Source organism: Bradyrhizobium sp. 18BD (genome assembly GCF_054185225.1).
The window spans coordinates 286,565-329,954 of the sequence record NZ_JAVAYL010000008.1; the positions used below are offsets into that span (position 1 = coordinate 286,565).

A 43,390-nucleotide genomic window follows, 5' to 3' on the forward strand; every position below is an offset into this window, starting at 1 on the left:
GATGCTCGCCGCTTGTGACGGCAATCACCGTCGCTGCGGCTTGGCGGGCAAGCTGCAGCGCCGCGTCCCAACACCCCCTGCTGCACCTTGGACCAAGACGGTGCTTCCACTTGACAGCCGACCTCGCGCAAACAGGCAATGGTGTGCCGTCCAAAGCCGATCGGGATTGCGGCGGCTTCGGCAACGAACCAGGTCTGATGCGCCGGTATCGCGCGGAGTTGCGCGTGGGATCCGCTCAACCCCCAGGATGTAATCCGATCGCCGACCTTGCGATCAGTGAGGTCGCCGCCGATCGCCACCACGGTGCCTGCTGCGGCATAGCCGACAACATACGCAGGATGTTCCGGCGGCGAACTGCGACGGTTGATCAGGTCGCCGCCCTCAACCGAATTTGCCTCCACACGGATCAGGATGTCTCCAGGGCCGATCTCTGGATCAGGCGCGTCGGTATAACGAAACACTTCTGGCGGCCCGTTGTGATCGTACACAGCTGCTTTCATCGCTATTCCTTTTCGTGCGCGAAGGGGGTCGCGGTGAGTGTGTGGAAATGAGTCGGACCGTGAAGCGCCATAGGTGGCACTGCAAATTATGATACGGTAGAGCCAAGCGTGGTCATCTGCGTCGCAGAATAAGGAACGCAACCAACAGGCGTTGATTGCAGCGACTTGTACCCATTTCCAGGGACTTTTGTTCAGCAAGCAGATTCATGCTGGCCAGATCGACAGGATGGCTCGGCTTCTCAGCGCGAAAGTGGCAACACTCAGCGTTGTTGCGCCAGCAGACCCGCTGCCATGAGCCGGAACGCATTAATGGCCTTGGGCAGGGCTGATCTGGGATCGTCGCTTGCGGCCACCCACAAGGCAGCATTCAACGCCGCCCCGCTGAGCAGGCGCGCTGCGGCTTCGACGTCGACGGGCTTCAGGACATGTTCGGAGACGAGTCCGGCGATCGTTTGTTTCGTTACCTGAAGGCAGGCGTTCTGGCTTGGCCATCGCGAGGGATCACCGAGAAAGGCGGGGCCATCGAGCAACACGATCCGTTGCACCTCCGGATCCAGCGCCATCTCGATATAAGCTTCGCTTTCTGCAAGCAGCCCTTCCCAATCATCGCCCGCTGCGACGCCGGCTTCTTTCGCGCGCGCCGCCATCTCGCCATCGATCTGGGCCACGACAGCGGCTAGCAGCCCCTTCTTGTCACTAAAATTGTGGTAAAGAGCACCGCGGGTAAGGCCCGCATCCGCGGTCAGTTCGTCCATGGAAGCGGCAGCGAATCCTCTCGCGGCGAACGCCTTGCGCGCGGCTGATATCAGCCTGGCCCGGTTTTCCTCCCTCGTGTCGATCCGCCGCTTCGCCATCGCCATTCGCCTCACTTTCAGATACGGAGTGCATGTGAGTTGACATACGAACCGTATGTACAATATTCACATACGAACCGTATATCAACATTCGCTTGCCGGCTCATGCTGGAATCCGATCCGGCATTGCGCGAGCGAGGATCGTGAAAGGACCGCTTCGATGCCGCGACGTGATGCCATATTCCCCCAGAACCGCCACGCTCTGTACGAGCAGCATGGATATTCGGCCGCGATCCGCTCCGGCGATCTGCTGTTCGTTTCGGGTCAGGTCGGGAGCCGCGCCGACGGTTCGCCTGAGCCTGATTTCGAGGCGCAAGTCCGGCTGGCATTCGCCAATCTGGGGGCAACGCTTGCGGCAGGAGGGTGCACGTTCGACGACATTGTCGACGTGACGACCTTCCATACCGATCCGGAAAAGCAATTCGGCACAATCATGACCGTGAAGGGCGACGTGTTCGCGCAAGCCCCTTATCCGAACTGGACTGCTATCGGAGTCAACTGGCTCGCCGGCTTCGACTTCGAGATCAAGGTGATCGCGCGCGTGCCGGACAAAGCCTGATCCATCGCAGTCCGATGTAGCCATCGGCCCGCCGAGCGGCTGGGCCAGACCAAAACGGGGCCGTCAGCAATCGAAAAACACGAACCTTGCCAGCAGAGGGGTTTGTCATGTCACTGGATCCTATTCTTCTGATCGGCGGATCGGGCGTCGTCGGTCGCCATACAGCAAGATATCTGCGATCAGCCGCTCCGGATGTGCCGCTGCTCATCGGGGGCCGAAATCTCGCCAGGGCGCGGAAGGTAGCTGAGGAGGTTGGGCACGCTACCGGGGTAGCGCTTGATCTCGCGGCGCCGGATCTGGGCATCGGTGATCAGGCGGTAAGCGCCGTCGCGGTGCTTTTGCGGGATGAAGCCCTGTCCGGCTTCCGCTTTGCCCGAAAGCGAGGCCTACCCTACATCGGAATTTCCACGGGTATAGATGAGATTGGGCTCGAGGTCGCCGGCTTCATGCAGGATCCCGCTCGGTCGGCGGTCGTTCTTGGCACAGAATGGCTGGTCGGCGCGACGTCGGTCATCGCCCTTGCCCTGGCGCGGCGGTTCTCGCGGGTCGACAATATCCGCGTCGGCCTGCTGCTGGACGATGAGGATACAGGCGGGCCGGCGCAGGTTTCTGACCTCGAAGGGCTGACCAATGCGCCGCCTGCGGCTCTCACATGTCGAAACGGTCGCTATGTCTGGCGCTCCGGCGAGGCTGCCAAGACAAGCTTTCGCGCCGTGGACGGCATTCAAATGGACGCGATCGCGATCTCGCCGAACGATATCCTCACGCTGGCAGCCGCAACGGACGCGCCAAATATGGAAATCAATCTGGCGACGGGCATGAGCTCCAGTCGCAGACGCGGCGAGCCAATGTCTACCGAGATCGTAATCGAACTCCAGGGACAGGACGATGCTGGCCGTCCCTTTTCCACGCGCCATGCCGTGGTTCATCCGCAAGGGCAGTTTCCCCTCACCGGGCTGGGCGTGGCAATGGTTCTCGAAAGGTGCCTGGGACTGGACGAGCAACCGCCAGCACCTGTGGGCCTCTATTTCCCGAGTCAGTTGTTAGAACCAGCGAACTATCAGGCCCGGCTTGAAGAGATTGGTGGAAGGATTCTAGATCTGGAGGCGCCGTGAACGCGTGACGGGTTTCCACTCCCGACTATCTGGCGTGGGCCAAAACATCGAAGACCCTGCCATCCCTTGATGCCTATGTACGCATCGGGCTCGAACGGAACGGTCCGCTGCTGTACTGCGACGCCATAGTGCTGATCAGTCATTTCTATCCAGCCTTACGTCGCCGCCGGACAGCGCGGCCGCCCATTGAAAGCTTGCGCTGTTGGTGCCCGTGCCCTTCTGAAATGCGTCAGACGACGCGCTTCAACATATGCGCGAACATCCTCTCCTCGACGTTGGCCACGCCATTAGCATGAAAATGCTGGATGTGAGGACCATGCTCGTGATGCCGGATGCGCGCTTCGACAGACGACCACTCCTCCACGAACACGAAACGCCCAGGCTCGTCCCGATCCTCGAACAGGTCATGGCGGACATTGCCCTCCTCGTTGCGTGACGGTTCAACGAGAACGGACAGATCACGCCGCAGTTCGTTCTCTTTGCCCGCCTTGGCCTTGAGTCCGACCACGATGAATAATTCGCTCATTCGTTTCTTCTCCTTGCTGGGAAATGGCGGCGGCGAAAATCGCCGCCGCTATCATGAGGCCTCAGCCCTTGGCCGCTTCCTCGGCCGCCTTTTCGGGGTTGAACCCATCGAAACTGTCGAAGACGCCCATGAAGCCGGGCACAGTCGCCTGACGCGCCCAGTCGCGCTGAAGCTCGCAATACATCTGCACACGGCCGATGAGCTTCCCGCCGGCCTGCTCAATGCGACGCAGTGCCGTCTCGTGCGCGGCGAGCGAGGTGCCGCCAACGGCATCGACCGGCACATAGACCTCATAGCCTTCCTGGATCGCGTCGAGCGCGGGGAAGGTCAGGCACGCCTCGGTCCAGAGCGCGGTCATGATCAGCTTGCGGCGCCCGAGCGCCTTCACCGCCTGCTTGAACTCGGTGTCCTCCCAGCTATTGATCGAGGTGCGGTCATAGGTCGGCAGGTGGCCGATCACCTCCTGCAGTTCCTGGATCGGCGGCTTGTTGCGGCCGGTCGCGACGTTGACCGTCGAGTGGATAATCGGAAGGCTGTAATTCAGCGCCGCCTTGGCCGTGCTCACGATGTTGAAGACGAGTTCCTCGCGGGACATCGAGCGGATCGAGGAAACCTGGATCGGCTGGTAGTCGATGATGATGAGTGCCGAATTCTCAGGTGTGAGAAGATGGTCGGTCAGGGGGTTGCGGATGGTTTCACTGGCCATTGGCGGTCTTTTTCCTCGATTGGAGATTTGCGCTGGAGGCAGGCCGAAGCCCTCGGTTCAGGTGGAGGGCGCGCTGATCCCTCCACAGGAAGAAGAGGCCGGCCGCGCAAACCGGTCCGGCCTCTTCGATCATGCGGCGGCCGTCATGAAGCGCCCGCTATTGAAATCATCGACGGCCTGGCGGATTTCCGCCTCGCTGTTCATCACGAATGGCCCGTAGCCCACGATCGGCTCGTCGATCGGCTCGCCTGTCAGGATCAGCAGCCTGGCTTCTCCATCGGCATGGATGTTGACCTCGTCGCCCTCGCGATCGAGCAGCACCATTTCGGCTTCGCCCGCCTCGTGGCTGCTCTCGACGGTCACATGACCGGTCAGAACCACGATCATGGCGGTATGGCCCGTCGGCAGGTCAAGCGTCAGATCGGTGTCGGCCTTCAGGCTCAGATCCCATACGTTGATCGGCGTGAAGGTCTTTGCCGGCCCTTTCGTCCCGCGATAGTCGCCGGCGATAATCCGCGCCTTGCCCGCGCCGCCGGGAAGTGAGACGACCGGGATGTCGGCCTTCAGGATGCCCTGATAGCCGCCGGGTGCCATCTTGTCCTTCGCGGGCAGGTTCACCCAGAGCTGCACCATGCGGAACGGTCCACCCGCTTTGGCAAAGCCGGGCGAGTGGTATTCCTCGTGAATGATGCCGCCCGCCGCCGTCGTCCACTGGACGTCGCCGGGACCGATCACGCCGCCGTTGCCGGCGGAATCGCGATGCTCGACCTCGCCGTCATAGACGATAGTGACGGTCTCGAACCCACGATGCGGATGCTCACCGACGCCGCGCCGCTGCTTGGTCGGTTCGAAATTGTGCGGCCCGGCATAGTCGAGCAGCAGGAACGGGCTGATGTGCGCGCCCAGCGTGTTGTACGAGAAGAGCGAGCGAACCGGGAAACCGTCGCCTACCCAATGCTGGCGGTCGTTGCCGTAACGACCCAGAATCTTCTTGGTCATTGTCTCGTCCTCCAATCCCCATGCAGCGCTCGGCGCGGTGAGATGGTTGATACCGGCGGACCTACCAGCGCAACGATGGCTCAGTAAGATTGCTTAAAGCGACGCAGTGTCCTATTAAAAGGACGATGCAGGACCTGAACGACCTCTATTATTTTGCTGCCATCGTCGATCATGGCGGCTTCTCACCGGCGGGGCGTGCGCTCGGCATCCAGAAATCGAAGCTGAGCCGCCGCATCCTTCTGCTTGAAGAGCGCTTGGGCGTGCGCCTCCTCAATCGGTCCTCGCGCCGCTTCTCGGTGACAGAGATCGGCCGCGAGTATTACGAGCGCTGCGTCGCGTTGCTTGTCGAAGCCGAGGCGGCCGAACAGATTGTCGCCGAGGTGCGGGCGGAGCCGCGCGGCGTGGTGCGCATGAGTTGCCCCACGGCGCTCCTGTCCTTTCAGTTCGGCGAGTTGATCTCTCGCTTCATGATGCAGAATCCCGCCATAAAGATCCAATTGGAGAGCACGAACCGCCGCGTCGATGTGATCGCCGAAGGGCTCGATCTGGCTGTCCGCGTGCGGTTTCCGCCGCTGGAGCCGACTGATCTGGTCATGCGGCGACTGGACGAAAGCGTTCAGTGCCTCGTCGCAGCGCCTCGCCTGATCGATCACACCATACAATCGCCCGTCGATCTCCAGGCGCTGCCGAGCCTGGATCTGCAACGGCCACATCGGGACCATGCCTGGGAACTGCACCACGCGGATGGTCAGGTGGCGACTGTCCCGCACTCACCCCGCCTTGTCACGGACGACATGTCGGTTCTGCGGAACGCTGCAATCGCAGGGGCGGGCGCCGTGCAGTTGCCGACCATCTTCATCTGGGACGATATCCGCGCCGGTCGGCTCATCCATGTGCTTCCCGATTGGAGACCACGATCGGGCATCGTCCACGCGGTCTTCCCCTCGCGGCGCGGGCTGCTTCCATCGGTTCGAGCGCTGGTCGATTTCCTTGCTCGCGAATGCGCCATACAGCGGACACAGGCTGACAAGTTCGTACCGCCGATGCCAACCCAACGATAATCGCTTCAACTGGGCCGGCGTCCTCCATCCCAGGAATGGTTATACCGACGAGATTGACGAAGGCGCGGAGGTCAGACCAAGCAAATAGTGACTTTCGATTCTGATGGCTTATCCGTTTCGCGGCTACTGGTCACCGCCCCACGCGCCTGAGTGAGAGCACTCGGAACGGAATGCCTTGCCCGACCAACGCGGGAGCGCCGCTTGGCCGCGCTCTGAACGAACGGTTACACGGCCTGATCAATCTGGATGCAAGCGCGAGGCTAGGGCCGGAAAACGGTCTCAACAGTATCGACCAAAGCTCGGGTTTACTGCCAGGCCTCCTTTCGACGCAAACGAGTGACATCCGGCACATCGTCAATTCCAAAAAGTGAGAGAAGTCGAAGCACCCGCGCTTTGGCGTGCTCCGATTGCTCCGTCACAGAGGAGCCTCGCACGCATCATAGTTGCGCTGGCGCTCCTGAATCTCGTCCATGTTCTCGATTGTCCAATTGCACAGGATGGCGAAAGGCTCTTGCAACGACTGGCCGAGCGGAGTCCGTGCATATTCGACGCCGAGCACCCGGCCACTCAATACCCTGCGTGTGATCATGCCGTTACGCTCCAGCTTGCGTAGCGTCTGGGTCAGGACACGTTGCGTGATGCCATCAAGACGACACTTAATTGCGTTGAAGCGACGTGGCTTCTGAAGGACTGCGAGTACCATCATCGACCATTTGTCCGCGATCTGATCGAGGATCACGCGGCTCGGGCAATCGGCACGGTAAATCGGATCAGTCTCGTCCGCCGGTATCCTCCAACATCCCTAAGATGCTTTAAGTGCGTAATTGACGCTTGGTATCCGATGAGTACTTTGCCGGCGATGGCATGACAACCCAGCAACAACCTCTTCAAGGTTAAAGAGCATGATCAACGATGATTTTGGCAGACTGCAGGTCTCCAAAGCGGGCAGCGTCGCGACGATCAGTATCAACAATCCTCCGGTTAACGTCCTCGACGTGCCATTGATGACAGATATCCGCCGCCTTCTCCTTTCCTTGCGCGACGATCCAACAACACGTGTACTGGTCTTCCAAAGTGCCGATCCTGAATTCTTCATCGCGCATGTGGACATGAATTGATCGATGAACCACACGCTTTTGATGAGCTCGCGCGCGAGTCCGCTGAAGGACTTAACCCCTTCCAGGCGTTCGGCGAACTGCTGCGAGAACAGCCTCAAGTGACAATTGTAAAGCTGGCTGGGCTTGCACGCGGCGGCGGCGCAGAGTTTGTCCCGGCGGCGGACATGGCGTTTGCTTCTGAAGGTCGGGCGGGGATCGCCCAATGCGAAGCGTTGATGGGAATCACACCCGGCGGCGGCGCCACCCAATATCTGTCGGGCCGGATGACGCGTGGTCGTACCCTTGAAGTGATCCTCGGCGGTGATCTCATCGATGCTTCAACCGCAGAAAGCTACGGGTGGATTAACCGTGCGCTGCCTCCGGCTGAGCTCGACGATTTCGTCGATCGGTTGGCGCGGAATATCGCCACACTGCCAGAAGGGGTAATTGCTGCGGCCAAGAAGGCCATACCGACGACAGATCTCCGCGAACGCTTTCGTCGGGAACACGATGCTTGGGTGGGCCTCTTTCAACGCCCGGCTGCCGAAAAGCTCATTCGGGGCGGTCTCATGGCCGGCGCCCAGACGAAGGACGGAGAACGCAATCTCGAAGAGCTGCTCCGTGCGCTGAAGGTCTGAGGCTCTTCAGACGAGGTGCACCACCTCAAGACTGATCAGATGTTGGAGGCGAGTTTTCGATCCTTGCGACGCGCCGTACTGCCATTCGCGTCTGCTTTGGGTCGCGCCTTTCCTAGTCGCGATGGCGGCGGAGCATCTGCCAACGAAGAGCAATTTTATCTCATGGCGGGATTTTCTTGTGAGACGTTCCTGGCACGTGTCGTGGGTGCCGGACCTCAACTGTTCGAGCACATTGTGCGACGCTTGGTTTATGGGCTGAAGTCAGTCGGCACCATCCAGATCCTATTTCGAATTGGATAGATGACGATGCGGGTAAGCTCGAAGACAAGCTGACTGAAACTGTGATTGGCGTTGCTATTGTGAGTGAGCGCGAATCGCGGCGGTGGCAGGCCGAAATGGCGGAATGGCAGCGCAAGCGCAAGGAAGAGGAAGCCGAAGCACGCCGCAAGGCCAAGGAGAAGGCTGAACACGAAGAGCGGGAACGGATTGCAGCCGAAGAGAAGGCCGCCGCGATGGGCTGTTAATCGAAGCCAAGAACTGGCGAAGTGCCAGGCTGATACGTGAATACGTCGAGGCAAGACGCGCTTCAGAAGAAGCGCAAGCGTCAGAATTCGAAAATTGGGCGCGCTGGGCGTTAAAGGAAGCAGATCGGATGGATCCGCTCTTCAACGTCAAGTCTAGCCGTGACGTTGAGTGCGTCTAAATTTGTCCGACGAGGCAAGGCGTTGACGAGACGTCGCGGATTCGAGTCAGTGGTCCGCTAGATCGCGAAACCCACTATTTCAGAAGCCCTGTTTTGCTATCGGCGGTCAGCATAACTGGCCCGCCGCGCTTTGATAGTCCCTCGAAGGCCGCCTTTCGTGCGCGATCCAACTACGCCTCAGAATTGCGGATCGTCGTTTGCCCTCCGAAGGCAAAGGTCACACGTTCGAATCGTGTCGGGTGCGCCATTCCTGAACAGATCTACGAACCGTAGGCTTGGGTTGGCCCTCGGGGCCGAATGTGGATCGGACGTTGTCGTATGAGACGACGATCCGGATCTTGTCCTTTAAAGCGATGATCACATCCACCAAGCTCGCCAGGTATGCCTTTCGAGCGGCGATGTCGCCCGCTCACGCATCAGCGGCGAGGCGAGGCAGCCGGCTCAATTCCGCGTCGGCCTGCTCCAGCCAATACCGCATGTCCATGTCCAGATACATCGTCGTCGCGGCCGCGAGTTGCTCGCCAGCTTGATCCGGTCGGCCGGCCTGCAGATAGAGTTTTCCGAGGCCGTGATGGCAATGCGCGACGAGCGGACGCAGGTCGAGCTCCTTGGCCAGCGCAAGCGCCTCGCGGTAGTAGCCTTCCGCCTGCTCAGGAGAGCCGTCGCGTCCGGAAGCTTCGCCAAGAAGACGGAGGGCGGCCGCCTCGCCACTGCGTTGACCGTTTTCGCGGGCCAGCGCCAGCGCCTTCCCGGCAAATTTGAGAGCGTCCGTGTGGCGGCCCGCAAGCATGCATACTTCGCCCATCGGCGTCAGGAACAGTGCCTGGGCAAATCGATGTCCCATATTCTCGAAAACGCTCAACGCCTGTTCCATCAGCGGCAGGCCTTCGGCAGCTCGGCCCAGCCGCGCATACGCATAGCCCAGGCTGCCCGAATTACCTGCGACAAGGAACGGCAGGTTCCACTCGCGAGCCACCGTCAGGCCGCGCTCCAGCAGGGCGACCGCGCGGCTCAGTTCTCCCCGGGTTGCCAGCAGGTCGGCAAAACACCAGCAGACGGTGGCCAGGCTATAGGGGTGGTCGACCGCTTCAGCGAGGCGGATGCCCTCCTCGCCGTGAACGATGCCTCGTTCGAATTTGCCCTGGTCGGTACAAATGCGCGTGAGAAAACTGCGGGCGCTGACCGCCGGAAATCCGGCAAGGGAAAATTGCTGGAAGCTCAGTTCGCCTTCGAGTAGCTCCAGGACCTTGAGAAAAAGCGATTCTGCCTCGGCGTGGTGCAGCGTCAAGAAGCACGCGGTCCCGAGAAAAAGCGATGCCGCGACCCGGAGCGAAAGTTCCCCGAGAGAATCAGCAAGAAGATGCGCGTGCCGTCCGAATTTGACGGCGTCCCGTGGATTGCCGGTGAAGCCGAGAGTTTGGCACATGTGAATAGAGGCCAGACAAAGCCGCGGAGCATCGCCCAGGCGTTTGGCCAAGACTTCGGCTTCGCGAAGATAGCCGAGGATGCGCCCGAACTGGCCGAGTGGGAGCAGCGATGTTTTCAGATCAAACCGAAGATCGATCGCCTGTTCCATCGTCGTCGTGGTTTCTGGCAGCGTCTCGAGGCTGCGCAACGCCCGCTCGAAGAAACTGGCGGCCTCGCGGTTGGCCCAGCGTGCGTGTGCAAGCCGCCCGGCCTTGATCCAATGGTCGGTCGCTTCGCGGGCCAGTCCGGCCTCGGTGAAATGATGGGCGACGATCTCGGGATGGCTTTCGGTCTGCGCGGGGGAGCGTTTGATCAGCGCGCTCGCGATATCTGCGTGCAACTGCCGCCGTTGGCTTCTGAGCATCGTGACATAGGCGGCATCCTGCACCAACGCGTGCTTGAATGAGTAGCTCGCCAGCGGCGGCGTGCCGCGGCGGGTGACGAGGCCGGAGGCCGTCAGTCGGCCAAGCGCGGCGTCGATATCCGAGGGGGCCAGCGGCGATATCGCGGCGATCAACTCGTAGGAGAATTCCCGGCCGATGGCAGCACCGATCGAAGCCACATCCTTCGCCGCGCCACCGAGCAGATCGAGGCGAGCCGCCAGCGAGGCCTGCAACGTCGTCGGTATGGCGAGCGACGGCAGCGCTCCGTCGAGGATACTGCCGTCGGCTGCCTCGCGCAGCGGCTCATCCTCGAGCAGCGTACGGGTCAGTTCCTCAATGAACAGCGGTACGCCGTCGGTCCGCAACAGGATCTGCTCGACGACGTCCTCGGGGAGGACCTTGTCGCGAGCGATGTCGCCAATGATGCTGGCGCTTTCGCTGCGGCCCAGGCGACTGAGGGGCAGCATCGTGACATGTGGCTGGCCGACCCAGGACGGCTGGAATTCCGGCCGGACCGTGACGAGCAGCAGCAACGGCAGATTTGCCGCGCGGGCCACCATTGCGTCGAGCAGATCGAGCGATGTCGGATCGATCCAGTGCGCATCCTCGACCACGATCAGCGCGGGCTGCTGTGCCGCCCCGCCTGAAAGCTGATTGAGAAGTGCGTTGAGAGTCATCTCCCGTCTCTGTTGCGGACTGATCGCCAATGCCGGATAGCGTCCGTCCATAGGCACACCCACGAGCTCGGCGATGAGCGCGACATCAAGCGGCAGATTTGTCGTCGTCGGCTCGAGCAGGGCTTCCAGCCTGTCGATCCGCGCGCTGGCGTCACTGCCAGGTTCGAAGTTCGCAGCCAGTTCCAGTTGGGTGATGACCGGGTAGAGCGCGCTGTGCGTGTGGTGCGGAGAGCAAAAATAGCGCAAGCGGCGATGCCGCCCGTCCTCCAGCCTTTCCAGCACGCTCTCGACGATGCGCGACTTGCCGATGCCGGGCTCGCCCGAAAGCACCGTCACGCGGCCCACGCCGGACTTGGCCTGATCCCAGCGGCGCAGAAGCAGCTCGATTTCTTCCTGGCGGCCGGCGAGGACGGACAATGATCCGGCGCGTCGGGCATCGAAGCGGCTGACGCCGACGGCCTCGCCGAGCACATGCCACGCGGTCACCGCTTGTGGCAGTCCCTTGACTTCTATGTCCGGCAGCGCGCGATACTCGAACAATTGCCCGAGTAGCCGCCGTGTGTCGGCTGCGATCGCGACCTCGCCCGGCGCAGCCGCGGTCCGCAACCGTATCGCGAGGTCCGGTGTATCGCCGATCGCAAGTTGTTTCCGCATGTCGTCGGGTGCGGGCTTTTCGCCGATCACGACGAGTCCTGTAGCGATCCCCACGCTTGCCCGAAGCGGGCTGCCGGCCGGCGCACTCAGGATCCGGACGGCGTCGACGATGGCAAGGCCTGCGCGCACGGCATGCTCGGCGTCATGCTCGTTGGCTGCGGGGTAACCGAAATAGATCAAGAGGCCGTTGCCCTGGTACTGGGCGACGAAGCCATGGAATTGCGCAGCAATATTGGCCGCCAGCTGATGGAAGGCGATGATCTGATCGTGGAAGTCCTCCAGGTCGCGGTCCGCCGAAAGGGGCGTCGCGCCAATCAGGTCGCACGCCATGATCGTCAATTGACGCTGCTGGCGGCTGCCGCGATGGAGCAATTGCAGGGGCGCATCGCTGTCCCGCGCTGCGATAGCTACGGCTTCAGGACCCGGCTCATCAACGCTGCCCGTGGGCTCACTCGCATGCGCTGAGTCGGATGGCCTGGCGCTGCGGAGCCCGGCGACGAGCGACTGGGTGACCGCGTCGGGCGCGGTATTCAGTTCGCGCTTGAGCAGCACGACCAGGTTTTGATAGCGCTTGAGCGCTTCAGCCTTGCGTCCGGTGGCTGTGAGCGCCTGGATGATCAGCCGATGCGCGTCTTCGCGCAAGCCGTTCACCGCGATGGCCCGGTTGGCATTCTTGAGCGCGGATTCCGGGTTTCCCGACTGCAACGAGTGCTGGCCGTGCCGGACCATGGAATCGACCGCCAGGTCTTCCAGCCGCTCTCGTTTTTTATCGAGCCATTCCGACCAGGCATCTTCTTCGATATTCAAATCCGTCAGCAGCGGGTTGCGATACAGATCGGCGGCCGCAGCCAGCGACGCGCGGCTGCCTTCGAGGATCAACGCCTCGAAACGGGCTGCGTCGCAATCGAACACGCCGGGTGCGAGCCAGACGTCATGGTCGTCGCTGAAAATGGCCTCCTGGCCGAGAATCCGGCGTAACCTCACGAGGCTCTGGCGCAGATTCTGCCGGGCCTGGGTTTCGAAATGCGACCCCCAGAGCAGGTTCGCGAGCTTTTCGCGCGATTGGGGGCGAGGCGCCGTGCAGGCCAGATAAGCCAGCAGTCCCGCGAGCTTCCGGCCAGGCAACGGGATCACGCCGTCGCTTGTGGTCAGCTCAAAGCGCCCGAACAGCGACAGACCAAATCTCGGAAGTTGCACGCTGTCTCTCATTCCAAACGTGACCCTACCAAACGTGACCCTGCCAAACGTGACCCTGCCAAACGTGACCCTGGCGCTCGGAGATCGTGTCCCCGGAAGCACACCTTACACGCTTTGGCATATTTTGAATGCCGCGCAAGCAAGAGTCACGCTGTTGTCACGCTTGACTGACGCAGGCGTTGACGGCGGTCAGCGTACGTAGACGTCATCGGGGGGATTTCGGATTGCCCTCCGACGGATTCGAAAGGGCATGGCCGGGGATATTTTGCCGGGGATTTCTCCACGGCGGCCAGGTTCCGGGGGCAATAAGTGACAAATCATTTGCGGCTCGGCAGCCATGACACGCCGCGCGCCGCGTCCAGAGCAACCAGCATTGACGGTGCGCGTCTGCGCCCGCTTCTCGCGTCGTGTTCGCTTGCCGCGCTGCTGGTCGGCGGCGGCGCGCCGGCGGCCTATGCGTGCTATACCGGGCCGTTCCCCTTTACCAACACCGGCAGCATCAACTGCATTATCGTCGACAATGCGACTGTCAGTGGCAATCTGGTCAATGGCGCGAGCGGTACCATCACCGCGAGCGGCCACCTCGCCCCGCCAGATTCGACCGGCATCACCATCAGCAACAGCTCAATCGGCGGCAGCGTTATCAACGCCGGCAACATCACCGCTGCCGCTGGAATCGGAATCTTTTTGACCAACAATGCGACTGTCAGCGGCGGCATCAACAATTCGGGTACGATCTCGGCCGGCTTCGACGGCATTTTGGTCTTCGGCAGCGGCGGCATCAGCAATTCGGGTACGATCTCGGCCGGCGCCGCCGGCATTGGGGTCGTCGACAGCTTCAGCGGCGGCATCAGCAATTCCGGCACGATCTCGGCCGCCTTCGGCATTTTGGTCGGCGACGCCGTCGGCAACAACGCGTCGGTGACGATCTCCGGCTTCAGCGGCGGCATCAGCAATTCCGGCACGATCTCGGCCGCATTTTTCGGCATTTTGGTCGGCGGCGGCAGCGGCAGCCACATGTCGGTGACGATTTCCAGCTTCAGCGGCGGCATCAGCAATTCCGGCACGATCTCGGCCCGCAACAACGGCGGCTTCCACGGCATCGCCAACCCCGGCGGCAACGGCATTTGGGTCGGCGCCGACGCCGACGTCGACACGTCGGTGACGATCTCGACCTTCAGCGGCGGCATCAACAATTCCGGCACTATCTCGGCCGCCCTCGGCCCCGGCCGTGGCAACGGCATTTGGGTCGGCGGCAACGCGAATGGTACGTCGTCGGTGACGATCTCGGCTTTCAGCGACGGCATCGGCAATTCCGGCACGATCTCGGCCGCCGCCAGCGGCATTTGGATCGGCGGCGACGTCACCAACGGCTCATCGGTGACGATCTCCAGCTTCAGCGGCGGCATCAGCAATTCGGGCACGATCTCGGCCGGGTCGGGCAACAGCGGCATCAGGGTCGGCGGCAACGCCTCCACCAATGCCGCGTCAGTAACCATCTCGGCCTTCAACGGCGGCATCAACAATTCCGGCTCGATCTCGGCCGGGTTGGCCGGTAACGGCATTTGGGTCGGCGGCTTCGCCTTGAGCGGCGGGTCGGCGGTGACGATCTCCAGCTTCAGCGGCGGCATCAGCAATTCCGGCACGATCTCGGCCGGGGCGGGCGGCAACGGCATTTTTGTCGGCGGCGACGCCTTCTTTGGCGCGTCGATGACGATCTCGGCCTTCGGCGGCGGCATCAGCAATTCCGGCACGATTCTGGCCGGCGGCACCGGCATCAAGGTCGACCATGTCGTGGCCTTCGCTGGCGGCGGGATCACCAATAGCGGCACGATCTCGGCCGCCACCGGCATCTCGGTCAGCAACGCAAGCCCGGTCAGCGTTTTCGATTCCGGCGTCATCGTCGGGACGAGCGGCACAGCGGTCGATCTGTCCGGCAACGCCGCGGGCAACAGCTTCACGCTGGGGCCGGGCTACAGCATCACCGGCCTGGTCAAGGGCCAGGGCAGCGACACGTTCCAGCTCGGCGGCACCGGCAGCGGCGCTTTCAACCTGTCGAATATCGGCACGCAATATACCGGCTTCACCGCCTTCAACGTGGTGGGCGGCGTATGGACGGCGACCGGCGTCTTCGGCCAGTCCCAGGCCTGGAACGTCGACGGCGGCACGCTCACCGGCACCGGCACGTTCAACGCGGTCAACGTCAATGCCGGCGGCACGCTGGCCGGCACCGGCACGTTCAAGTCGGTCAGCGTCAATAGCGGCGGCACGCTGGCGCCCGGCATGTCGATGACGATCAATGGCAGCCTTACGCTGCAATCGGCGGCGGTCTACATGGTGACGCTCAACGGCGTGGCGGCGAACCGCGCCAACGTGTCCGGGACGGCGACGATCGCGAGCGGCGCGCGCTTCGCCATCGCCGGCGGCAGCACGCCCGTTGTCAACTCCACCTATACGGTGCTTGCCGCCGACGGCGGCGTGACCGGGACGTTCACCAACAAGGACGTCGTCTTCGGCATCTACAGAGGCGTGCTCAGCTATACCGGCGACGATGTCGATCTGACGGTCAGATACAACTCGCTGCTGCCGCTGCTGCCACCCAATCCGCCCGTCAATGTCGTCAATGTCGCTACTGCGATCGACACCGCGATCCAGAGCGGCGTCACGCCGCCGGCGGGCTTTGCCAATCTGTTCAATCTTCCTCCGGCGCAATTGCAATATGGGTTGACCCAGCTCTCCGGCGAAGCGGCGACCGCAGCGGGCAAAGGCGCCAATCAGCTGATGACGGATTTCATGGCGCTGATGCTCGACCCGACGGCGGGCGGCCGCGGCGGCATCAACGGCGGCGGCGCTACAGGATTTGCGCCGGAGCAGGACGCGACCTTGCCGGCAGATGTGGCGCTCGCTTACGCCAAGGCGCTGAAGGCGCCGCAGCCCAATGCGCCGCAAAGCTTCGATCAGCGCTGGACGGTGTGGGGTTCGGCTTTCGGTGCCGCGAGCCATGTCGATGGCAATGCGGCAATCGGCTCTCATAATGTCACGGCGAGCGATTACGGCTTCGCGGCCGGCATGGAGCGGCGCCTCACGCCGGACACGGTCTACGGCTTCGGCCTTGCCGGCGGCGGCACCAATTGGACGCTCGCGCAGGCGCTCGGCTCTGGACGCAGCGACTCCTTCCAGGCCGGCATCTACGCCAAGACGCATTGGGGGCCGCTCTATCTGTCCGGCACGCTCGCCTTCGCCAATCACTGGTTCACCACGGATCGCATCGCGCTCGGCGATCAGTTGCGCGCGACGTTCACGGGCCAGAGCTACGCGGCGCGCGGCGAAGTCGGCTATCGCTATGCCGTGCCGGTCACCGGCGCCATCATTGGCGTGACACCTTACGCCGCACTGCAGGCGCAAGGCTTCCACACGCCGAGCTACACCGAAACCGATCTCACCGGCGGCGGCTTCGGATTGTCCTATGCGTCGGCGAACGCGACCGACACGCGCAGTGAGCTCGGCATGCGCTTCGACAATCTGCAAGTCGTCAACGGCATGCCGCTGGTGCTGCGCGGCCGCCTTGCCTGGGCGCACGATTGGTACACGAATGCGACGGCGTTGAACGCCGCTTTCCAGGCGCTGCCCGGCTCGAATTTCACGGTGAACGGCGCGGCGCCGCCGAAGGACTCCGCGCTGACGACCGCCGCCGCCGAATTGCACATCACACAGAGCTGGACCGCGATCGTCAAATTCGACGGCGATTTCGGCGCCGGCGCGCAAACCTATGGCGGGACGGGGACGCTGCGCTATTCGTGGTGAGCCGGCTTAAGACAGCGGTGTATCTATGCAATGAACAATATGGGTGGGCAGACAAAAGCCGGCGTTCATGCCACTCAGTGAGGCATTGCAATACGCCGAGCGCTGCCGCAACGACGGCCGGCTGATGGAAGCCGAGGCGGTGTGCCGTCAGATTCTCCAGGTGCAGCCGAATACGCCGGAAGCCGAACACCTCCTCGGCGTCATCGCGCATCAAAACGGCAAGCTTGCCGAAGCTATCCAGCATGTGCAGCGCGCGACCAAGCTCGCGCCGCAGATCGCGGTGTTTCACGCCAATCTCGGCGAGATGCTTCGTCTTGCCGGGCGGCCTAAGCTCGCCGTTGACGAGGCGCGGCGTGCGCTCGCCATCGAGCCAGATCTGCCGGCGGCACTGAGCAATCTCGGCGTCGCGCTCTACGAGCTGAAAGACTACGAAGAGGCCGCGCGCGCGCAACGTAAGGCAATCGCGGCCGCGCCGAACTTCGCCGAAGCCCACGGCAATCTCGGCAATGCGCTCCACGCTCTGCGGAAATTCGACGAGGCGATCGCCGCTTATCGCCGCGCCATCGAGCTCAAGCCGGATTATGTCGACGGCTGGGCCAATTACGGCACGACGCTGCATCACAGCGGCAGCTTCGACGAAGGCATTGCCGCGCTGCGCCGCGCGATCGCGCTGGCGCCGCATCACGCCAATGCCCGTTCCGGCCTCGCCATTCTTCTGCTCATGCGCGGCGAATTCGGCGAGGGTCTTGACGAATATGAATGGCGGCTTCGCTCGACCGAACGCAAGGGGCCGCGTTTTCCGGAAATTCCTTGGACAGGCGGCAGCCTTGCCGGCAAGCACATCTATGTTCAAGCCGAACAGGGTTTCGGCGATACGCTGCAATTCGCGCGTTACATCCCGCCGCTCGCCCGGCGCGCGAGTCGCGTCACCTTGCGAGTGCATCAGCAACTGGTGACGCTGCTCCGCGAGAGCCTGCCAGGCATCACCGTGCTCGGCGATCGCGGCGATCCGGCGCCGTATCAATGCGATGCCGTGCTGCTCAGCCTGCCGCGGCTGTTCAGGACCCGGCTCGAATCCATTCCTTGCGACGTGCCTTATCTGCGCGCGCCTGCCGATGCCGCGCAACGCTGGGGCAAGCACTTTGCCAAGATGCGAGGCCTCAAAGTCGGCCTCGTCTGGGCCGGCAATCCCGAGCACGTCAACGACAGCCGCCGCTCCCTTGATCTAAAAGTCCTGGCGGCGCTGTTCGAAGCGCAGGGTGCTTCATTCGCAAGCCTGCAGTTTGGGCCGCGCACGGCCGATCTGAAAAAGCGCAAGGGCAAGCCCGCGATCGAAGATCTCGGCGCGCAATTTGGGGATTTTGCCGATACGGCTGGCGCGGTCAATGCGCTCGACCTCGTCATCACGGTCGACACGTCGGTTGCGCACCTTGCCGGCGCGCTCGGCAAACCGGTCTGGGTGTTGCTGCCGTGGGTGACTGATTGGCGCTGGATGCTCAATCGCGAGGACAATCCCTGGTATCCGACCATGCGCCTGTTTCGGCAAAAGCGCGGCGAGAGCTGGACCGATATCGTGCCGCGCATCGTCAAGGAACTTGCGGCTGTCGTGCAGGGCGACCGCGCGCGGCTCACGCCGTTCAAGGCCGAAGGCGCGCGCCGCGCCGCGCATGCCGCGGCGATCATGGCGGCGGAAGCTGCGCAGGTTGCGGAGCCAATCACTGCGCCGGTGACGGCAGCGCCGCCCGGCCAGGCGCTCATTGTCGCCGAACAGAAGCGCCGCAACGGGTTTCTGGCCGATGCAGACGAGTTGACGCGCCGCGCGATTGAAGCCGAGCCCGACAATGCCGAAGCTGCCCACATGCTCGGCATCATAGCGCACCAGTCCGGCAAATTGTCCGATGCCATCGCACACGTGCAGCAAGCGATAGCGATCAATCCGAATGTTGCGCTCTATCACGCCAATCTCGGTGAAATGTGCCGACTTGCCGGCCGCGTCGACGAAGCCATTGCGGCGACCCGCCGCGCCATCGCGCTTGATCCGGGCAATGCCGGCGCCCACAGCAATCTCGGCATCGCCCTGTTCGATCAGGGCAAGTTCGAGGAGGCGCTCTCGTTGCACGAACGCGCCATCGCGCTGCAGGCCCATTTCGTGCAAGCTCACAGCAATCGCGGTAACGCTCTGCAGCGATTGAAACGCTTTGCCGAGGCTGAGCCGTCCTATCGCCGCGCCGTCGAATTGCAGCCGGACTTCGCCGACGGCTGGAACAATCTCGGCACCTGCCTGCGTGAGCTCAAGCGCGCCGAAGAGGCCGAGACGGTCTACCGCACGGCGTTCGAGATTGCGCCTAACAATCCCGATGCGCTCGATAATCTGGCGCTTGCGGTGAAGGATCTCGAGCGGCTCGACGAAGCCGCCGAGTTGTTGCGCCGCGCGCTCGTCATCGAGCAGAACAGCGACAAGATTCATCTGCACTACGGCGCTGTGCTGCTCGACCAGAAGAAAGTGGATGAGGCCGAAGCGGCGGCCAGCCGGGCGCTCGCGCTCAATATGAACAATCACGACACCGTCAATCTGATGGGACGGATCGCGTTCGAGCGCGGCGACCTCGATGGCGCGCTCGCCTCTTATCGGCGCGCGCTCGCGCTCAAGCCGGATCTGGCGGATGCCTATAACAGCATGGGCAACGTGCTGAAGGAGCTGGGCCGGTTGGGCGAAGCGGAGGACGCTTATCTCGAAGCGGTGCGGCTCGATCCGGCCGTCGCGAGCGTCTATGTCAATCTTGCCGACTCCAGGAAATTCGTCGCTGGAGACCCGCATCTTGTCGCCATGGAAGCGCTTGCGGCGAAGAGCGAGGGCCTATCGAAGACCGATCGCATGCAGATCGACTTCGCCCTCGGCAAAGCCTATGCGGACCTTCAAGACTACCCGCGTTCGTTCCGGTATTTGCACGCCGGCAATGCGGCCAAGCGCGCGATGATTGCCTATGACGAGACGGCGGCCCTCGCGCAGTTTGACCACATCGAGCGTATTTTCGCTCCGGACATGATCGAAGCGAAGTCCGGCAGCGGCGATCCTTCACAGGTGCCGATCTTTGTTGTCGGCATGCCGCGTTCGGGCACGACGTTGATCGAACAGATCATCGCCAGCCATCCCATGGTGCACGGCGCCGGCGAGCTGCAGACCTTCAATGACGTCGTTCTTACCGTCCGCGGGACGGACGGCCGTACGATCCCATATCCGGAATTCGTGCCTGCGCTGGATGAGGCCGCCCTGCGGCAAATCGGAAGAGATTATGTCGCGCGGGTCGGCGAGGTTGCGCGGCGCGGGGCAGGCACAACCGTGCAGCGCGTCACCGACAAGATGCCGTCGAATTATTATTTCCTCGGACTTATTCATCTGGCGCTGCCGCAGGCGAAGATCATTCACGCCGTGCGCGATCCGGTCGACACCTGTGTGTCGTGCTTTTCGAAGCTGTTTTCCGGCGAGCAAAACCATACCTACGATCTCGGCGAACTCGGCCGCTATTACCGGCGCTACGAGCGGCTGATGGCGCATTGGCGCCGCGTCCTGCCGGCCGGAAGCTTCCTGGACGTCCGTTATGAAGACGTGGTGGGTGATCTGGAAAGCCAGGCGCAGCGCATCATCGCCCATTGCGGCTTGCCATGGGATAACCGCTGCCTGTCGTTTCACAGAACCGAGCGTCCGGTCCGCACCGCGAGCGCGACGCAGGTCCGCAAGCCCATTTATCGGAGCGCAGTCGGACGTTGGCGAGTCTATGAGGACCAGCTTGAGCCACTTCTAACCGCATTGAGCGGCGGCGAAGGACCAGGCGGCGCCGCCTCGGTTGAAACGCCAGGTCGCGTTCCATGACTACGAGGCGCCGGACAAGGTCCGTAGACCCGACGCGGCTCGCAACACCATGCGCAGCCATGATGAGTGCCGTGTCAGGGGCATGAAAATAGTTGCGGTAAAACGCAACCAAGGAATCTCTCGGAATCTCGACGTCAACATTTTTCAGATTATGTTCGCGGACGCCGCGGACCCTCACAAATTCGAGTCCAGAGCGGGCGTCATCTGGGGAAGCGCCGTCGACTTTTTTGTCCATAACCCCCATGAAACCCGCGAGAAGCTCGAACGATCCAGCATCGATTAGCACGCTGCGCCCCTCGCGAATCTCTTTTGGTCAACTCAGCGTCGCGCAATCAGCGCCTTTGGCGTCGGTTTCGCGCCAGCCCAATAGAGCTGCCCTCCGAAGTCATCCAGCCCACCCGGATTCGTGCCAGAACCGGGTTCGATTCCGGTCGGAGCGATTGTAGAGACCGGAACGGCATGGCGTTGCCTGCTGCCAGGGCCCACTGTTTTATTTTTTTGCCAGCTAATGCGGTACGTCGCCTTGTTGGTATCTGTGTTGGTATCGGCAACAATCGGCGATAAAAGTTTCTTCAAATTCAAATGGTTATGGCATTAGGCAATTGTCGGCCAGGGGCAAGTCAGCGCTTTGGCGGCCGCAGGGGGCACAACGGCGGGGCAACAACGCGATCTTGGCCCGCCGTCGTACCCTATTTGAAGGATTCGACTCGCGCCGTCGGTCGAATGATGGCAACTTCGACCGTGCTACACCGCGTCCACCACGGTGCTACACCCGTCGAATCCGGCGGTCGAAAAATGCCTCGTTTTGCAGGGATTCTGTGCCATCGCGGAGTGGTGGCGGAGAGAGTGGGATTCTCCGCCAGGGGCTTATAGCCCGCAAAAAACACCGGGAAAACGAGCGTTTCTGAACAACCGAGGTGGGTTGCGTGTACAGGTAGCTTGTACCGGGCGATCGGGCTCAGCTCAAGCGGATTCGGGAGGATGGTAAAAAGCCGAGGCGGCACTCCTCGTCGAGATCAAGGACATTTTGCGTCGCGCGACCAAAGGTCATTGCGATCTCGGAACGTGTCGGTCGCCCCTTGCGCACGCACGAACGGTCTTCTCTTGTCGCGGAAAGCTCCGAGAAGCATCAGCTTCGTTTGAAGAATATCCGAGCTGCTGCGCGAGCAAGAACGGAGATTCGCAAATCAGATGTTATGGAAGAAGTGGGCTTGTGGCCGACTTGAGCGGGACGGCGCAATGACTGACGACCAACTCAACTGGGTCCGCTTTGCGTCACATGCTGCCGCTGCACTGACAGCCCGCTTAAAGCTATGTTTGCTGGACAAGCGCATGCAACGCTTTAACAGCGGCCTCCCGACTTTCCACAGGGACAAACAGACTGACCGAATGTGGCGACAGCACGTACTTATCAGCGACAATCCCGTGTCGCTCGAGAACCTGCAATGCCCTGAACGGCAATTCGAACGTGACGCCGCCGAAGCAGGTGAGGCTCACCGAGCTTGACGCGTCGCACTGCTGGCGCAGGTCCTTGCGTCGTTTGAGCGTGCGAAGCAGAGCATCGAGCCACTCCGAGTCGCATGCCATCGTCATGTTAGTTTTTCCCGACGCGAAGCTCGAGGCAAGGAGCTGCGGCCAGGATAGGCTGTTTTGCTTGAGATGTTGTGCGAATTTCTCGAAACCGTGATTGAGATCTTTGGAATCGATTTCCACATGCTCAATGCGGGCCATCGAGTTGACGGCCAGAACCTTTCCGTTTTCCATACCAGCGACCTCTTTCATCACTTGGGTACTGTGTTGAATGCCACCCCACTGCTTGAGAACCAGAGGCACATCCTGACTTTGCGCCAGCTCTACGCTGCGGACATGCAGGATCTTTGCACCCCAGAAGCACATTTCAGACAACGATGCGAAATCCACTCGCCGCAGGGGCTTTGCATCCGGCACGATGCGCGGATCGGCCGAACAAATGCCGTCGACCTCCTTGATGATTTCACAGCGCTCGGCTTTAAGGGCCGCAGCCATCGCGACGGCCGTGGTGTCGCTGCCGCCCCGGCCAAGCGTGGTGATTTCCCTTGTCGCCGGGCTCACACCCTGAAATCCGGCCAGCACCACAACACGCCCACGATCAAGCTCCTCGAGCACCCGAATGGGCCGTACATCCAGAATGCGTGCCGAGGAATGGGAGTCGTCGGTCATCACGCCGGCCTGACTGCCGGTGAAGCTGATCGCTGGCACGCCAAGATCGGAAAGCGCCATGCTCATCAGGGACATGCTGATCCGCTCGCCGGTCGTTAACAGCATGTCGAGTTCACGGCGATTGGGAGTCGGGCTTACCTCATAAGCCATCCGGATCAGCTGGTCGGTCGTCGTGCCCATGGCGGAGACGATCGCCACGACGTGATGACCACTGCCATGCAGGTCGGCGAGACTGCGCGCAACCGCGCGAATTTTCGCCGGTGTTTCAAGACAGACCCCGCCATATTTTTGCACGATGATAGGACGGCTGTGCATCTAACCTCGCTGACAAGCCTCGCTCGCCTCGCCCATCGACCCTGCTCCTCCAATCCATGTGCCGACGATTTCCAGATTCGGGAGGAAGGCGACAAGGTCCGCGCGGTATCCGGGCGCAATCCGCCCAAGCTCGGACTCAAGGCCCAGAAATGTCGCGGGCGTCCGAGAGGCCATGGTGAGGGCATCAACAAGCGAGATTCCGGCCAGCGAAACAGCGTTACGCACCGCCTCGATCATGGTGAGGTGAGCGCCCGCGAGTGCGCTACCGGTGCCAGTCAGGCGCTTTTCGTGCAACGTGATCTGCTGTCCCTGCAATATGAATTGCCGGTCGTTCGTGCCCACCAACGGCATGGCATCGGTGACCAGCATCAATCGGTCGCGTCCCTTGCAGCGGAAGGCAATACGCAAACCGGTGGGGTCAACGTGGATACCGTCGCAGATGATCCCTACAAACAGCCGGTCATCCCCTAGCGCGGCGCCCACCAAGCCCGGCTCCCGGGCGCTCAACTGCGACATGGCATTGAACAGATGGGTCACCCCCGAGACACCGCGATCGACCGCCTGCCCGATTTCGGATGCCGTGGCATCGCTGTGGCCGGCCGCGATACGCAATCCGGCGCGGATCAATTCATCGATCATGAACGCGGGCACGCATTCCGGGGCCAGGGTCACAACGGAGCGGCCGCAGTCCCCAAAACTCTTGATGGCGGCGAGATCGCGCCGATCGGGCACGCGTATCTCGGCTTCCGGATGGATGCCCTTGCGAGACTTGTTGAGGGCCGGACCTTCCAGATGAAAGCCGTGCACGCCCGGAATTTTGAGGCACGCCTGAGCTGCTGCAGCCAATCGCTCGATGACCTCGCTGCGATCGGTAATGAGGGTTGGCAGGCAGCCCGTGGTCCCCGCCTCGCGGTGCGCAGCGACGATGCGCCGAACGCCAGCCTCGGTCGGCTCGTCGTTGAGAAGAACGCCCCCGCCTCCGTTCACCTGAATGTCGATAAATCCGGGTGCAAGGATTGCATCTGGGGGAAGCTGGATCGACGCGCGCGGCTCTGACTCTCCGAAGGCGACGCCTTCAATTCGGCCTTGCGAAATCCTGACCGACCCCGGCCCACACATGGTGGTACCGTCAAAGATTTGCGGCGCTGCGATCGTGAGAACATCGGAAGAGGAGCAGGCGCCCATCAGGTTTCATCCGAGAGTGGCAGTCACAGACCCGTGAGAAGAGCGCCGTAACCTCAAATGGTCCCCATCTAGGCATTGGGGGACCCGGACCGAGGCCCTGGCGTTAACATCCGATGGGAACAAAAGGTACCACGTATCTTGGCATTGATGGTGGCGGAACTCGCTGCCGCGCCCGGATTGAAGACGAAAACGGCAGGCTCCTCGGCGCAGCAAGCTCGGGACCTGCGACTACCCGCATTGGCGTCGAAAAGGCCTGGCATTCCATCGTGGAGGCCACAGAAGCCGCGGCCGCGCAGGCGGGTTTGGCGCGCGAGGATTTTTCGCGGATGCATGCCGGAATTGGTCTCGCCGGGCTTGGTCGCCGGGGCGCGGAAGCGGCGCTTAGGAACATCGTCCTTCCTTTTGCATCCGCGATTTTCATCAGCGACGGCATGGCTGCCTGTCTCGGCGCCCACAGCGGCGCGGACGGAGCGATCGTGGTCGCCGGCACGGGCTCAGTTGGCGTCGGCCTGATCGACGGCCGCGAAATCCGTCTCGCCGGTTATGGCTTTCCCGTGTCGGACGAAGGCAGCGGCGCCGACATCGGCCTGCAGGTCGTTCGACTGGCGCTGCGGGCCGCGGATCGCCGCGGCGAGCTGACCCCGTTGCTTTCAGAGGTGCTGGGCGCGTTCGATCACAATCCTTATCAGGCAGTGGCCTGGTCTGAAGAAGCCAAAGCCACAGACTATGCGGCGTTCGCGCCGATCGTGATGCGTCACGCCAATCAGGGCGATCCAGTCGGCCGTCGCATTGTCGAACGCGCGGCCGATGCCATTGGCGATCTGCTCGATCTGTTCCTGGCGAGAGGAATTGATCGGCTCGCGCTGGTGGGCGGGCTCGCTGATGCCATTACGCCCTGGCTGACGCCGGATCTGCGCGCGCGCCTGAGGCCTCCTGACGCCGACGCGGTGGCCGGCGCGTTGCTGGTGGCGCGAAGGCGGCTTGATCTGCCCAAGCCAGATCTGCTGAAGCCGGATTTGCCCAAGCTTGATTTGTCCGAGAGAGAAACCGATCATGAACAGGCTTCGAAGTACCGCGGATGAGGGCGCATGGATCAACTATATGGCTACCGAAGAGGTCGATCCTCGCTTTGCCGACCTTGATGCATGGTCGCTGACCTCAGCGATGGAAGCCATGTGGGAGGGCCAGCTTGCAGCAGTCGCAGCGATCGGCCATGCCCTTCCTGCGATCACTGCGGCGACCGAAGCCGCCAAGGCGGCGCTGGGCGATCGCGGACGCATTGTGTATGTCGGCGCCGGCACCTCAGGCCGCGTGGCAGTCCAGGACGGCGCCGAGCTGACGCCGACCTTCGCCTGGCCCAAAGAGCGCGTCCACTTTATTGTCGCCGGCGGAGACAGCGCGTTCGTCACCAGCGTCGAGGGCGCGGAGGACGATATCGACGATGCGGTCGCGCAGATTGACGCGGCGCGGCTCACGCCGCACGACGTGGTTATCGCCGTTGCCGCCAGCGGGACAACGCCATTCACGGTCGCGGCGCTGCAGCAGGCAGGCTCTTTCGGTGCCGTGACGATCAGTGTCGCCAACAATCCCGGCACCGCACTCCTGGCATCGGCAAAGTTTCCGATCCTGATCCAGACGGGCCGCGAGCTGATCGCCGGATCGACGCGGATGAAGGCGGGTACCGCGCAGAAGGTCGTGCTCAACCTGATCTCCTCAGGGATCATGCTGCGCCTCGGCCGGGTGTATCGCGGCATGATGGTGAACATGCCGCCGACCAATGCCAAGCTGAAACGGCGTGCAGAGGCCATGGTGGCGCAAATCGCGCACTGTGATCCATCGCACGCGGCACGCTCGCTCGAGCAGGCCGAGGGAGATATCAAGACGGCGGCCCTTCTGGCGTTGGGCGTCGACAGGATCGATGCTCAGACGGTTTTGAAAAACTGTGACGGCAACCTTCGGCGCGTGTTTGCCGAGCTCGCCCGGAATCGCGAATCGCATCGCGACCGGCACCCGAAGGGAACGGTCACACTCAATCGAGGCGGAGCGGTCGAGCCGTGACGACATCCGCGATGGCGAGTGAAATCGTGGAGAGCGCGGATGTCGTCGCCAACATTGTTCGCAGTCGCCCCGCCACGCGCGACATCGCACAGCGAATTGGGATTGGCTCAGCCCCCCTGTGCGTCGTGTGCGGCCGGGGAAGCTCCGGCCATGCTGGAGTTTTCTTAAGATACCTCGTCGAGACGCGGCTTCGCCTGCCCGTTTCAGCCAGCGCTCCGTCGGTGATCACCGCGTTTCGCACGCCCTTGATGCTGCGTCATGCGTTGTTCATCGTGATCTCGCAATCCGGACGCAGCCCAGATCTCGTCGCGGCAACCCGGTCAGCCCGCGCCGCGGGCGCCCGCACTGTTGCCATCGTCAATGCGACGTCGTCGCCGGTGGCTGACGAAGCGGAGTTCGTCGTTCCGATCGAAGCCGAAGAAGAGCACTCCGTAGCGGCGACCAAGACCGTGATCGGCTCGATGGCAGCGAGTGCCGGACTTGTTGCCGAGCTGGCGGACGATCATGCGCTGCGGTCGGCCCTCGACAGGCTGCCTGAGCGCCTGCACTGCGCGCTGGTGCTCGACTGGTCCGATATTGCCGATGATCTCGCCAAGGCGTCAGCCGTGTTTGTGGCAGCTCGGGGCCTGGGCTTGGGCTCGGCGCGGGAGATCGCGCTCAAACTTTCGGAGATCCTACGCCTGCCTTCCATTGGCTTGAGCGCCGCCGAGCTGCAGCATGGGCCGCGCGCCGCATTGTCATCGCACACGCCGGTTCTCATGATGCGCCTCATGGACGAAACGGCGGGCACGGTTGATGCGCTGGCAGAAGAGTTACGCGAGCAAGATATCACGGTGCATTTGTGCGGCGGACCGCATGGCTCGCTGCCCTGGCTGGCCGGAGATGACCCCGCCACCGACCCGATCACAATGCTCGTCCCGGCCTATCGGATGATCGAGCAGGCGGCTCGCGCCCGCGGATTTGACCCGGATCGTCCTCCTCGTTTGAGCAAGGTTACCGAGACGTTCTGACAGCTGACCGATCGCTGGCTGGCGACTAAACCTGGAGCGCCGCCGCGCCAGTTTCGCACCAGAAACAACTTCGTAAAAACGTAACAAACGCGAGCAAAAGCAAACGAAAACACAGCAAAATCAACGACGCCGGAGGGTAGCCCCCTCATAACGGTCCGGTTGCAGGTTAGCTTACCTCATTCTAGTTGGGCGGCGCGCCATCGCCGCACCAGATACGTGCACTTTTCGGTCGAGCGACAGTTCACGCCCGGCAATCGTCGCGGGCGAGCGAACCATCAACCGATGGAAGATTGTCCAGCCAACCGTCGTGCAGGTAGTTTGGCGCCTTGAGATTCTTATTATCCCAGCTTGTGCCAATCCTGCGCAGGAAGAGGGCCTTCTCAACTTCAGCGCTAAAAAACGGTAACCTTGTAGTGCGACACACAAAACAGCAGCACGCCAACACCGAAGATATCCCAGCAAGCTTTCGCTCCGACAGCACCAGCCCGTGAGGTGGATCGTTTACGTTCAGGAAGGCTGCAATCGCCACCAATCCAGCGCCGTGGCGTGGCTCGCGGTAGCATGCATGCAAACGCATTGTCGTAAGCACCCTAAAATCCTGACCAAGCAGCTAATTAAGAGACAACCCCGAGTTGAGAACAATCAATGACTTACCGATCGCACAACTAGACTTGTCCGGCCGAAAACGGGCATTCGTCGCACGATCATATTGCTTCGATGCACTGCCCCATTAGGCGAGCCTCGCCCGGCGCGGGATGTAGAGTTGGGTGAGCTGCCAGTAGGCGGGACCGATAGCCAGATAGCCTACCGTCCATATCGAGAGCCGACGCATCACCCCAACGGTCATTGCGGAACTTGCGGTCACGCGTCGCAGAGTAGACGCTGGCGCCATTTTCTCGCAGGTCCTGCAAGATGCCATCCAACTCCTTGGCGAACCCGAGGCGGCTGGACATCGGCACGTCGTCCAAGTCCATCAAGTCCTGCACATAGTCACAGAAGCTGGCAGCCAGCGCCTTCGTGTTGTCGTTCAAGCCCGCGTCGATTGAGAACGACACTGCATTGATTACGTCGGCAAACGTGGCAGCTTCCTGGCCTGAAGCCACCGGCTGAGCCCCGATCCGCAAATGGTCGCGATGCGCGTCGTCTAGATTCTTCTGCTGCATGATTTTCAGACCATCGAAGAAACCGAGTACGCTTTCGACGATTTTGGATCATCGAAGATACGCCCTACGTAACCCATCGGTGTCTTTGATCGCATCGCGTATCGGTGGTATGACATGCGCGCTGAAGCCCATGGAAAGCCGAAAGTGTAAGCCAAGGTTGTCGTTTCAATGCGGACCAGGTCCCGACTTCGCGACGTGACCAAGCCCCTGGGTCGAGCGGCGGTGGGTGCGTTGACGATCGGAATATTGCGTACCGCTCGTTATTTCGATCCAACCAAGACCGCCAACTTATTCGCTCGGATCACTCGCTCAATCGGGCCCATGATGCGGGAGCAAAAGACCGGTCGAGCCAATCTGACCGCCGCATTTCCGGAAAAATCGCCTGCGGAGATCGAGACCATTCTCGCCGGCGTCTGGGACAATCTCGGTCGTGTCGGCGCAGAATTCGCGCATCTTGACCACATCTGGAACTACGATCCCGCGCGGCCCGAGGATAGCCGGATCGAAATCGACAAGCGCTCGTATGATTTGTTTACACAGCTCCGGCTCGACGGGAAACCGGCGCTGATCTTTGCGAGTCATCTCGCTAACTGGGAAATTCCGGCCCTGGCAGCCGTCGCGCACGGACTGGATACCGCGATCCTGTATCGCCGACCCAACATCGCGTCCGCCGACCGCATCATCCAGGATTTGCGCACCGTGAAAATGGGCACACTCATTCCAGCGGGTCGTGACGCGCCCTTAAGACTTGCCGAGGCCCTTAAAAGTGGCCAGCACGTTGGAATGCTGGTCGATCAGTATCTGACCAACGGCGTCGAGGTCACTTTCTTCGGCCGCAAGACCCGGGCCAATCCGTTGCTTGCCCGGCTGGTACGGCAGATTGAGTGCCCAATTCACGGCGTGCGCATCATCCGCCTGCCCGGACAGCGCTTTCGTGGCGAATTGTCTGAAGAGGTGAAGCCGGTCCGCGACGCCGCAGGACAAATCGACATTCAGGGAACGATGCAGGCGGTCACATCGGTCATCGAGGGCTGGATCCGCGAATATCCCGATCAGTGGCTGTGGCTACACCGTCGCTGGAGGTAGCACTTGGCCAACCGCCGTAGCCCTCGGCAGAGGGACATCGTCCAACTCGGCAATACGGCGGTCAATCTCGCCGATCACGCGTTCCGAAAACGGCCCGAGGTGCATGTACAGCGCCATCAGCATCACGATGTACCGTAGCGCGCCCGGATTGGTCTCCGCGACTTCGACGAAGGTTTTCCAGAACGGCTCGCGAACCTCCGGCAGGGCCCGCATAATCTTGTGTACGCTGTCGATGCCGCCAAGCCTTTTGCGCACATCGCCATCCGGCAGATCGCGGCGCCGGTCGGACCGATCGAGCATGGCTGCGAGACGCGACAGCCGTCCTGCATATGCTGCCGGACTGTAGACGTGCCCGAGCACAGCCTTGTAATCGGCAAGGATGTCACGAAGCGGACGCTTAGTATCGAAATTGCATCCGAGCGTGCACTGATCGCCCGTCTGCTCGACGTTCATTAGGTCATGGCCCTGGTGCAAGCGTCCTTCCGCGGCCAACCGCCGCGTAAGCTGCGTCCCGGGCAGCGCATAAAGCAGTCCAACGATGGAGACTGGAATGCTCGCCTCCTCGATGAGGTCGGCCATTGCCTGTCCTATCGAGGCACTTTCGCTATCGAACCCGACGATGAAGCCAGCGGTGACGAACATGCCGTAGCCGTAAATCTTGTGGATGCACTCGGCGATGTTGCGCCTGGTGTTCTGCTTCTTCTTCATCTGCACGAGCGTCTCGGGATCCGGGCTCTCGATGCCGACGAAGATCGCGAAGAAGTTCGCGTCCTTCATTGCCTGCAACAACTCGCTGTCGTCCGCGATGTTGATCGAGGCTTCGGTTGAGAACTCGAATGGATAGTCGTGGTCTTCCAGCCAGGCTTTGAGCCGCGGCATCAAGGTGCGGAGGTTCTTCTTGTTGCCGATGAAATTATCGTCGACGAAATCGACATGCCCGCGATAACCGTGATCGTAGAGCGCCTGCAACTCTGCGAGAATCTGATCGTTGGTCTTGGTACGCGGCACGCGACCATACAGCTCGATAATATCGCAGAACTCGCAGGTAAACGGGCAGCCACGCGAATACTGCAAGCCGATGTATAGATAGTGATCGAAGTTGAGAAGATCGTAGCGAGGCATCGGGCTCAGCGTGACATCTATCTTGAATTTCTCGGCGATGAACACGCCTTTGCGTTCGCCGCTTTCCCAGGCGGCGATGAACTGCTCAATGACATGCTCGGCCTCGCCGATAACCTGAAAGTCCGCGTCCGCGTAAAGATGCGGGCTGGAGGAGACATCCGGCCCACCAACACACACCGGCTTGCCGCGCAGGTGAGCGAGATCGATCAGGTAGATGGCATCCGGTTGCTGGTTGAGCATACCGCCGATCATCACAAGATCGGCCCAATCGAGGTCCGTATCTGTCAAAGCCTCGGTATTGCGATTGACTAGCCGGATGTCCCAATGCTTCGGCAACATAGCGGCGACGGTGATCAGGCCGAGTGGCGCCGTTGGATACTTCGCGCCGACGAGTTCGCAGGCCTCCGCATAGTTCCAAAACGAATTCGGAACGAACTTCGGATAAATCATCAGAACGCGGCAGGGGATTGTCATACTGCTTCCAGCCCGGGCGTTGATGGCACAATGCCCCGCTGTTTATCGAGACTCAAGGGGTTCGCTTCGCTCGTCAATAAGGCGTTAAGTGCTGTTCGTGGAGGTGTCGGTTCAGTTCGCGCACCTCGTCGGTAGTGCATTGCGAATCAATCAAGCCTGACGCGAACATCGCGGACTGTAAGGCTAGCATCAGTATCCGAAGATACGCGTTCTATTTGGTTTTTTTGGGGGCACGCTTTTTCGATCCAGTTCCGGCGGACGCGTCGTCCCCACGGCAGGGCCAGGCATCCCTGAACGCTTCGATGGCGACGGTGATCCCCGGTTCATTCACTCGATCCGGATTGTTATCAAGATACTGCAGAAAAACCTTGGCACTTTGCAAAGGGCTGCCTTGCGCGGGGGGGCACGCACGCACGTCAGCCGGCAGATTTGGTGAAAAGAGCATCGCAGTCTCGATCATTCCCTCACATACGCCGGCGGACCGAGCTTCGTCCTGATTGCGAAACGAGTTCTGAACAAGCAGTTCGCAAGACTTTTGCGCGTCGATTCCTTTTTCGACAACCGTGGCGCTGGCGCTCTCGATGACCGAAAGGATTAGCCCGGCAACAATAATATGGACCCGCATCCGCGTCCCCCGAATAGCGGCGCGATATCGTGCTGCATTCAATATGCCACAATAGAGTGGCCGCCCGCGCCGTTCCAGGCGGCTCAGACGGCTTAGCTTAAAAAAAGACACACCCATCCTGACGCAAGGGAAATTAGATGAACTCAATCCGAGGATTCTAGCCTCGACCGGGTTCAAGCTGCACCGTTTTTCGCCCCCCGTTCAGTTCTCTGAGTTTGTTGACGTATTCCTCAGGCTTTAGCAGATGAAACGGAGCGTTGAGGCCCATAAAAGTCGCTATGCGGCCGATGAAAGCAGTACAGTTTGTCGTTGCTGCATTCCAGAGCGGCGAAGACTCCTGCTGGCGCTTGATATAAGCAAAGACCTTCTTCGCGTCTGCCTCAGACAAATAGACGCGATAGCTGGCCGTCAGATATTGCTCGTCAAGATCACCGTAGGTCGCACCCGTCTCGGAAGGGACAAACATGAGATGTCCCAAGATGTAGGGTATCTCGTCGCCGGCCGGAGCCAGACCAGCGACCTCGACCTGCTTTTCGCTCGTCTTTCCGTACCAGACGAATGCATGACCGTACGTTGCCGCCGTGCGGGCACGAAAATCAACGTAGTAGGGACCCGTGGCGGCAGCTCTTCGAGCTGGTTTTACATCGGATATCGCTGGCGTAGCAGCGGCCATGCTCGCCGCATGCTTCATCGCCGAACTGGGGAGATCGTCCCGTTGCTGCTGGTCGGTACGCGCCACGAGTGGTTGCGCGCCACTGATCCCGGCCCCCAAGCCTACAAAGGCCGCCAGCATGGCGGCCTTTGCAAGAAGCTCTAGACCCGGATATTTCCGAATCACTCCCGCCATCTTCGAATCCTCTTGGATCCAAGATCCGATGCCACAGGTAGCCCGCTACCCCAAACGAACGCCACTGGCGTGCGAATGGATAGTCAGATCAACCCTTGGTCACCAACGGAGCCGGGGCAGCGACCGGGTACTTGCCCACCGGGCTCTTACCCACGGGATACTTGCCGATCGGAGCTTTGCCAACCGGCGCGGGGGCGGCGGCAACCGGCTGAGGCCGTGGCAGGTCGGCAGCAACTGCGGTTCCCACGAAGGCCATCGAAGCAATTCCAAGTACAACGAATTTCAACATCGGATCTCACCCCTGTTCGGAAGCGACTGGAATTTACCTGGTACGCATAGAAATAACCTGACACTCGCCACGACACCAACCAATAGAGGGGGGAGTCCGCGGTTCCGACAGCTTTTTCTACGGTATGTTGCGGAAATGGCACGCAAATTGAGGCGCCTGGTTCCAAATCACGCTCGTGGGCACAACAGACCTGCCGGAACCTGCCTCAGAGTACCCGCGGGAAGACCCGGCCGGTTCGCGCCATATACTCGCGGTAGCTGTCGCCAAACGTCTGCAGCATCATTCGCTCTTCTCTTGCAACACGGCCAAAGAACAAAATCCCGAAGCCGGCAATGCCCGCGAAACCGGCAATCCAGTTCGGCAACAGAAATGCCTGGGCGATAGCCCACAGCCAAAATGCCGAATACATTGGGTGTCGAACTCTCCGGTAAATCCCCTCCGTCACGAGCTCATGATTCTCCCGCACGTCGAGACTTATCGACCAATTCCGGCCGAGTGCACGATGTGTCAGGTGAAACACGCCCAAAGCCGCAATCGCAAAGAAAGACCCCAGCCAAGCCAACCAGGGATAAAAGCCGTGACCTGCGGAACGAGGTATTCCTGTCGCCACGTAGACGAGCGGCACAAGTCCAAGCCCCGAAAGAGATATGAGCAGGAGCGCAGTTTCCAGGGGGCCGCGAGCGCTCCACACAACCCTCGCACGGCGGGAACGCCGCGCGTACTTATAGCGTATGAGGTACCAGCCGATCACCAACGCAACGAAGATGACTTTTGAAATGGTGGGTGTCATTTAAATCAGGCTGCCGCGCCCGGACTTCCCAGCAGTTCGCTTTCCGACACCGGCGCGCCCGCAATAAGGCCTCCGTCGTCAGCGATCATCGACACAGCGCCATCCGGGGCGAGCGTCTGGGATTTGGCTGAAATTGGTCCGCATGTGAGCATGAAGTAGTCGTACGATGTTCGCCTGTCATTTCCACTGACGAACTGGCAGTGCACGCGGAAGAAATTGAAGCGGATACGTTGATACATGTCGTCGTTAAGCATTCGACTAATCTTCACGACCCTGACGGTCGCCTCGTTTTCTGTCGACAAGCCCATTTCGGCCATTGGCCGGCATTTGTAAAAATTCAACACGTCGGTGAGGGCCTGATAGTCGCCCCAGAAGATCGCGCGGGAATTGGCGACGCGTTCCACCGTCCTGCGAAAGCGTACTGCCTTCGGGTGCAGGCCGATCTTGAGTATGGATGATCCAACGCTCAAGAATGTGACGGGAATCTTTTTCCGACCGAGCGCAGGGTCCAGCTTCAAGGCGCGATCAAGTAGATCGACCGCTAGTACGGCGCCAAGGCTGTGCCCTACGACCAAAATTTCGTCTGCGGCAGAGTTGGTCGCAGCAACCACGAGCTCGGCGGCCAACCTGTCCAGCCTTTGCTCTATTTTCGAATTACCGAATCGAATGTACTCGCAAGAAAAAATCCAATCGTCGAACAAGTCGCCCAGGTGCAGCCAGCGCCACGGACCCGCCAACACGGCTGCGAGCCCGAAGAGGCCGCCACCGGTAGCAATGGGAATCGATCCGGTGATCTTGAATGCAGCCACGCCAATCAAAAAGGCGGCCGCGATGAGCAATCCGAACATAACGAATGGATAGAGAAAGAAAAGTGCGTATCGCCAATTGGCCTGCAAGTAACGCCAAAGAGTGCCGGCCAATACGAAATCCAGAAACGCAAGAATGCCGACGGAAATGCGTGAGCCGGTGCTTCGACCCCCGAACACCTCAATTACATCGTGCCATCGGACCAGACGGTAATCGGTTTCGACGAGCCAATCGGGGCCGATTGTCGTCACGTTCCATTGTATCTGGTCGGCGGCATCATGCGAACCGTCGACGGTCGCTTTCACTGACCAGGTACGTTGGAACCTGGCAATTTCGCGCACGAAGCGTCGTTGCGCGCTGGCATGCAACGTGATTGGATCATAGCCGCCGATATGGAATACCAGCCGCTTCGCTACAGGCTGTCCGGTCATGGTCTCACGACTACCCGCGGATTCATCGTGTTACTCACTGCCCACGCGTCAATCGACCTGTAATTCAAGGATATAGCGAAACGTCTGACGCTAACGGTTGTCAAGAGAGAATCGACCAGTTATTGGGGAACATGTTTTTGACCTATTTTGCCCCTCGTTCCCGAGCCGCTGGAATAATGGCGTCAATCGGCGCGGCCTTGCTTATCGGATTGTCTGGCAGTGGGTCTTCTCAGGCGCAGGACGAGTTATCATCTGCCGAGAAATGCCTTTCAGCAAATTTCAACACCTCGCTGGGTGCACAATTGCCACGCACAGCGTCGCGCTTGAAATCCGGTGAGCCGTTAAGGATTGTAGCGATCGGATCATCGTCGACAGTAGGACTCTGGATGCTCAGGTCCGCGGCCACATATCCGGAGGTCATGCGCCGAGAGCTATCGAGACTTAGATCGAACGCGACGATCGAGGTCATCAACAGCGGCCGAGTCGGCGATACCATTCCGAACAACGTTGCACGGTTCGAGCGTGACGTTTTCGCGCACACGCCTGATCTCGTTATCTGGCAATTAGGTACTAATGACGTCGCCTGGGGTGGCCGGCCGGACCACGGGCTCAAAAGAAGCGTTCTTGAAGGGGTAAGGGCACTTAAGGCGGGGTCTGCCGATGTCGTGTTGATGGATCTGCAATATGCGCCACAGGTGCTCGCTTCAGTTGGCTATTCGACGATGGAGGACATCATCATCGATGTCGCAAAACAGGAACGGGTCGGGCTGTTCTCTCGTTTTGCGCTGATGCGAAACTCGGTCAGTGCCGGAGTTGCGCAAAGCGCGCTTGTTACGTGGGACGGATTGCACAACACCGCCGATGGTTATGATTGCATTGGACGAGCCCTTGCCCGAGCCATCTCAACGAGTGCGCGTTGAGAGGCCCTAGCTTCGAAGGCTGTGGGTTCACATGAGTGGGCACCGGCCGTGACAGCGATGCCGAGCGTGCAGATGCCCATCAATGCGAACAAAGATCAATTATCGTCGACAATCACCGCATCTCGCGCAGCGGTGATAGCAACTCGCGCCGACGCTGTCAGGAGGTGCGCTCATGCACCATTATGCCAGCCAACTTGTTGACCTGTTACTGGTGCTTGTTGCCGCGTGGATGGTGCCGGCCACCATCTTTATTATCTACGCCTATTTCGCTCGCCTTAAGAATCCGGTCAGCGAATCGGTCTTTGGACGTGTGGTCATCGTTTCCTTGTTCATCATAACCACGTCGATTTGGCTCCCGATAATTGTGGCCGCCATAGTCCTATCACTGATCGGTCAATTGTGGTTCCGCTTCAGGGGACAACTACGCAAGTAGCTAGATATTGAAAAAGCTGGAGTCAAATTAGAGCGGGCCATCGGCGAACTAAAAAAGGGAAGCGAAGTAATGTCGGCGTTTCTCCCAGCTCTGACGATAGTTGCCATCAATTTTATAACAGTCGCCACGGCTGCAGAATGGCGACCGCAGTTTCTCTCAGCGTGCCGAAACGGTTGCGGGCAGCAAGGCGGCTTTTCGACGGACGCTTGCTTGCAGATTTGCATCTGCATGGCTTCAGAATTGGAAACGAAGTTTAGCAACGAGACTCTAGGCTCCATTGATCCCCCCAGTGCTGAGCAACTACACCAAACTAACGAAATTAGAATGCTTTGCGTCCGGCGAGTACTAGGACGCTAGAGCTGTTGCCATTGGCACGGTGGTCATCAGCTTGCCCCTGACGTACCTCCGCCTTTCCACAGCCGCAAAATCGGCTGCCCCAGCTGTTCGATGACAATATCGCGCGGACGGCGCATCCGAGTTCTCCTTGCGAGACCAACTCAGGCCTGAGCTCGAAGATGGCCTGCAAACCGATGCTCCCATCGTTGAGCGCGGCGTCAGCGGTTCAATTCATGCGACTGCGGCGACTACAATTGCTCATTTCACAGCGAGGAATCGAACCTCGTCTGGCCAACCAGCCCGCTTTTGACTGAGGTCACCGAGCTACTCGGCCATGGCCATTCGCGCGACACAGAACGAAGTGGCAAACCGATGTTGGACAGGTTGACAAACTCTCGATGTGATCCGCGCAATCAAAAAGTTGCTGAGGAGGATGGCGCTCCGATGCAGGCGGCACATCGTGCAATAGCGTGGACTTGGCGTTCCCTAGGTGAATCGAACCCCTGTTTCAGCCTTGAGAGGGCCGCGTCCTAACCGCTAGACAAAGGGAGCGTGAGGAACACGACATAGCTGCGAATCCTCACGTTCTTCCGCCTTGTTTTCGATAACAGCCATTGCCGCAATCGATCCGACGACAGGCCAGGTGTACAGAGAGCAAGCGCAATACACACCGCTATAATCCCCAGCGCACGCACGCATTTTTCCTCCCCCAAGTGCCGCCACCAAAGCGCAACTTTGGCGCTAGCGCAAGAGTGCTCTCTTCATCGGAGGGTTTGCAAATCAGCCCCGGTCCAAGTCGTCGAGATATGCCGAAGTCACTTATCGGCGCTCGAATTGCTCAATATGTTCGGACGGTTTGCTAGAGGTCAACGGCCCACGATCGGCGTCTAGCCTCCTCAAGCCGCCACTATATCGAGCGGGACCTGCGGGAGTTGCCCGCGGACTACCATAACGCACTGCGCGTAAAGCAAGGTGATCTCGTCGGATATCGCGCAGCGTCTCTACCTTCCACAGCGCAAGTTGCCGCCAGTCGAACGGAGCCACCCCGTGTTCTAGTGCCCTGAGGGGCGCCGGGAAATTGTAAGGATGGGCGCGCAGGTCGATGGTGAAGAAATCGCCGGTCCCGATCGCGTGGTTGCGGCCGCCCGGGAACGTGGTGGTCAGAAGATATTTGATCTCGGATCGGACGATGTTGTCGATCGCTCGAAAGATCATGTCCTCGGAGAGGTGAATGAAGCAGTCGCGGCAGAGGAGCAGGTCCGCTTGCGGAAGTGGATCATTGCAGATGTCGATCCGGATGAACGTCCGATCCGGGCGCCCGTGTCGCTCGCGCGTGCGCTCAATCAATTCCGGAACAATGTCGCCCCCAATATAGCGCGACACCGGAAGGTCGATTTTCGATAACCAATGAAGATCACCGCAAGGCAGATCGAGCAGAGTATGGACGCCGAGATTGGCGAGCAGCCCCGGAAGACCTTCTCGTACCCTTTGCGTATTGTGCAGTGTCGATCCGCCCCAGATGCGGTCCCCTTGTAGCCCAGATGTTACGCCGATAGATTTCGCCAAACACCTCGTCCGGCGTGCCGTGCAGATTGCGCACCATCTGCGTGCGCAACTAGATCAGCGCCGATTCCAGCAACGTCTGTCGCGCGATATCAATGGCAGTAGAGAAGAAGGCGGTCTGACGTAACCACTCTGCAAGTTTGCCGAACATCTCGCTCCCGAGGTCGCTGGCTAGTTGCGCGCAAACTTGAAGTGCTGGGTGCCACGTTCGGCCGGGTCTGGGGTTCGCTCGGCGATACGAAACCCCTCATGAGCCTGGATGAATGCTTGCTCGGAGATCCAATTCCGGTCGTATCGGACGAGCTTCTCCTTGGAAGCCAGCGACATCCCCGGGCCATTGTCGCTCAGGTACGATGTTTGGACCTCGCGCCTGGCCTTCTCGCTGATCGGAACGCGGTACCAAGCCAACGTTGTGGGCCGCACCGAGCACAGTGTCCTGACGGTGGCAAGTGCGTCGGGCACGTATTGTATGGCACCGTTCGAGTGCACGAGGTCGACATCACCGAGCCAGGCGGCCGCCTGCTCGATGCGCTCGAAGAACATCAGCCGATCGGTGGCAAGCTCCGTGGCGCGCTGCACCATTGCCGGCGTCTCAACGACCGCCCATCGAATGTCCGGTGATTGCTGCCGGGCAAGTTTGTAATGCAGGCCGGCACCGCCACCAAAATCGAGGGCGGTCTTGACCCCGGAAACTAGCGGCCAATCGCCTTGAGGCTTGTGTTTGATTGTCTTGAGGAAAATTGTCTCTACCAACTCGGGGTTCTCGTACCCCTCGATGATTTCGCGCGGCTGGAACAGCTTGCGCTTCACTCTTCGGACGAAGTTCATAGCGGGTGGGACCGGCACACTTTTTGATAGGTGCCCGACCTCTACCACAATCAGAAACATTTAGAAATAATACCGCCGCAGTCCGGCACGCTTGCTCATGGCTCGAACGCGGCGTTTGATGCTGAGGTGGTGCAGCCTTGCGAGACTCGCATAGGCAACGAACTCGTCGTTCGAAAGTCCACCAGTCCGACAGCTCAAAAGATGTGCCGAGCTGCCCAGTACGTTCGTATGTCTACAGAGCGGCAGCAATATTCAATTCAGAACCAGGCTGCGGTTATCGCGGCCTATGCCCACTCACACAACCTGACGATTGTTCGCACCTATCGAGACGAGGGCGAGAGCGGCCTTCTCATCAAAAATCGAACTGGCCTCCTTCAACTCCTTGAAGATGTGCAAGCAGGAGAGACCGACTTCGGCCACATCCTCGTTTACGGTGTGAGCCGCTGGGGCCGCTTTCAGGACGTTGATGAAAGCGCGCACTACGAGTTTATCTGTAGGCGGGTCGGCATCAAAGTTGCCTATTGTGCCGAGCAATTCGATAAGACGCTGCGTCGTCGTCAAACCAATTGGCCGCTCCCGGGGGTCCTGACTGGAGGCACTACCGTTGAAATTGCCTCACGTATGGCGAGTGAGCTGAGGCTCGATTATCGGACTCCTGCAACTCGGAACCCAGCGAGCGTCGCGCCCTGAAGTAGGGCCAAGCCGTTCCCGCCCTCCTCTATCTAGATGATTGAGGTTCCGCCGTAGTTCTGCTTTGCCACAAGGGCAAGATGCCCGGCGGTTCGATCGGCGTAAGCATTTTCTTCTGCCTTAGCGGCTTCCTGATCACGCGGATCCTGATCAGGATGCACAGTATTTCGGCCCCTGACATCGCGGGGTTCATCTTTCGCAGATTTATGCGAATATTCCCGCTCTACGTGACGACATTGGGAGTCGCCGTCATTCTGGCTTGGGGCTTCCATCCAGACGTACTCCCCCGCCTTATCGACGGGTTACCAGGATTACTAACGTTCACCCATATTCCGACGGACACTGGGTATGCGACAGCGGTTGCATGGTCGCTACATGCAGAGTTTATCTCGTCTTTCCCGTGGTGTTCGCGCTGACATATCAGCGCGGATTGTTACCGCTCGTGATCGCAATTTCGATCGGTGTTAGTATCTGGGCGAAGAACAATGACGGCGGCACACCGGAGAGTTGGCCTATCGGAAACGATCAATGGCTAACCATACTATACCTTGACCAACTCATGTACGGTGCGATCTGCGCTGTTTTAATCGAAAAGAAGTCCAGCATAGTCGGCCTATTTTCCTCCAGACTATGGTTCTGGGGAGCGCTGATGGCGAATTTGGCTATCGCTAAAATAGCGCCGCTCAGCCACTGGCACCTTGAGATGAGCATTGCCGCACTCATTTGCGCCATTGCAATCCTGCACCACGGGGCGTCGAAGACTGAGCTTCAATACAACTTCATTGCATGGATTGGTCGAATTTCGTTCTCCCTCTATCTCGTCCATGCCGTCGTGCTGGATTACCTGCCTTATGAGAAACTTCCTGACATGCTGGACACACCATCTTTCCTTGTGATCACCTTTGCTATTTCATTTGTTACGGAGCGTTTTGTGGAAAGGCGAGGAATTAGAATCGCACGCTTTAGGCACCATCCTGTCATCGCTAGATCACTGGATATTTCAGGCTGAAGGAAATGGTCACCTTGATCAACGCGCTGTTTGCCACGTTGCCGACAGAGCTATTGCTGCAGACATTGAAACTTGAAGTATTGATCACTGGTACCGCGAGACAGCGGAAGTCCCCCAGACCGATCACGCGCATTATGTGCAATCTATATTCGATCACTACCAACCAGGCCGCGATCAGCGCCCTCTTCCGAGTGGTCAATCGGTACGTCGGCAATCTCGCGCCGATGCCCGGCGTATTTCCTGACTACAAGGCACCGATCGCCCGGACCGGCGTAGATGGCCGGGAGCTCGCGACTGCGCGGTGGGGCATGCCGTCATCGTCGAAGGCGTTGATGGACGCGACGAAAAAACGCGCGGAGAAGCTACAGGCCAAAGGTAACACCGTGGACTTCAAGGAATTGCTCAGGTTGGAGCCGGACTCCGGAACGACCAGCATCCGCAATGTGAAGAGCAAACACTGGACCCGCTGGCTAGGTCCGGAACACCGCTGTGTCGTGCCGTTCAATTCGTTCAGCGAGTTCAACAAGGTCGAAGGCGGCGATATCTGGTTCGCTCTCGACCAGACCCGTCCGCTCCTCTGTTTCGCCGGCATCTGGGCCAACTGGACGTCAGTTAGAAAGGTCAGAGAAGGAGAGACGACCAACGACCTCTACGCGTTCCTGACAACGGAGCCGAACGCCGAGGTCGGTGCGATCCACCCTAAGGCTATGCCCGTGATCCTCACGACGCCCGACGAGGTCGAGACCTGGATGACGGCGCCTCCAGACGAAGCCCTGAAGCTGCAGCGCCCGCTTCCAGATCGAGCGCTGCAGATCGTCGCCCGCGGTGTGAAGGAAGATCCGGCGCCGACGACATAGGTTCTGCACAGGCTCGGCGGAACACGTGGACAAGCCCTGGCTCTGCGGATTGCGAATCCCTGCTCCGTGCTAACCGCTCGGAACGATCATGGGGGCGGAAGGATTCGTCCGAGCAGGAGCCATAAGCGATGCTGATGACGAAGGAGCGACGACCGACAATCCGCACGTTGCGCGGCTGGGCCATGAACGTGCTGCGGGAGGCGGGTGCCATCCACGAATGCGAGGAGCACGGCTGGGCAAAGGACCGGGCCGACCCGCACGCCCGCGAACGCGCATTCGAGATCGCCCGCCGGGATCCGCCACCCAGCATCTCGCCCGACGAAGCCCAAGCCGAGGTCCGGAGCGTAATGGAATCGATCCGCGACACCTGTCCGGAGTGCTGATCAGCCCGAGTTGGCGGCCCTGCCGTCGCCGGCTGACATCGCACGCGATGCGCTCGCGCACAGCAACATGAACAGCGCCCGCCCCGCCTTGTACCTCGCGCCCGCACGGCTGGATTCGGAGCCGGTCATCACGGCTCCTCCTTCGGGCCCGCAGACGGCCCACTTCCACCGCCCACGCCCGCGCGGCTTCAACACGATGTCGTAGCCTGGATGGCGGTCTTTTTCGATGTCGAGCTTCATGCCGCGGACCTCCGCGGCATGCCGTCCCGAGGCTGGTCCAGCAGTCTCGGACTCGGGGGCAAGGGAAGCGCGATGGGAAACGTCCGGGACGTCAACGCTTCCAGCGCCGAGCTCTCCTCCGAGAGGCGCCGCTCGACGAACTGGCGCTCGATGTCCGACAGCGTCGTCTTCAGCAGACTGCGATAACGGAGGATGTTGTTGCGGTGTGCACAGATGCGGGCAAGTTTCTCATCAAGCATCTTCTTCACTCCTCCGTCTCCTAGGCCGCGGCCCTCTCAATCGGCCGCAGCCGCGTCGCCTTGCCGCCGGGCAGATTCCGGGGGCCATCATCCAGCGCGCATAGTGCCTCCAAGATCTCGTCGATGGTCACCGGCGCTTCCAGGCCGGGTGGCGCACGCAGCGAGGGGCACGATGCGATCGCGGAAGCGTCCGATGCCCAAGAAGCCAGGATGGCGCGTTTCTCGGACAGGCTCAAAGTGAGGTGAGAGACCACATCGCGCGGATGTTCGAACGCCGTACCGGGATGAAAGATGGCGTTGAGATTGACAGCGTTGTCGTGAAAAGCGGTCGCCGGCCGCATGACTTCCTCCATTTCCAAGACGAGTTGAGGGGATGGCCGGCGCTGGAAGGCTCGCGCGGCCTGGTCGTTGGTCCGCAGGATGGCGTCAGGCGGCCTTGGATTCGATCTGCGTGACGTTGCTGGGCACGACACCGTTGATCGCGATGCGACGCGGCTTCATCGCTTCCGGAATCTCCCGCTGCAGGTCGATGACAAGCAAGCCGTTCTCGAAACTGGCGCCCTTGACCTCGACGTGGTCGGCGAGCGTGAACTGCCGCTTGAAGTTGCGGGCCGAGATGCCACGGTGCAGGAAGGTCTTGCCCTCCTTCTCGCTCTTCTGGCCTTCCAGCGTCAGGACGT

The 43,390-nt window shown here is 60.6% G+C and carries 43 protein-coding genes, 1 tRNA gene and 1 pseudogene (2 of these 45 cut by a window edge); 19 read left to right on the forward strand and 26 right to left on the reverse strand.

All coding sequences use genetic code 11. The annotated features are described in order from the left end of the window. Window positions 1-28: the beginning of a zinc-binding dehydrogenase gene (locus tag RAD16_RS17300; protein WP_458159097.1), read on the reverse strand. 440 nt of this gene lie to the left of the window's left edge; 28 of the gene's 468 nt are visible here — the first part of the coding sequence; the start codon lies at window positions 26-28; its stop codon lies off the left edge, out of view. Beyond that, window positions 1-500: the 5' portion of an alcohol dehydrogenase catalytic domain-containing protein gene (locus tag RAD16_RS17305; RefSeq protein ID WP_458159098.1), read on the reverse strand. 49 nt of this gene lie to the left of the window's left edge; 500 of the gene's 549 nt are visible here — the first part of the coding sequence; the start codon lies at window positions 498-500; its stop codon lies beyond the left edge, outside the window. Before RAD16_RS17305 ends, RAD16_RS17300 begins: the two co-directional genes overlap by 77 nt. A gap of 260 nt (window positions 501-760) precedes the next feature. Further along, entirely contained in the window at window positions 761-1,354 is a 594-nt protein-coding gene (locus RAD16_RS17310; RefSeq protein ID WP_458159140.1) for a TetR/AcrR family transcriptional regulator, read from the reverse strand. A 160-nt stretch (window positions 1,355-1,514) separates the two neighbouring features. On the opposite strand from RAD16_RS17310, the gene RAD16_RS17315 reads away from it, so the two are divergent. Both RAD16_RS17315 and RAD16_RS17320 read left to right on the forward strand, forming a co-directional pair. After that, window positions 1,515-1,913 carry a RidA family protein gene (locus tag RAD16_RS17315; RefSeq protein WP_458159141.1) on the forward strand — a complete coding sequence of 133 codons (399 nt, stop codon included), beginning with the start codon at window positions 1,515-1,517 and terminating at the stop codon, window positions 1,911-1,913. Window positions 1,914-2,020: 107 nt separating this feature from the next. Beyond that, complete coding sequence (locus RAD16_RS17320; protein ID WP_458159099.1) at window positions 2,021-3,028, forward strand: NAD(P)-dependent oxidoreductase; 1,008 nt, start codon at window positions 2,021-2,023, stop codon at window positions 3,026-3,028. 229 nt (window positions 3,029-3,257) lie between these two features. Here RAD16_RS17320 and RAD16_RS17325 read toward each other — a convergent pair whose 3' ends face one another. The 3 genes from RAD16_RS17325 to RAD16_RS17335 form a co-directional block, all read right to left on the reverse strand. Further along, window positions 3,258-3,554, reverse strand: coding sequence for a putative quinol monooxygenase (locus RAD16_RS17325; protein ID WP_458159100.1), 297 nt, complete (start codon window positions 3,552-3,554; stop codon window positions 3,258-3,260). 61 nt (window positions 3,555-3,615) lie between these two features. Next, window positions 3,616-4,260 (reverse strand): hydrolase, encoded by a 645-nt coding sequence (locus RAD16_RS17330; RefSeq protein ID WP_458159101.1) that lies wholly within the window; start codon window positions 4,258-4,260, stop codon window positions 3,616-3,618. A 129-nt stretch (window positions 4,261-4,389) separates the two neighbouring features. Then, entirely contained in the window at window positions 4,390-5,259 is an 870-nt protein-coding gene (locus RAD16_RS17335) for a pirin family protein (protein WP_458159102.1), read from the reverse strand. A 125-nt stretch (window positions 5,260-5,384) separates the two neighbouring features. On the opposite strand from RAD16_RS17335, the gene RAD16_RS17340 reads away from it, so the two are divergent. After that, window positions 5,385-6,320, forward strand: a complete 936-nt coding sequence (locus RAD16_RS17340) for a LysR substrate-binding domain-containing protein (protein WP_458159103.1) — start codon at window positions 5,385-5,387, stop codon at window positions 6,318-6,320. A gap of 415 nt (window positions 6,321-6,735) precedes the next feature. Here RAD16_RS17340 and RAD16_RS17345 read toward each other — a convergent pair whose 3' ends face one another. After that, window positions 6,736-7,059: a winged helix-turn-helix transcriptional regulator gene (locus RAD16_RS17345; RefSeq protein ID WP_458159104.1), complete on the reverse strand. Its 324-nt coding sequence runs from the start codon at window positions 7,057-7,059 to the stop codon at window positions 6,736-6,738. Between the two features lie 163 nt (window positions 7,060-7,222). Between RAD16_RS17345 and RAD16_RS17350 the strand changes: the two genes are divergently transcribed. From RAD16_RS17350 to RAD16_RS17360, 3 genes are all read left to right on the forward strand, one after another. Beyond that, window positions 7,223-7,438 (forward strand): enoyl-CoA hydratase-related protein, encoded by a 216-nt coding sequence (locus RAD16_RS17350; protein WP_458159105.1) that lies wholly within the window; start codon window positions 7,223-7,225, stop codon window positions 7,436-7,438. Beyond that, entirely contained in the window at window positions 7,435-8,055 is a 621-nt protein-coding gene (locus RAD16_RS17355) for an enoyl-CoA hydratase/isomerase family protein (RefSeq protein ID WP_458159106.1), read from the forward strand. The genes RAD16_RS17350 and RAD16_RS17355 overlap by 4 nt, the downstream gene beginning before the upstream one ends. Before the next feature lie 395 nt (window positions 8,056-8,450). Then, a complete protein-coding gene (locus RAD16_RS17360) occupies window positions 8,451-8,579 on the forward strand; it encodes a hypothetical protein (protein ID WP_458159107.1) in 129 nt (42 codons plus the stop codon). A 588-nt stretch (window positions 8,580-9,167) separates the two neighbouring features. On the opposite strand, the gene RAD16_RS17365 is transcribed toward RAD16_RS17360, so the two are convergent. Both RAD16_RS17365 and RAD16_RS17370 read right to left on the reverse strand, forming a co-directional pair. After that, a complete protein-coding gene (locus RAD16_RS17365; protein WP_458159108.1) occupies window positions 9,168-13,148 on the reverse strand; it encodes a tetratricopeptide repeat protein in 3,981 nt (1,326 codons plus the stop codon). A gap of 449 nt (window positions 13,149-13,597) precedes the next feature. Continuing rightward, the gene (locus RAD16_RS17370; protein WP_458159109.1) at window positions 13,598-14,767 is read right to left on the reverse strand and encodes a hypothetical protein; all 1,170 of its coding nucleotides are present in this window, start codon (window positions 14,765-14,767) and stop codon (window positions 13,598-13,600) included. Here RAD16_RS17370 and RAD16_RS17375 point away from each other — a divergent pair. Both RAD16_RS17375 and RAD16_RS17380 read left to right on the forward strand, forming a co-directional pair. Next, a complete protein-coding gene (locus RAD16_RS17375; RefSeq protein ID WP_458159110.1) occupies window positions 14,739-16,940 on the forward strand; it encodes an autotransporter outer membrane beta-barrel domain-containing protein in 2,202 nt (733 codons plus the stop codon). The genes RAD16_RS17370 and RAD16_RS17375 overlap by 29 nt on opposite strands. Before the next feature lie 67 nt (window positions 16,941-17,007). After that, window positions 17,008-20,811 carry a tetratricopeptide repeat protein gene (locus tag RAD16_RS17380; protein ID WP_458159111.1) on the forward strand — a complete coding sequence of 1,268 codons (3,804 nt, stop codon included), beginning with the start codon at window positions 17,008-17,010 and terminating at the stop codon, window positions 20,809-20,811. A 1,311-nt stretch (window positions 20,812-22,122) separates the two neighbouring features. Here the strand turns inward: RAD16_RS17380 and RAD16_RS17385 are convergent. Next, window positions 22,123-23,325, reverse strand: a complete 1,203-nt coding sequence (locus RAD16_RS17385) for an aspartate kinase (protein WP_458159112.1) — start codon at window positions 23,323-23,325, stop codon at window positions 22,123-22,125. After that, a complete protein-coding gene (gene nagA, locus RAD16_RS17390) occupies window positions 23,326-24,510 on the reverse strand; it encodes an N-acetylglucosamine-6-phosphate deacetylase (protein WP_458159113.1) in 1,185 nt (394 codons plus the stop codon). It lies immediately after the preceding gene. Window positions 24,511-24,623: 113 nt separating this feature from the next. Here nagA and RAD16_RS17395 point away from each other — a divergent pair, with 113 nt between their 5' ends. From RAD16_RS17395 to RAD16_RS17405, 3 genes are read left to right on the forward strand one after another with little or no spacing between them, the layout of a single operon-like run. Continuing rightward, window positions 24,624-25,592, forward strand: coding sequence for a BadF/BadG/BcrA/BcrD ATPase family protein (locus RAD16_RS17395; protein ID WP_458159114.1), 969 nt, complete (start codon window positions 24,624-24,626; stop codon window positions 25,590-25,592). A gap of 19 nt (window positions 25,593-25,611) precedes the next feature. Further along, window positions 25,612-26,568, forward strand: a complete 957-nt coding sequence (locus RAD16_RS17400; RefSeq protein WP_458159142.1) for an N-acetylmuramic acid 6-phosphate etherase — start codon at window positions 25,612-25,614, stop codon at window positions 26,566-26,568. An 11-nt stretch (window positions 26,569-26,579) separates the two neighbouring features. Continuing rightward, on the forward strand, window positions 26,580-27,578 hold the full coding sequence (locus tag RAD16_RS17405; protein ID WP_458159115.1) for an SIS domain-containing protein: 999 nt from the start codon (window positions 26,580-26,582) through the stop codon (window positions 27,576-27,578). 241 nt (window positions 27,579-27,819) lie between these two features. On the opposite strand, the gene RAD16_RS17410 is transcribed toward RAD16_RS17405, so the two are convergent. Next, window positions 27,820-28,155, reverse strand: a complete 336-nt coding sequence (locus RAD16_RS17410; protein WP_458159116.1) for a hypothetical protein — start codon at window positions 28,153-28,155, stop codon at window positions 27,820-27,822. Between the two features lie 127 nt (window positions 28,156-28,282). After that, on the reverse strand, window positions 28,283-28,741 hold the full coding sequence (locus RAD16_RS17415; protein ID WP_458159117.1) for a hypothetical protein: 459 nt from the start codon (window positions 28,739-28,741) through the stop codon (window positions 28,283-28,285). A gap of 168 nt (window positions 28,742-28,909) precedes the next feature. Between RAD16_RS17415 and RAD16_RS17420 the strand changes: the two genes are divergently transcribed. Continuing rightward, window positions 28,910-29,827 (forward strand): lipid A biosynthesis lauroyl acyltransferase, encoded by a 918-nt coding sequence (locus RAD16_RS17420; protein ID WP_458159118.1) that lies wholly within the window; start codon window positions 28,910-28,912, stop codon window positions 29,825-29,827. Here the strand turns inward: RAD16_RS17420 and RAD16_RS17425 are convergent. From RAD16_RS17425 to RAD16_RS17450, 6 genes are all read right to left on the reverse strand, one after another. Continuing rightward, complete coding sequence (locus RAD16_RS17425; protein ID WP_458159119.1) at window positions 29,807-31,423, reverse strand: B12-binding domain-containing radical SAM protein; 1,617 nt, start codon at window positions 31,421-31,423, stop codon at window positions 29,807-29,809. The two genes, RAD16_RS17420 and RAD16_RS17425, sit on opposite strands and share 21 nt — an antisense overlap. Window positions 31,424-31,634: 211 nt before the next feature. Beyond that, entirely contained in the window at window positions 31,635-32,048 is a 414-nt protein-coding gene (locus RAD16_RS17430; RefSeq protein ID WP_458159120.1) for a Rap1a/Tai family immunity protein, read from the reverse strand. A gap of 157 nt (window positions 32,049-32,205) precedes the next feature. Beyond that, window positions 32,206-32,895: a hypothetical protein gene (locus tag RAD16_RS17435; protein WP_458159121.1), complete on the reverse strand. Its 690-nt coding sequence runs from the start codon at window positions 32,893-32,895 to the stop codon at window positions 32,206-32,208. 88 nt (window positions 32,896-32,983) lie between these two features. Next, window positions 32,984-33,184 (reverse strand): hypothetical protein, encoded by a 201-nt coding sequence (locus RAD16_RS17440; RefSeq protein WP_458159122.1) that lies wholly within the window; start codon window positions 33,182-33,184, stop codon window positions 32,984-32,986. Window positions 33,185-33,389: 205 nt separating this feature from the next. After that, complete coding sequence (locus RAD16_RS17445) at window positions 33,390-33,974, reverse strand: protein-S-isoprenylcysteine O-methyltransferase (protein ID WP_458159123.1); 585 nt, start codon at window positions 33,972-33,974, stop codon at window positions 33,390-33,392. A 5-nt stretch (window positions 33,975-33,979) separates the two neighbouring features. Beyond that, window positions 33,980-35,212: a hypothetical protein gene (locus RAD16_RS17450; RefSeq protein ID WP_458159124.1), complete on the reverse strand. Its 1,233-nt coding sequence runs from the start codon at window positions 35,210-35,212 to the stop codon at window positions 33,980-33,982. A 137-nt stretch (window positions 35,213-35,349) separates the two neighbouring features. Between RAD16_RS17450 and RAD16_RS17455 the strand changes: the two genes are divergently transcribed. Further along, window positions 35,350-36,132 carry an SGNH/GDSL hydrolase family protein gene (locus RAD16_RS17455; RefSeq protein WP_458159125.1) on the forward strand — a complete coding sequence of 261 codons (783 nt, stop codon included), beginning with the start codon at window positions 35,350-35,352 and terminating at the stop codon, window positions 36,130-36,132. A gap of 172 nt (window positions 36,133-36,304) precedes the next feature. Further along, window positions 36,305-36,565 (forward strand): hypothetical protein, encoded by a 261-nt coding sequence (locus tag RAD16_RS17460; protein WP_458159126.1) that lies wholly within the window; start codon window positions 36,305-36,307, stop codon window positions 36,563-36,565. Window positions 36,566-37,378: 813 nt separating this feature from the next. Here RAD16_RS17460 and RAD16_RS17465 read toward each other — a convergent pair. The 3 genes from RAD16_RS17465 to RAD16_RS17475 all read right to left on the reverse strand — a co-directional run bounded on the left by RAD16_RS17465 (window position 37,379) and on the right by RAD16_RS17475 (window position 39,274). Beyond that, window positions 37,379-37,453: transfer RNA gene (locus RAD16_RS17465), tRNA-Glu, on the reverse strand. 267 nt (window positions 37,454-37,720) lie between these two features. Then, window positions 37,721-38,467: a class I SAM-dependent methyltransferase gene (locus RAD16_RS17470; protein WP_458159127.1), complete on the reverse strand. Its 747-nt coding sequence runs from the start codon at window positions 38,465-38,467 to the stop codon at window positions 37,721-37,723. 168 nt (window positions 38,468-38,635) lie between these two features. Further along, window positions 38,636-39,274 carry a hypothetical protein gene (locus RAD16_RS17475; protein WP_458159128.1) on the reverse strand — a complete coding sequence of 213 codons (639 nt, stop codon included), beginning with the start codon at window positions 39,272-39,274 and terminating at the stop codon, window positions 38,636-38,638. Window positions 39,275-39,442: 168 nt separating this feature from the next. Between RAD16_RS17475 and RAD16_RS17480 the strand changes: the two are divergent. From RAD16_RS17480 to RAD16_RS17500, 5 genes and pseudogenes are all read left to right on the forward strand, one after another. After that, window positions 39,443-39,832, forward strand: a pseudogene (locus tag RAD16_RS17480) (recombinase family protein); the annotation flags it as partial. A 230-nt stretch (window positions 39,833-40,062) separates the two neighbouring features. Next, complete coding sequence (locus RAD16_RS17485) at window positions 40,063-40,398, forward strand: acyltransferase family protein (protein ID WP_458159129.1); 336 nt, start codon at window positions 40,063-40,065, stop codon at window positions 40,396-40,398. A gap of 26 nt (window positions 40,399-40,424) precedes the next feature. Then, complete coding sequence (locus RAD16_RS17490) at window positions 40,425-40,991, forward strand: hypothetical protein (RefSeq protein WP_458159130.1); 567 nt, start codon at window positions 40,425-40,427, stop codon at window positions 40,989-40,991. A 134-nt stretch (window positions 40,992-41,125) separates the two neighbouring features. Next, window positions 41,126-41,848, forward strand: a complete 723-nt coding sequence (locus tag RAD16_RS17495; RefSeq protein ID WP_458159143.1) for an SOS response-associated peptidase — start codon at window positions 41,126-41,128, stop codon at window positions 41,846-41,848. Window positions 41,849-41,976: 128 nt separating this feature from the next. Further along, the gene (locus tag RAD16_RS17500) at window positions 41,977-42,231 is read left to right on the forward strand and encodes a hypothetical protein (RefSeq protein WP_458159131.1); all 255 of its coding nucleotides are present in this window, start codon (window positions 41,977-41,979) and stop codon (window positions 42,229-42,231) included. Here RAD16_RS17500 and RAD16_RS17505 read toward each other — a convergent pair whose 3' ends face one another. The 4 genes from RAD16_RS17505 to RAD16_RS17520 form a co-directional block, all read right to left on the reverse strand. Further along, window positions 42,232-42,471 (reverse strand): hypothetical protein, encoded by a 240-nt coding sequence (locus RAD16_RS17505; RefSeq protein WP_458159132.1) that lies wholly within the window; start codon window positions 42,469-42,471, stop codon window positions 42,232-42,234. Next, a complete protein-coding gene (locus RAD16_RS17510) occupies window positions 42,468-42,710 on the reverse strand; it encodes a hypothetical protein (protein ID WP_458159144.1) in 243 nt (80 codons plus the stop codon). The genes RAD16_RS17505 and RAD16_RS17510 overlap by 4 nt, the downstream gene beginning before the upstream one ends. A 20-nt stretch (window positions 42,711-42,730) precedes the next feature. Beyond that, window positions 42,731-43,051 (reverse strand): hypothetical protein, encoded by a 321-nt coding sequence (locus RAD16_RS17515; protein ID WP_458159133.1) that lies wholly within the window; start codon window positions 43,049-43,051, stop codon window positions 42,731-42,733. 85 nt (window positions 43,052-43,136) lie between these two features. Next, a partial coding sequence (locus RAD16_RS17520) for an Hsp20 family protein (protein ID WP_458159134.1) occupies window positions 43,137-43,390 on the reverse strand: 254 nt, incomplete at its 5' end.

Bases quoted from the DNA above. Each gene is read 5' to 3' on its own strand.
- RAD16_RS17435 (WP_458159121.1), bottom strand. From the start codon at position 32,895: ATGGCGGGAGTGATTCGGAAATATCCGGGTCTAGAGCTTCTTGCAAAG.
- RAD16_RS17510 (WP_458159144.1), bottom strand. From the start codon at position 42,710: ATGCTTGATGAGAAACTTGCCCGCATCTGTGCACACCGCAACAACATC.
- RAD16_RS17515 (WP_458159133.1), bottom strand. From the start codon at position 43,051: ATGCGGCCGGCGACCGCTTTTCACGACAACGCTGTCAATCTCAACGCC.
- RAD16_RS17430 (WP_458159120.1), bottom strand. From the start codon at position 32,048: ATGCGGGTCCATATTATTGTTGCCGGGCTAATCCTTTCGGTCATCGAG.
- RAD16_RS17360 (WP_458159107.1), top strand. From the start codon at position 8,451: ATGGCGGAATGGCAGCGCAAGCGCAAGGAAGAGGAAGCCGAAGCACGC.
- RAD16_RS17310 (WP_458159140.1), bottom strand. From the start codon at position 1,354: ATGGCGAAGCGGCGGATCGACACGAGGGAGGAAAACCGGGCCAGGCTG.
- RAD16_RS17385 (WP_458159112.1), bottom strand. From the start codon at position 23,325: ATGCACAGCCGTCCTATCATCGTGCAAAAATATGGCGGGGTCTGTCTT.
- RAD16_RS17485 (WP_458159129.1), top strand. From the start codon at position 40,063: ATGCCCGGCGGTTCGATCGGCGTAAGCATTTTCTTCTGCCTTAGCGGC.
- RAD16_RS17350 (WP_458159105.1), top strand. From the start codon at position 7,223: ATGATCAACGATGATTTTGGCAGACTGCAGGTCTCCAAAGCGGGCAGC.
- RAD16_RS17315 (WP_458159141.1), top strand. From the start codon at position 1,515: ATGCCGCGACGTGATGCCATATTCCCCCAGAACCGCCACGCTCTGTAC.
- RAD16_RS17395 (WP_458159114.1), top strand. From the start codon at position 24,624: ATGGGAACAAAAGGTACCACGTATCTTGGCATTGATGGTGGCGGAACT.
- RAD16_RS17445 (WP_458159123.1), bottom strand. From the start codon at position 33,974: ATGACACCCACCATTTCAAAAGTCATCTTCGTTGCGTTGGTGATCGGC.
- RAD16_RS17410 (WP_458159116.1), bottom strand. From the start codon at position 28,155: ATGCGTTTGCATGCATGCTACCGCGAGCCACGCCACGGCGCTGGATTG.
- RAD16_RS17405 (WP_458159115.1), top strand. From the start codon at position 26,580: ATGGCGAGTGAAATCGTGGAGAGCGCGGATGTCGTCGCCAACATTGTT.
- RAD16_RS17450 (WP_458159124.1), bottom strand. From the start codon at position 35,212: ATGACCGGACAGCCTGTAGCGAAGCGGCTGGTATTCCATATCGGCGGC.
- RAD16_RS17335 (WP_458159102.1), bottom strand. From the start codon at position 5,259: ATGACCAAGAAGATTCTGGGTCGTTACGGCAACGACCGCCAGCATTGG.
- RAD16_RS17325 (WP_458159100.1), bottom strand. From the start codon at position 3,554: ATGAGCGAATTATTCATCGTGGTCGGACTCAAGGCCAAGGCGGGCAAA.
- RAD16_RS17440 (WP_458159122.1), bottom strand. From the start codon at position 33,184: ATGTTGAAATTCGTTGTACTTGGAATTGCTTCGATGGCCTTCGTGGGA.
- RAD16_RS17415 (WP_458159117.1), bottom strand. From the start codon at position 28,741: ATGCAGCAGAAGAATCTAGACGACGCGCATCGCGACCATTTGCGGATC.
- RAD16_RS17425 (WP_458159119.1), bottom strand. From the start codon at position 31,423: ATGACAATCCCCTGCCGCGTTCTGATGATTTATCCGAAGTTCGTTCCG.
- RAD16_RS17365 (WP_458159108.1), bottom strand. From the start codon at position 13,148: ATGAGAGACAGCGTGCAACTTCCGAGATTTGGTCTGTCGCTGTTCGGG.
- nagA (WP_458159113.1), bottom strand. From the start codon at position 24,510: ATGGGCGCCTGCTCCTCTTCCGATGTTCTCACGATCGCAGCGCCGCAA.
- RAD16_RS17460 (WP_458159126.1), top strand. From the start codon at position 36,305: ATGCACCATTATGCCAGCCAACTTGTTGACCTGTTACTGGTGCTTGTT.
- RAD16_RS17505 (WP_458159132.1), bottom strand. From the start codon at position 42,471: ATGAAGCTCGACATCGAAAAAGACCGCCATCCAGGCTACGACATCGTG.
- RAD16_RS17340 (WP_458159103.1), top strand. From the start codon at position 5,385: ATGCAGGACCTGAACGACCTCTATTATTTTGCTGCCATCGTCGATCAT.
- RAD16_RS17320 (WP_458159099.1), top strand. From the start codon at position 2,021: ATGTCACTGGATCCTATTCTTCTGATCGGCGGATCGGGCGTCGTCGGT.
- RAD16_RS17500 (WP_458159131.1), top strand. From the start codon at position 41,977: ATGCTGATGACGAAGGAGCGACGACCGACAATCCGCACGTTGCGCGGC.
- RAD16_RS17495 (WP_458159143.1), top strand. From the start codon at position 41,126: ATGTGCAATCTATATTCGATCACTACCAACCAGGCCGCGATCAGCGCC.
- RAD16_RS17420 (WP_458159118.1), top strand. From the start codon at position 28,910: ATGCGGACCAGGTCCCGACTTCGCGACGTGACCAAGCCCCTGGGTCGA.
- RAD16_RS17330 (WP_458159101.1), bottom strand. From the start codon at position 4,260: ATGGCCAGTGAAACCATCCGCAACCCCCTGACCGACCATCTTCTCACA.
- RAD16_RS17380 (WP_458159111.1), top strand. From the start codon at position 17,008: ATGCCACTCAGTGAGGCATTGCAATACGCCGAGCGCTGCCGCAACGAC.
- RAD16_RS17400 (WP_458159142.1), top strand. From the start codon at position 25,612: ATGGCTACCGAAGAGGTCGATCCTCGCTTTGCCGACCTTGATGCATGG.
- RAD16_RS17370 (WP_458159109.1), bottom strand. From the start codon at position 14,767: ATGCCGCCGCTGAAGCTGGAGATCGTCACCGCCGACCCGCCGCTCAAG.